General features: G+C 41.0%; 49 protein-coding genes and 1 other RNA gene (1 of these 50 running past the window's edge). 39 read left to right on the top strand and 11 right to left on the bottom strand.

What is annotated here, in order from left to right; translation table 11 throughout:
- The 16 genes from nusA to HJP15_RS15460 all read left to right on the top strand — a co-directional run.
- Positions 1 to 532, top strand: partial view of a transcription termination factor NusA gene (nusA, locus tag HJP15_RS15535; protein ID WP_054206024.1) — the 3' end only. Its footprint begins 968 nt before the window's first position; the window shows 532 of its 1,500 coding nt (coding positions 969-1,500); its start codon lies beyond the left edge, outside the window; the stop codon is at positions 530 to 532.
- Positions 533 to 557: 25 nt separating this feature from the next.
- Positions 558 to 3,215 carry a translation initiation factor IF-2 gene (gene infB, locus HJP15_RS15530; RefSeq protein WP_054206023.1) on the top strand — a complete coding sequence of 886 codons (2,658 nt, stop codon included), beginning with the start codon at positions 558 to 560 and terminating at the stop codon, positions 3,213 to 3,215.
- A 110-nt stretch (positions 3,216 to 3,325) separates the two neighbouring features.
- Positions 3,326 to 3,787: a 30S ribosome-binding factor RbfA gene (rbfA, locus tag HJP15_RS15525; RefSeq protein WP_054206022.1), complete on the top strand. Its 462-nt coding sequence runs from the start codon at positions 3,326 to 3,328 to the stop codon at positions 3,785 to 3,787.
- Positions 3,771 to 4,730: a tRNA pseudouridine(55) synthase TruB gene (gene truB, locus HJP15_RS15520; RefSeq protein ID WP_054206021.1), complete on the top strand. Its 960-nt coding sequence runs from the start codon at positions 3,771 to 3,773 to the stop codon at positions 4,728 to 4,730. The genes rbfA and truB overlap by 17 nt, the downstream gene beginning before the upstream one ends.
- A gap of 152 nt (positions 4,731 to 4,882) precedes the next feature.
- The gene (gene rpsO / locus HJP15_RS15515; protein ID WP_016707659.1) at positions 4,883 to 5,152 is read left to right on the top strand and encodes a 30S ribosomal protein S15; all 270 of its coding nucleotides are present in this window, start codon (positions 4,883 to 4,885) and stop codon (positions 5,150 to 5,152) included.
- A 354-nt stretch (positions 5,153 to 5,506) separates the two neighbouring features.
- Complete coding sequence (gene pnp, locus HJP15_RS15510) at positions 5,507 to 7,633, top strand: polyribonucleotide nucleotidyltransferase (protein ID WP_054206020.1); 2,127 nt, start codon at positions 5,507 to 5,509, stop codon at positions 7,631 to 7,633.
- Positions 7,634 to 7,772: 139 nt separating this feature from the next.
- On the top strand, positions 7,773 to 8,651 hold the full coding sequence (gene nlpI, locus HJP15_RS15505) for a lipoprotein NlpI (protein ID WP_054206019.1): 879 nt from the start codon (positions 7,773 to 7,775) through the stop codon (positions 8,649 to 8,651).
- 52 nt (positions 8,652 to 8,703) lie between these two features.
- A complete protein-coding gene (locus HJP15_RS15500; RefSeq protein WP_152960628.1) occupies positions 8,704 to 9,813 on the top strand; it encodes a hypothetical protein in 1,110 nt (369 codons plus the stop codon).
- 246 nt (positions 9,814 to 10,059) lie between these two features.
- On the top strand, positions 10,060 to 12,852 hold the full coding sequence (locus tag HJP15_RS15495) for a monovalent cation/H+ antiporter subunit A (protein WP_054206017.1): 2,793 nt from the start codon (positions 10,060 to 10,062) through the stop codon (positions 12,850 to 12,852).
- On the top strand, positions 12,852 to 13,199 hold the full coding sequence (locus HJP15_RS15490) for a Na+/H+ antiporter subunit C (RefSeq protein WP_054206016.1): 348 nt from the start codon (positions 12,852 to 12,854) through the stop codon (positions 13,197 to 13,199). Before HJP15_RS15495 ends, HJP15_RS15490 begins: the two co-directional genes overlap by 1 nt.
- Entirely contained in the window at positions 13,196 to 14,713 is a 1,518-nt protein-coding gene (locus HJP15_RS15485; protein WP_054206015.1) for a monovalent cation/H+ antiporter subunit D, read from the top strand. The genes HJP15_RS15490 and HJP15_RS15485 overlap by 4 nt, the downstream gene beginning before the upstream one ends.
- Complete coding sequence (locus HJP15_RS15480) at positions 14,713 to 15,249, top strand: Na+/H+ antiporter subunit E (protein ID WP_054206014.1); 537 nt, start codon at positions 14,713 to 14,715, stop codon at positions 15,247 to 15,249. Before HJP15_RS15485 ends, HJP15_RS15480 begins: the two co-directional genes overlap by 1 nt.
- Positions 15,243 to 15,512 (top strand): K+/H+ antiporter subunit F, encoded by a 270-nt coding sequence (locus tag HJP15_RS15475; RefSeq protein ID WP_016707651.1) that lies wholly within the window; start codon positions 15,243 to 15,245, stop codon positions 15,510 to 15,512. The genes HJP15_RS15480 and HJP15_RS15475 overlap by 7 nt, the downstream gene beginning before the upstream one ends.
- A 9-nt stretch (positions 15,513 to 15,521) precedes the next feature.
- Positions 15,522 to 15,854, top strand: a complete 333-nt coding sequence (locus HJP15_RS15470) for a Na+/H+ antiporter subunit G (protein ID WP_054206013.1) — start codon at positions 15,522 to 15,524, stop codon at positions 15,852 to 15,854.
- A 113-nt stretch (positions 15,855 to 15,967) separates the two neighbouring features.
- Positions 15,968 to 16,591, top strand: a complete 624-nt coding sequence (locus HJP15_RS15465; RefSeq protein ID WP_054206012.1) for a hypothetical protein — start codon at positions 15,968 to 15,970, stop codon at positions 16,589 to 16,591.
- A gap of 278 nt (positions 16,592 to 16,869) precedes the next feature.
- Complete coding sequence (locus tag HJP15_RS15460; RefSeq protein ID WP_054206011.1) at positions 16,870 to 17,898, top strand: DUF2804 domain-containing protein; 1,029 nt, start codon at positions 16,870 to 16,872, stop codon at positions 17,896 to 17,898.
- Between the two features lie 234 nt (positions 17,899 to 18,132).
- Here HJP15_RS15460 and dapD read toward each other — a convergent pair whose 3' ends face one another.
- From dapD to map, 3 genes are all read right to left on the bottom strand, one after another.
- Positions 18,133 to 18,960 (bottom strand): 2,3,4,5-tetrahydropyridine-2,6-dicarboxylate N-succinyltransferase, encoded by an 828-nt coding sequence (dapD, locus tag HJP15_RS15455; RefSeq protein ID WP_054206010.1) that lies wholly within the window; start codon positions 18,958 to 18,960, stop codon positions 18,133 to 18,135.
- Between the two features lie 9 nt (positions 18,961 to 18,969).
- Positions 18,970 to 21,585 (bottom strand): [protein-PII] uridylyltransferase, encoded by a 2,616-nt coding sequence (gene glnD / locus HJP15_RS15450; protein WP_054206009.1) that lies wholly within the window; start codon positions 21,583 to 21,585, stop codon positions 18,970 to 18,972.
- A gap of 70 nt (positions 21,586 to 21,655) precedes the next feature.
- Positions 21,656 to 22,441 carry a type I methionyl aminopeptidase gene (gene map / locus HJP15_RS15445; protein ID WP_054206008.1) on the bottom strand — a complete coding sequence of 262 codons (786 nt, stop codon included), beginning with the start codon at positions 22,439 to 22,441 and terminating at the stop codon, positions 21,656 to 21,658.
- A 273-nt stretch (positions 22,442 to 22,714) separates the two neighbouring features.
- Here map and rpsB point away from each other — a divergent pair, with 273 nt between their 5' ends.
- From rpsB to lpxA, 13 genes are all read left to right on the top strand, one after another.
- Positions 22,715 to 23,443 (top strand): 30S ribosomal protein S2, encoded by a 729-nt coding sequence (gene rpsB / locus HJP15_RS15440; RefSeq protein ID WP_054206007.1) that lies wholly within the window; start codon positions 22,715 to 22,717, stop codon positions 23,441 to 23,443.
- Positions 23,444 to 23,546: 103 nt separating this feature from the next.
- On the top strand, positions 23,547 to 24,398 hold the full coding sequence (gene tsf / locus HJP15_RS15435; RefSeq protein ID WP_054206006.1) for a translation elongation factor Ts: 852 nt from the start codon (positions 23,547 to 23,549) through the stop codon (positions 24,396 to 24,398).
- 156 nt (positions 24,399 to 24,554) lie between these two features.
- Positions 24,555 to 25,304, top strand: a complete 750-nt coding sequence (gene pyrH / locus HJP15_RS15430) for a UMP kinase (protein ID WP_016707641.1) — start codon at positions 24,555 to 24,557, stop codon at positions 25,302 to 25,304.
- A 50-nt stretch (positions 25,305 to 25,354) separates the two neighbouring features.
- The gene (gene frr / locus HJP15_RS15425; RefSeq protein WP_211842138.1) at positions 25,355 to 25,876 is read left to right on the top strand and encodes a ribosome recycling factor; all 522 of its coding nucleotides are present in this window, start codon (positions 25,355 to 25,357) and stop codon (positions 25,874 to 25,876) included.
- 81 nt (positions 25,877 to 25,957) lie between these two features.
- The gene (gene uppS / locus HJP15_RS15420; RefSeq protein WP_054206004.1) at positions 25,958 to 26,737 is read left to right on the top strand and encodes an undecaprenyl pyrophosphate synthase; all 780 of its coding nucleotides are present in this window, start codon (positions 25,958 to 25,960) and stop codon (positions 26,735 to 26,737) included.
- Positions 26,738 to 26,753: 16 nt separating this feature from the next.
- On the top strand, positions 26,754 to 27,620 hold the full coding sequence (locus tag HJP15_RS15415; protein WP_054206003.1) for a phosphatidate cytidylyltransferase: 867 nt from the start codon (positions 26,754 to 26,756) through the stop codon (positions 27,618 to 27,620).
- Positions 27,617 to 28,822, top strand: coding sequence for a 1-deoxy-D-xylulose-5-phosphate reductoisomerase (ispC, locus tag HJP15_RS15410; protein ID WP_054206002.1), 1,206 nt, complete (start codon positions 27,617 to 27,619; stop codon positions 28,820 to 28,822). Before HJP15_RS15415 ends, ispC begins: the two co-directional genes overlap by 4 nt.
- A 1-nt stretch (position 28,823) precedes the next feature.
- The gene (rseP, locus tag HJP15_RS15405) at positions 28,824 to 30,176 is read left to right on the top strand and encodes a sigma E protease regulator RseP (RefSeq protein WP_054206001.1); all 1,353 of its coding nucleotides are present in this window, start codon (positions 28,824 to 28,826) and stop codon (positions 30,174 to 30,176) included.
- Positions 30,177 to 30,280: 104 nt separating this feature from the next.
- Positions 30,281 to 32,752, top strand: a complete 2,472-nt coding sequence (gene bamA, locus HJP15_RS15400) for an outer membrane protein assembly factor BamA (protein WP_054206054.1) — start codon at positions 30,281 to 30,283, stop codon at positions 32,750 to 32,752.
- Between the two features lie 11 nt (positions 32,753 to 32,763).
- Entirely contained in the window at positions 32,764 to 33,282 is a 519-nt protein-coding gene (locus HJP15_RS15395; protein WP_054206000.1) for an OmpH/Skp family outer membrane protein, read from the top strand.
- A gap of 9 nt (positions 33,283 to 33,291) precedes the next feature.
- Positions 33,292 to 34,329: a UDP-3-O-(3-hydroxymyristoyl)glucosamine N-acyltransferase gene (gene lpxD / locus HJP15_RS15390; protein WP_054205999.1), complete on the top strand. Its 1,038-nt coding sequence runs from the start codon at positions 33,292 to 33,294 to the stop codon at positions 34,327 to 34,329.
- A gap of 13 nt (positions 34,330 to 34,342) precedes the next feature.
- The gene (fabZ, locus tag HJP15_RS15385; protein WP_054205998.1) at positions 34,343 to 34,795 is read left to right on the top strand and encodes a 3-hydroxyacyl-ACP dehydratase FabZ; all 453 of its coding nucleotides are present in this window, start codon (positions 34,343 to 34,345) and stop codon (positions 34,793 to 34,795) included.
- Positions 34,796 to 34,797: 2 nt separating this feature from the next.
- Positions 34,798 to 35,568, top strand: a complete 771-nt coding sequence (gene lpxA, locus HJP15_RS15380; protein WP_054205997.1) for an acyl-ACP--UDP-N-acetylglucosamine O-acyltransferase — start codon at positions 34,798 to 34,800, stop codon at positions 35,566 to 35,568.
- Between the two features lie 101 nt (positions 35,569 to 35,669).
- Here lpxA and cydC read toward each other — a convergent pair whose 3' ends face one another.
- From cydC to HJP15_RS15355, 5 genes are read right to left on the bottom strand one after another with little or no spacing between them, the layout of a single operon-like run.
- Positions 35,670 to 37,403 (bottom strand): thiol reductant ABC exporter subunit CydC, encoded by a 1,734-nt coding sequence (gene cydC, locus HJP15_RS15375; RefSeq protein WP_054205996.1) that lies wholly within the window; start codon positions 37,401 to 37,403, stop codon positions 35,670 to 35,672.
- Complete coding sequence (gene cydD / locus HJP15_RS15370) at positions 37,396 to 39,180, bottom strand: thiol reductant ABC exporter subunit CydD (RefSeq protein ID WP_054205995.1); 1,785 nt, start codon at positions 39,178 to 39,180, stop codon at positions 37,396 to 37,398. Before cydD ends, cydC begins: the two co-directional genes overlap by 8 nt.
- Positions 39,170 to 39,322: a cytochrome bd-I oxidase subunit CydX gene (gene cydX / locus HJP15_RS15365; RefSeq protein ID WP_054205994.1), complete on the bottom strand. Its 153-nt coding sequence runs from the start codon at positions 39,320 to 39,322 to the stop codon at positions 39,170 to 39,172. Before cydX ends, cydD begins: the two co-directional genes overlap by 11 nt.
- Positions 39,323 to 39,335: 13 nt before the next feature.
- Positions 39,336 to 40,475 carry a cytochrome d ubiquinol oxidase subunit II gene (cydB, locus tag HJP15_RS15360; protein ID WP_054205993.1) on the bottom strand — a complete coding sequence of 380 codons (1,140 nt, stop codon included), beginning with the start codon at positions 40,473 to 40,475 and terminating at the stop codon, positions 39,336 to 39,338.
- Positions 40,475 to 42,073, bottom strand: a complete 1,599-nt coding sequence (locus tag HJP15_RS15355; RefSeq protein WP_054205992.1) for a cytochrome ubiquinol oxidase subunit I — start codon at positions 42,071 to 42,073, stop codon at positions 40,475 to 40,477. Before HJP15_RS15355 ends, cydB begins: the two co-directional genes overlap by 1 nt.
- 301 nt (positions 42,074 to 42,374) lie before the next feature.
- Between HJP15_RS15355 and lpxB the strand changes: the two genes are divergently transcribed.
- The 6 genes from lpxB (at position 42,375) to HJP15_RS15325 (ending at position 50,349) form a co-directional block, all read left to right on the top strand.
- Positions 42,375 to 43,532: a lipid-A-disaccharide synthase gene (lpxB, locus tag HJP15_RS15350; RefSeq protein WP_054205991.1), complete on the top strand. Its 1,158-nt coding sequence runs from the start codon at positions 42,375 to 42,377 to the stop codon at positions 43,530 to 43,532.
- Entirely contained in the window at positions 43,522 to 44,118 is a 597-nt protein-coding gene (rnhB, locus tag HJP15_RS15345) for a ribonuclease HII (protein ID WP_054205990.1), read from the top strand. The genes lpxB and rnhB overlap by 11 nt, the downstream gene beginning before the upstream one ends.
- A complete protein-coding gene (dnaE, locus tag HJP15_RS15340; protein ID WP_170174092.1) occupies positions 44,118 to 47,609 on the top strand; it encodes a DNA polymerase III subunit alpha in 3,492 nt (1,163 codons plus the stop codon). The genes rnhB and dnaE overlap by 1 nt, the downstream gene beginning before the upstream one ends.
- Positions 47,610 to 47,625: 16 nt before the next feature.
- Entirely contained in the window at positions 47,626 to 48,582 is a 957-nt protein-coding gene (gene accA, locus HJP15_RS15335) for an acetyl-CoA carboxylase carboxyl transferase subunit alpha (RefSeq protein WP_054205988.1), read from the top strand.
- 121 nt (positions 48,583 to 48,703) lie between these two features.
- Positions 48,704 to 50,014, top strand: a complete 1,311-nt coding sequence (gene tilS, locus HJP15_RS15330) for a tRNA lysidine(34) synthetase TilS (RefSeq protein WP_064435837.1) — start codon at positions 48,704 to 48,706, stop codon at positions 50,012 to 50,014.
- Positions 50,011 to 50,349, top strand: coding sequence for a hypothetical protein (locus tag HJP15_RS15325; RefSeq protein ID WP_054206053.1), 339 nt, complete (start codon positions 50,011 to 50,013; stop codon positions 50,347 to 50,349). The genes tilS and HJP15_RS15325 overlap by 4 nt, the downstream gene beginning before the upstream one ends.
- A 40-nt stretch (positions 50,350 to 50,389) precedes the next feature.
- Here HJP15_RS15325 and HJP15_RS15320 read toward each other — a convergent pair whose 3' ends face one another.
- Positions 50,390 to 51,286: a GGDEF domain-containing protein gene (locus tag HJP15_RS15320; RefSeq protein WP_054205986.1), complete on the bottom strand. Its 897-nt coding sequence runs from the start codon at positions 51,284 to 51,286 to the stop codon at positions 50,390 to 50,392.
- Positions 51,287 to 51,429: 143 nt separating this feature from the next.
- Here HJP15_RS15320 and HJP15_RS15315 point away from each other — a divergent pair, with 143 nt between their 5' ends.
- Entirely contained in the window at positions 51,430 to 53,406 is a 1,977-nt protein-coding gene (locus HJP15_RS15315) for a monovalent cation:proton antiporter family protein (protein ID WP_054455172.1), read from the top strand.
- Positions 53,407 to 53,516: 110 nt separating this feature from the next.
- On the opposite strand, the gene HJP15_RS15310 is transcribed toward HJP15_RS15315, so the two are convergent.
- The gene (locus HJP15_RS15310) at positions 53,517 to 54,662 is read right to left on the bottom strand and encodes a patatin-like phospholipase family protein (RefSeq protein WP_054205984.1); all 1,146 of its coding nucleotides are present in this window, start codon (positions 54,660 to 54,662) and stop codon (positions 53,517 to 53,519) included.
- Positions 54,663 to 54,838: 176 nt separating this feature from the next.
- Between HJP15_RS15310 and HJP15_RS15305 the strand changes: the two genes are divergently transcribed.
- Together HJP15_RS15305 and ffs are read left to right on the top strand one after the other, a co-directional pair.
- Positions 54,839 to 55,711 (top strand): DUF3014 domain-containing protein, encoded by an 873-nt coding sequence (locus HJP15_RS15305; RefSeq protein WP_170174091.1) that lies wholly within the window; start codon positions 54,839 to 54,841, stop codon positions 55,709 to 55,711.
- 140 nt (positions 55,712 to 55,851) lie between these two features.
- Positions 55,852 to 55,948, top strand: an RNA gene (gene ffs, locus HJP15_RS15300) — signal recognition particle sRNA small type.
- Between the two features lie 185 nt (positions 55,949 to 56,133).
- Here the strand turns inward: ffs and HJP15_RS15295 are convergent.
- Positions 56,134 to 57,096 carry an integron integrase gene (locus HJP15_RS15295; protein ID WP_170174090.1) on the bottom strand — a complete coding sequence of 321 codons (963 nt, stop codon included), beginning with the start codon at positions 57,094 to 57,096 and terminating at the stop codon, positions 56,134 to 56,136.
- A 101-nt stretch (positions 57,097 to 57,197) separates the two neighbouring features.
- On the opposite strand from HJP15_RS15295, the gene HJP15_RS15290 reads away from it, so the two are divergent.
- The gene (locus tag HJP15_RS15290; RefSeq protein ID WP_170174089.1) at positions 57,198 to 57,509 is read left to right on the top strand and encodes an IS1/IS1595 family N-terminal zinc-binding domain-containing protein; all 312 of its coding nucleotides are present in this window, start codon (positions 57,198 to 57,200) and stop codon (positions 57,507 to 57,509) included.
- Positions 57,510 to 57,671: the final 162 nt, after the last annotated feature.

Genomic DNA, 57,671 nt, shown 5'->3' with positions numbered 1-57,671 from the left:
TGGTCGTAACGGTCAAAACGTTCGTCTTGCTAGCCAGTTAACTGGTTGGGAATTAAACGTAATGACAGTTGAAGACATGCGTACTAAGAACGAAGCTGAGTCAGACAAGCTAATTAACTTATTTACACAAAACCTTGATATCGATGATGATTTTGCGTCATTGCTTATTAATGAAGGTTTCTCAACACTTGAAGAAGTAGCCTATGTACCAGCTGCTGAGTTTTTAGAAATTGATGGTTTAGATGAAGAAATGGTTGATTTACTTCGTTCGCGTGCAAAAGATGCATTAACAACGAAAGCATTGAAAACAGAAGAAAGCCTTGAAGGTGCAGAGCCTGCTGAAGATTTATTAGCACTTGAAGGGTTAGAACGTCACCTAGCGTTTGTTATGGCAAGCAAAGGGGTTGTTACGTTAGAAGATTTAGCAGAGCAAGGTATTGACGAATTAGTAGATATTACAGAGCTTTCTTCTGAGAAAGCGGGTGAGCTAATTATGGCTGCACGTAATATTTGTTGGTTCGCAGACGAGTAATTTATTAACGGAGGTATTAGAGACTATGGCAGAAGTAAATGTTGAAAAACTAGCCGGGGATATTGGTACAACTGTTGATAAATTACTTCAACAACTATCGCAAGCCGGTATCACTAAGCAAGCAGGTGATAATGTAACTGAAGCTGAAAAAGCAACGTTACTTGATCACTTAAGCAAGCAACATGGCGGCACAGGCTCAGATGGCCCTGCACGTATGACTTTACAACGTAAGAGCAAAAGCACACTGAGTGTAACTGGCTCTACAGGTCAAGCAAAGTCTGTACAGGTTGAGGTTCGCAAAACCCGTACTTACGTGAAGAAAAGCGCTATTGAGCAAGAGCAAGAACAAGCACGTATAGCAGCTGAAGAAGCCGCTCGTCGTGAAGTTGAGCAAAAGGCAGCGCAAGAAGCTGCTGAGCTTAAAGCAAAACAAGATGCAGAGCGTAAAGCCAAAGAAGAGGCTGACCGTAAAGCAAAAGAGGAAGCTAAACGTAAAGCAGATGCTGAACGTGCAGCAAAACAGAAGCAGATGACCCCAGAGCAAAGCGCTAAGTCAGAGAAAGATCGCGTTGAAGCTGAGCGTCTGCAAAAAGAAGCAGAAGAGGCCGCATTGAAGAAAGCTGAAGAAGAAGCGAAACGTCAAGCAGAAGAAGCAAGAAAGCTAGCTGAAGAAAACTCAGCACGCTGGAAGAAAGAAGAAGAAGAACGTAAGAAACGCGAAGAGACAGCGGATCACCATCTTACGACTTCAACTTACGCACGTGAAGCAGAAGATGTTGCCGATGCTCGTGATGAGCAAGGTACACGCCGTGCGAAGAAAAAGAAAAAAGCCCCAGCGAAAGAGAAGTTTTCTCCTTCGAGAGGCAAAAAAGGTAAGCTAAAAGCACCAGCATCATTACAGCACGGTTTCCAAAAACCAACTGTTGATGTTAAAAACGAAGTGCGTATTAGTGAAACAATTACAGTCGCTGAGCTTGCATCACGCATGGCAGTTAAAGGCGCTGAAGTTGTTAAAACAATGATGAAAATGGGTGACATGGTTACTATTAACCAAGTGATTGACCAAGAAGCTGCACAGTTAGTTGCAGAAGAAATGGGTCACAAGGTTATCATTGTTAAAGAAAATGAATTAGAGCAAACAGTACTAAATGACCGCCATGAAGATGGTAAGTCTGAGCCTCGTGCTCCAGTAGTAACTGTAATGGGTCACGTTGACCATGGTAAAACATCAACACTTGATTACATTCGCTCAGCGAAAGTAGCATCAGGTGAAGCGGGTGGTATCACACAGCATATTGGTGCTTATCATGTTGATGTTAATGGCAACATGATCACGTTCTTAGATACTCCAGGTCACGCGGCGTTTACATCAATGCGTGCTCGTGGTGCTAAAGCGACTGATATTGTAATCCTAGTGGTAGCAGCAGATGATGGTGTAATGCCACAGACTAAAGAAGCAGTACAGCATGCGCGTGCAGCTGGCGTTCCTTTAATCATTGCTGTTAACAAAATGGATAAAGAAGGCGTAGACCCAGATCGCGTTAAGAATGAGCTTGCTCAACTAGACGTTATTCCTGAAGAGTGGGGCGGTGATACACAGTACGTGCATATTTCTGCTAAAACTGGTTTAGGTATTGATGAGCTTCTAGAAGCGGTATTAAACCAATCTGAACTACTTGAGCTTACAGCCCCAAGTGTTGGTATGGCGGCTGGTGTTGTTATTGAATCTCGTCTTGATAAAGGCCGTGGTCCAGTTGCATCTGTACTTGTTCAATCAGGTACGCTTAATCAAGGTGACATTGTATTATGTGGTCTTGAGTATGGTCGTGTTCGTGCAATGCGCGATGAGAACGGTAAAGACATTCGCTCTGCAGGTCCTTCTATCCCAGTTGAAATCCTAGGTTTATCAGGCATTCCAGCTGCTGGTGATGAAGCAACTGTTGTTAAAGATGAGCGTAAAGCGCGTGAAGTTGCACTTTACCGTCAAGGTAAATTCCGTGATGTTAAGTTAGCGCGTCAGCAAAAAGCGAAGCTTGAAAACATGTTTACTAACATGACTGAAGGCGATGTGTCTGAAGTTAATGTAGTACTTAAAGCAGACGTTCAGGGTTCTATCGAAGCGATTTCTGATTCATTGACTAGATTGTCAACAGATGAAGTTAAAGTGAAGATTGTTGGTTCTGGTGTTGGTGGTATCACTGAGACAGATGCAACACTTGCTGCAGCATCTAACGCAATCGTGGTTGGCTTTAACGTTCGTGCTGATGCATCTGCTCGTAAAGTGATTGAGACTGAAAACTTAGATTTACGTTATTACAGTGTAATCTACAGCTTGATTGACGAAGTTAAACAAGCCATGTCTGGCATGTTAGCACCTGAGTTCAAGCAAGAGATCATTGGTCTTGCTCAAGTACGTGACGTATTTAAGTCACCAAAAATTGGCGCTATCGCTGGTTGTATGGTTACTGAAGGTACGATTAAGCGTAGCGCGCCAATTCGTGTATTACGTGAAAACGTGGTTATCTACGAAGGTGAGCTTGAGTCACTGCGTCGCTTTAAAGACGATGTTGCTGATGTTCGTAACGGCATGGAATGTGGTATCGGCGTTAAGAACTACAACGACGTTCGCGTTGGTGACCAAATCGAAGTATTCGAGACAGTTGAAGTACAACGTACTCTTTAATTGCTCGTAAGCTAAGATTATAAATGGGGGCTTAGCCCCCATTTGTGTATCCATTATTTAAATAACTTATTTATATTTCTCAATGAGTTATAATTTTAGAGTAAAGTATAATGAGAGAATTTTCTCGTACTGATCGTGTTGCTCAGCAAATTCAAAAAGAAATTGCTGTTATATTGCAACGTGAAATAAAAGATCCACGCTTAGGCATGGTGACAGTGTCGGCTGTAGAAGTATCACGCGACTTGTCTTACGCTAAAGTATTCATTACTGTTTTTAATATAGAAGATGAAAATGCAGCGAAGCAAAGTGCTAACGTATTAAACGAAGCAACAGGATACATCCGCTCATTATTGGGTAAACGTATTCGCGCCCGTATTATGCCGGAGCTGAAGTTTGTAGTTGATAACTCACTGATGGAAGGCATGCGCATTTCTAACTTAGTGGATTCAATCATTCGTGAAGACAATGCTAAGCATGTAGATGACGAAGCTGATAGCGTTGATGACGTTAATCAAGTAGATGACGAAACAGATAGCGAAGAAGGCACAAATACAGATGGCAAAGCGCAGTAAAGGCCGTCCTGTTGACGGTATTTTGTTGTTAAACAAACCACACGGTATTTCATCAAATAAAGCATTACAGCAAGCTAAGGGTGCTTATTTTGCACAAAAAGCGGGGCACACAGGTGCTCTTGACCCGCTTGCAACGGGTATGCTGCCGATCTGCTTTGGTGAGGCTACCAAGTTCACGCAGTTTTTACTTGATACTGACAAAACCTATGTTGTGCGCGCCAAATTAGGCGAGCGTACTACAACGTCTGATTCTGATGGTGAAATTGTCAGTACCAAAGATGTCAATGTGACGCGTGAGCAACTGATAAAAGAAATTGCCGCATTTGTTGGCGAGTCTGATCAATACCCGTCAATGTACTCAGCACTTAAGTATCAAGGGCGACCTTTATATAAGTATGCGCGCGAAGGGATTGAAGTACCTCGTAAATGCAGAAAAATAAATGTGTTTAGCTTAACGTTCGATGAATTTGATGAACAGCGCAATGAAATTCAAATGACGGCCCACGTCTCAAAAGGGACGTATATTCGTACCATCGTAGACGATCTAGGTGAAAATTTAGGCTGTGGCGCACATGTTATTATGCTACACAGAACCGCTGTTGGTCAGTACCCGGCAGATAAAATGGTCTCCTTGGATGAAGTTGAAGCGCTACTTGCAAAAGCGAAAAGTGAAGAAATTGTTCTTTCAACTTATTTAGATGCGTTGCTATTACCAATTGATACTGCGTTAGTTGATTTACCGGTTGTTGAAATAACGAAAGCGCAAGGCTCTGTGTTTAGTCACGGGCAGGCGGTCGAATTACCAATAGCGTTACCTGATGGTTCAATTAAGGTATTGGCTGATGGTGTTTTCATCGGTACAGGCGAAGCGAATGCTAATGGTCACTTAAAAGTGAAGCGTGGACTTGCCAGTCAGCAAGATGATTACGTAAAACCTGAATAGCTAAAGTTGTTATTTAAAGCTGGCTATTAGCCATAGGTGGGGATAATTAACTTGTAGTTATCCCCATACTTGGTAGAATACGCCCGCTTAATCGTTTTGGCTGAATTAGTGATCGGCTAAGACACCTTTTAAATTTTATTTTTGGAGTTATTATGTCACTAAGTAATCAAGAAAAGATCGATATCATTGCAAAATTCGCACGCGCTGAAGGCGACACTGGTTCACCTGAAGTACAAGTTGCACTTTTAACTTTTGATATCAACAAGCTTCAAGGTCACTTTGCTGATCACAAGCATGACTTCCACTCACGTCGTGGTCTGCTTCGTAAAGTAAGCACTCGCCGTAAACTGCTTGATTACCTTAAAGGTAAAGACATTGCACGTTATACTGCGTTAATCCAAGAACTTGGCCTACGTCGCTAAGAACTAGATTACATAGAAAGGAGCTTTTTAGCTCCTTTTTTTGTGCCTAAAATTTGTCAAATATTTTGCTGCTTTTATCCTAAAACGCTTGAAAAGTAAGTTGAAATCCCCATCATAACTTCTGGACTATGCGTGTAAGTAAAGTGACATCAAGAGTCTGTATTATCTAGTCGCTAGACTCGCATTTTTATGTGGCTTTGGTATATACTACGCGCGTAGATAAAAAGGTTTGTCTACGCTTATTCGCATCATTGCCAATTGTAGTACTTAATTGATTTCCAACTGAATACAATTATGTACTGTAATTGGTACTTTGATGACAACTTATTAGAACACATTTAAGGAACATTTTAAGTGCAAGCAATTATTAAAGAATTCCAACTAGGTCAGCACACAGTGACCATCGAAACAGGTGCTATCGCACGTCAAGCTGACGGCGCAGTACTAGCAAGCATTGGTGATACATCAGTTTTAGTAACTGTTGTTGGTAAGCGTGAAGCGCAACCTGGCCAAGACTTTTTCCCGCTAACAGTTAACTACCAAGAGCGTATGTACGCTGCTGGTCGTATCCCTGGTGGTTTCTTAAAGCGTGAAGGTCGTCCTAACGACGGTGAAACACTTATTGCACGTCTTATTGACCGTCCAATTCGTCCACTTTTCCCAAGCGGTTTCGTAAACGAAGTACAAGTTATTGCTACTGTTGTTTCTGTTAACCCTGAAATCCAACCTGATATGGTTGCGATGATTGGTACTTCAGCGGCGTTAGCTATTTCAGGTATCCCATTCAGTGGTCCAATTGGTGCTGCTCGCGTTGGTTATATCAACGGTGAATATGTACTTAACCCTACATTAAAAGAGCTTGAAGAAAGCCAACTTGATTTAGTGGTAGCAGGTACTGATAAAGCGGTACTTATGGTTGAGTCAGAAGCTAACGTACTTGCAGAAGACGTAATGCTTGGTGCTGTTGTATATGGTCATGAGCAATCTCAAGCGATCATTACTGCAATTGAAGAGTTTAAAGCACAAGCAGGTAAGCCTACATGGGATTGGACTGCACCTGCGAAAAACGTAGCGCTTGAAGATAAAGTAGCCGCTATTGCAGCTGAGAAAGTAGGCGAAGCTTACCGCATCACTGATAAAGTTGCTCGTAAAGAAGCACTTGGCGTAGCTAAAGATGAAGTTGTTGCAGTATTAACAGCTGAACTTGCTGAAGGCGAGTCTCTAGACAAGCAAGAAGTTGGTAAAGTATTCGGTTCATTAGAGAAGAAAATCGTTCGTGGCCGTATCGCTTCTGGCGAGAAACGTATTGATGGTCGTGAACCAGATATGATCCGTGCACTAGACGTAATGACTGGCGTATTGCCACGTACTCACGGCTCTGCAATCTTTACGCGCGGTGAAACTCAAGCACTTGTTACAGCTACACTTGGTACAGAGCGTGATTCACAGTTAATCGACGATTTAACTGGCACGCACAAAAACCACTTTATGCTTAACTACAACTTCCCTCCGTTCTGCGTAGGTGAAACTGGTTTTGTTGGTTCTCCTAAGCGTCGCGAAATCGGCCATGGTAACCTAGCTAAGCGTGGTATTGCAGCTGTAATGCCAACATTGACTGAGTTCCCTTACTCAATCCGTGTTGTATCTGAGATCACTGAATCAAATGGTTCATCTTCAATGGCCTCTGTATGTGGTACTTCACTTGCACTTATGAATGCAGGTGTACCAATCAAAGCTTCTGTTGCGGGTATCGCGATGGGCCTAGTTAAAGAAGATGAGAAGTTCGTTGTTCTTTCTGACATCTTAGGTGATGAAGATCACTTAGGTGACATGGACTTTAAAGTGGCGGGTACTGCTGCAGGTATCACTGCACTACAGATGGATATCAAAATTGAAGGTATCACACAAGAAATCATGCAAATTGCGCTTAAACAAGCAAAAGCTGCACGTTTACACATTCTAGGTGTGATGGACGAAGCAATCTCTGCACCGTCTGAAGAACTTTCAATGTTTGCTCCACGTATCTACACAATGAAGATACCACAGAAGAAAATTGCTGAAGTTATCGGTAAAGGCGGCGCAACTATTCGTCAACTTACTGAAGAAACAGGTACTACGATTGAAATCGGTGATGATGGCACAATCAAAATTGCAGCAACTGACGGCGAAAGCGCAGCAAATGCAATTAGCCGCATTGAGCAATTAACAGCTGAGCTTGAAGTAGGTACTATCTACGAAGGTAAAGTTGTACGTATCGTTGATTTCGGTGCGTTCGTAAACATTCTTCCTGGTAAAGATGGTCTAGTACATATTTCTCAAATTAGTACTGAGCGCGTAAATAACGTTGCTGATCACCTTTCTGAGGGTCAAGAAGTTAAAGTTAAAGTACTAGAAGTAGATCGCCAAGGTCGCGTACGTCTAAGTATCAAAGAAGCAATGGAATCAGCAGCACCTGCAGCTGACGCACCTACTGACGCTTAATTGTTGATATTTAATCCAGATATTCTCTGGATAGCATAAAAAAGGGGCTGTATAGCCTCTTTTTTTATGCTTTAATGAAACCTCTTTGGATAGCACTTGTCTTATCTGTTTGCTACTTATCTAGGTATTAAGGATTTTAATGATACTTAAACACATCGCTTTAGCATCGTTTGCTGTTTTGTCTTTAAGCGCTTGTCAGTCAACGTCTCAAGCTGAACCAACGCCAATTGTAAACGTCCCTTTTACAGCTCCTTTAGCGTCTGATTTTCGTAGTGAAATAGCGATAGCGCGTTACTCAGAGCTATTAAATCGTACTGATTTAGAGCCAGAACAACAAGCTAAGTTATATTACGACCGTGGAGTATTATTCGATAGCTTAGGGATGCCGACGCTGGCACGTATTGATTTTAATCGCGCTGTACAATTAAAGCCCAACTTGGCTGAGGTGTATAACTTTTTAGGTATTCACCACACCTTGATGCAGCAATATGAAAAAGCTTACGAACTTTTTGATTCTGCACTAGAGCTCAATGAACAGCATGAATATGCATATTTGAATCGTGGTATTGCGCTCTATTATGGAAACAGACCTGTATTAGCATCGGCTGATCTGTCTGAGTTTTTAGCCCGTGCACCAAGTGACCCATATCGTGTTTTATGGCTTTATCTTGCGCAAGCTGATGATGAACCAATAAAAGCTCTTGCAAATCTAAAAGCAAATGCACAAGGACTAGACGATAGCCAGTGGGCTTATGGGCTAATTTCATTGTATTTAGGTGATATGAGCGAACATTCTTTTTTGGCAACCATCAGCGAAGGTGTAAAGTCAGAGCAAGAATATGCTCAACGTTTATGTGAGGCTTATTTTTATCTTGCAAAAATGTATCAAGCAGAAGGGCTTAATTATCAAGCAGCAGACTTTTTTAGGTTAACACTTGCAACTAATGTCCATGAATTTGTTGAATATAAATATGCACGTTTAGAGCTTGAGTTAATGGCTGGTGATAACGCTAGTTAAATGGCTAATCAGCGTTGTTGTTATACTGAGCTTTGGAGGGTTACCTAGCTCGGTGAATCAGCATCACGCTCTTGCTTTTTGGCATGTAAAACATACCCCGACTTCGATTTTTATAAACTATTACCGCTTTGCTGATGATTTTAAATCCCTGTTGAGTTCTTTGCCCGATCCTACATTATATTTATTAGCTTTGAGCGGTGAAGCTGATGCACAGTTTGTTTGGGCATTACGCTTATTAAAAAATGGTAAGGGGCAATCTGCCTTACCTTTTTGGCGAGCGAGCGCTGCCCAACAAAATGCTGATAAACGCCGTAAACTCAGTGCGTTATTGCTGAAATTAGAGCGTTGGGACGATTTAACCGCATTATCACAGCTGCAGTTGTTGCCTGAAAGCGATGCAGCAGAGCAATTAAAATTACAATATAGTGCGGCGCCAGCGAGTATTGATCAACGCTTTGCAAGCCATGAGGGTTTTTTATTATCTTTTGCACAGCAACAAGCACAATCGCATTGTGAGTTTAATGTGCTGATGATGACAGATCATCGCCAAGGCTTAGCACAACTCAATATATTTAAAACCCGCTATCAAATAGAACCTCAACCAAGAGCAGGAAGCTTTTGTTTTAGTAAACCCATTTACTTAGGGGACTCAATAAACTGTCAACAACATCCAGAGCATGCAGCACGATGCGATTGGCGGCCGCTTGTTAACAATAAAGTATGGCCAACTGGATTTGACTTTATTGTGATGATGACACGCAGTGGTTTAGGTAACGTCAGTGGTGGAATCATGCACCTAAATTCAGCGAGTCACTACGGATTATTTTTACATGAGCTCATGCATTTCAGTGGTTTTGAAGATGAGTACGTTTTACCAGCAACTAAGCAAGCATGGTTATGCCAGCAAAAAGGCTTTGTAGCGCCAAACTTATTTATTGCAAATGGAGTGGCGCCGCCTATTGGTTGGCAACAAAGTGATAGTTGTCAGACAGCAATAAAAGCGTATAAACCCAGCGAAAATTGGTCAATAATGCAATATCAACAGATCCCACTCTCGCAACAATATCAGCAATTATGGTTAAAGCAAATAGCAAACCCAGCAGAGCAACCGATACGTTTTGGTGATTATTTCACGCAGCTTGAAGAGAAAATTTCTTTTTAGATAAAATGATAAATAAAACGAATAGGCATAAAAGTTGTAAATAATATAAAATCGACGTTAAATTTGTTCAAAATAACGGCGGGTAGGTGCCCTCACTATAGACAAAATGATCCCTGATCAGTATAACTATACCCACTATAATTGTTTTAATAAGCAAAAATAAATAACCATTCACAATGACCAGTACACAACTAAAATTAACTAGCGACGTATTGATATTCTTATGACTTTAAAAGGTTTCTCACTATGACTTTGCTCTGGATACCCTTGCTATCCTTAATTGGCAGTGTTATTTCTTCATGCACCGGCAAATTGACTCGTAACCAATCTACGAGCCTTACTATGATGGCGCCACTGTGCGCTTTAGCAATTGCGATTTATCATACGCCCGCCGTTTTGGCTGGTGAGACGATTCGCTTTACCGCGCAGTGGATCCCCGCTCTTGGCATGGAAATAGCCTTTCGTTTAGATGGTTTAAGCTTACTGTTCATTTTTATGATTCTAGGTATTGGCTTACTCGTTATTTTTTATACCCGTTATTACTTAAGTAGTAATGATTCAATGCCTAAGCTATACAGCTATTTAATGCTGTTTATGACGGCAATGCTGGGTATTGTTATGTCAAATAACGTCATCCAGCTCTGGTTATTTTGGGAATTGACCAGTATCAGCTCATTTTTATTAATTAGTTACTGGTGGCATAAATCTGAAGCGCGAAAAGGTGCTCGTATGGCACTGGCCGTTACAGGTGCAGGTGGCTTAGCGTTACTTGGTGGCTTGTTATTGCTAGGTGATATAGTTGGTAGCTATAATTTAGATGTTATTTTAGCTAGCAAAGCGTTGATCCAATCGCATGATTTATATGAGCTTGCATTAGTACTTGTATTGTTGGGCGCCTTCACTAAATCTGCACAGTTTCCGTTTCATTTTTGGCTGCCACATGCAATGGCTGCGCCGACGCCAGTTAGTGCATATTTACATTCGGCAACAATGGTTAAGGCCGGTATCTTTTTATTAGCACGATTTTACCCTGCACTGGCGGGCACTGATACCTGGTTTATCTTGGTCGCCATGACTGGCTTAGCAACGTTATTAGTCGGTGCTTATATCGCTTTATTTAAGCATGACTTAAAAGGGCTATTGGCGTACTCAACGATTAGTCACTTAGGTTTAATAACACTGTTACTTGGTTTGGATACTGAGCTTGCCACTGTCGCGGCGATATTTCATATCATTAACCATGCGACCTTTAAAGCGTCATTATTTATGGCCACGGGTATTATCGATCACGAAACTGGCACGCGTGATATGCGCAGGCTCAACGGAATGTGGCGTTTTATGCCTTATACCGCCACTCTTGCGATGGTTGCAGCCGCTGCAATGGCAGGAGTACCGTTATTAAATGGTTTCTTGTCAAAAGAAATGTTTTTTGCAGAAACGCTACACCAACAGATATTAGGCTCAATGTCGTGGCTTATCCCTGTGTTAGCAACGCTAGCGGCTGCTTTCTCTGTGGCTTATTCTGCACGCTTTATTCACGATGTGTTTTTTAATGGTGACCCAATTAATTTACCTAAAACACCGCACGAACCACCGCGTTATATGCGTGTACCAATCGAAATTCTGGTTGTGTTGTGTTTATTGGTCGGTATGTTTCCACACTTTGTGGTTGACGGTATTTTATCAGCGGCGTCATTAGCGGTGCTTGGAGAGGCTACACCAGAGTTTAAATTATCAATTTGGCATGGCTTTAATTTACCATTACTTATGAGCGCGATGGCTGTAGTGGGTGGCGTGTTTATTTATATTCAGCGTAAACATTTGTTTAAATTCCAGGCGTCATTGCCGCCATTAAATGCCAAGAAAACTTTTGAACGTTTTGTTTATAACATTATTAAATGGAGTCGAGATAAAGTACGCAGTGTAGAGAATGGCTCATTACAACGCTACATTGTTGTAATGTTAGGCGTGGTGTTATTGTGCGCGGGTTGGCCATTATTCGAAATGGAAGCACTGGCAGGCACAGCGCCGCGTACTCCGATCGATTTTCATAATGCAATTGGCGCTGGGCTGTTGATTATAGGTGCAATTAGCACCGTAATTTGGCATCGCTCACGCGTGGTATCTTTATTAATGTTGTCAATTGTTGGGTTGATGGTGTCAGTGGCGTTTACACGTTTCTCAGCACCTGATTTAGCACTAACACAGCTAACAGTCGAAGTAGTTACGGTGATTCTGCTGATGCTAGCATTGTTCTTTTTACCACAGCGTACACCAAAAGAATCAAGCTCATTACGTGTAATACGTGATTTAAGTATTGCTTCTGCAATGGGAGTTGTTGTAGCGAGTATTTGTTATGCGTTATTAACAAGGCCGCTTGAGTCAATATCAGACTTTTTTATTGCTAATGCTAAAACTGGCGGTGGTGGTACAAACGTAGTGAACGTAATTCTTGTCGATTTTAGGGGGTTTGATACGCTCGGTGAAATCACGGTATTAGGTATTGCTGCATTAGGTATTTATAAAGTACTTACTAACTTACCTTTATTTATGCCAGCAAGTGATAGCGAAGGTCGCCCATGGGCACGTGAGCGCCACCCACTATTATTAGCAAGTATTTCACAAAGCTTATTACCATTAGCCCTATTAGTGTCAGCATATATCTTTTTACGTGGTCATAACTTACCTGGTGGTGGATTTATCGCAGGCTTGGTAACCGCTATTGCATTTATTTTGCAATATATGGCTCACGGCTCTATTTGGATCACTGAACGCTTTGATGTTAATTACCGTAAAATTATCGCCTCAGGTATTGCTATCGCAATGTTTACTGGATTGGGTAGTTGGGCATTTGATAGGCCTTTTCTAACAACATGGTTTGATTATTTTGACTTCCCATTTGTGGGCAAAACAGAATTGGCAAGTGCCATTATATTTGATTTAGGTGTGTATTTGACGGTTGTGGGCGCGACATTAATGATTCTCGCCAGTTTAGGTAAATTAACAGCCGATACTCCAAAAAATGAGGTAAATATTTAATGGAATTGTTATACGCATCATGCGTTGGTGTATTAGTCGCTTGTGGGGTCTATTTGATCCTACGAGCACGGACTTTTCCGGTTGTATTAGGGCTTACAATGCTTTCATATGCAGTGAACTTGTTTTTATTCTCGTCAGGGCGTTTAACTATTAATAAAGCAGTAGTATTAGGTACCGGTGCTGATTATGCAGATCCGCTGCCACAAGCTCTGGTATTAACAGCAATAGTAATAGGTTTTGCAATGACCGCATTTGTTGTGATACTTGCAATTCGTGGCCGTGCAGATTTAGGCAATGATCATGTTGATGGTCACTTAGGAAAAATTGAACATAAGGAGCACAAATGATTCAGCACATTGCTTCTTGGCCCATTTTATTACCTATGTTGGCTGGGGTTATTTTACTGCTACCACCGTGTGGAAAAAGTATTCCAATTCGTCGTGTAGCTTCTGTATTTATGGCTTTTCTAAGTACGTTAGTGAGTGCGTTCTTATTATGGGAAGTGTTGCATTCAGGCATCATTGTTTATGCCATTGGTGATTGGCAAGCGCCATTTGGTATTGTACTTGTTGCTGATTTAGTCTCTGTGTTATTAGTGTGTCTTACTTCACTCTTAGGCTTGGTTGTTACTTTATATAGCTGTGTAGGTGATGACGAGAAAGGAGGCTTTTTTCACCCATTAGTACATTTCCTTGTACTGGGTGTTAATGGCGCTTTCTTAACAGGTGACTTATTTAATCTATTTGTATTTTTTGAAGTACTATTAATTGCCTCATATTCATTATTGATGCATGACGGTGATAAACATAAGACCCGTTCAGCCATTCAGTACGTTAGCTTAAATCTAATTGGCTCTAGTGTTTTTTTGATTGCACTTGGTATTTTATACGGTGTACTGGGAACATTAAATATTGCCGATATGGCGCAAAAAATGTCTCAGTTGCAAGGTGATGATGTCTACCTAGCCAAGATAGGTGGCTTATTACTACTTGTTGTTTTTGCACTCAAAGGCGCGTTATTGCCATTGCATTTATGGTTACCTAATACTTACGCTAGTGCAATGCCCGTAGTGGCTGCGTTATTTGCGATAATGACGAAAGTAGGCGTGTATACAATGTTACGCGTATATACGGTTATTTTTGGCGATGAAGCAGGGCAACTTGCCCACATGGCACAACCTTGGTTGTGGGGATTAGCTGTGGCAACAATTATTGCGGGTGCAATCGGTGTTATTGCAGCTCAAGATTTGCGTAAACTCACCGCTAACTTGGTGATCGTATCGGTTGGTACGTTGGTGGCTTTAGTGGCAATTCAAAATATTAATGCTACTGCTGCATTATTGTATTACCTAGTACATTCAACGTTAGTGTGTGCGGCATTATTTTTAATCGCTGATTTAATTTCTCATCAACGCGGAAAAGTCGCAGATCGTTTTGCAGCAGGGCGAGCGGTAGGACAACCTCTATTGCTAGGTGCTTGTTTTATTATTGCCGCTTTGAGTGTGATCGGCATGCCGCCACTTTCAGGGTTTGTAGGTAAAGTGTGGATTTTAAAAACAGCATTAGATAGTGAAAAAGCACTGTTGTTTTGGCCTGTTTACTTAATTGCCAGTTTTGCGCTGTTGGTGGCATTATCACGTGCTGGGACTAGTCTGTTTTGGGAACGTAAACACCAAGATAGTGAGTTAACTGAAGGCGTAAAAGCCCAGCCACTACAAATCATTGCGGTAATCGGTTTATTAATATGTTCGCCTTTATTAGTTATATTTGGTGGTCCAGTGAGTGAATATATGATCGCTGCTGCTACGCAGCTACATGATATTACCGGTGGTATTAACACTGTACTTGGGGGAGGTTCATAATGCGTTTAGAATCACGTTTTAGTTGGTTGCCAACGCCTTTTCGTAGTGGTCTATTGTTTGTGGTATGGCTGTTACTTAATAATAGTGTATCTGCTGGGCACTTAGTATTGGCTACGGTTTTTGCTATTTTAATTCCATTGGCGACATTTCCATTTCGTGTCCCACAGCCACTGATCATTAAGCCAGGGTTAGCCCTAAAGCAGCTAATTATTGTGTTATATGACATTATTACTGCTAATCTACAGGTGGCATTACTGATACTAGGGCCGACTAAAAAATTACGTCCTGCGTTTGTTAAAGTTCCTTTAGATTTAAGCCACTCAATGCCTATTACTATTTTGGCAAGCACTGTATCGCTAACCCCGGGAACAGTAAGTGCGGAAGTGTATCCAATTCCAGAATCACTGCCAAAAGGTGAGAAGCCAAAGCAACGTTATTTACTAATACATGTATTAGATTTGAATGACGAACAAGAGCTTATCAATACAATTAAAAAACGTTATGAAGCGCCACTGAAGGAGATATTTCAATGTTAGAAACGGTGTTCTTAATCGTCTTTGCAATGATTGGCCTATCGCTATTACTCAATTTATGGCGTTTGGTTGTTGGTCCGTCAGTACCAGATAGAATTTTAGCGCTTGATACTATGTATATAAATACCATAGCACTGATCATTTTATATGGTATGAGCATGGGTACTGGGCTTTACTTTGAAGCAGCGCTATTGATAGCAATGCTCGGCTTTGTAAGCACCGTAGCGGTATGTAAATATTTGTTACGTGGCGACATCATCGAATAAGGAAAACGTATGTACAGTGAATGGGTAGTGTCTATTTTATTACTTATTGGTGGCGCATTTATTTTAATAGGCTCAATTGGCCTTATTAAAATGCCTGATTTTTTTATGCGTCTACATGGCCCAACAAAAGCGACCACACTCGGTATGGCTGGAGTACTCATTGGAGCTATGGTGTTTTTTAGCAACACTCAAGATGGTATAAGTGTTAAAGAACTGTTGATCACGATATTTTTATTGATCACAGCGCCTATCAGTGGGTATATGCTTATAAAATCCGCGATACATCATAAGCTTAAAGCTAAAGAAGGGACTAAGGGATTAGACAACATTGAAGACGATTAATTACTTATACTAATTGTTATAATAAAAAGCCCGCAAGGTTTAACTTAGCGGGCTTTTTATTGGCTGTTTTTATTTGTACACTCAATAACATGATTTATTACCAACGCTTATAAATGATTAAAGATAAAAAACGCATTATCGCGTATTTACTGATATTAGCTCCTTTAATTGATAGTTTACTTATACCTACCGCCTTTGGCCTGCAATGGCATAGCGCAAAAAGTATGTATTTATTTAGTGCGTATTTAATACCTATCAAGTTAGCCCTTGTGATTATGGGCGGCTTTTTTCTTATACATCATACCCGCTGTCAAATTTATATAGATGCGCCGCGTTCGTGGTTTTTAAAAGTAGTTGATGTCGGTATATTTATTTTGGCAGGTATTCAGTTTATTTTATTTACTGTGATTAGTGTATTGTATGTAGTAGTAGGAACTCAGGCCGACGACTATAAACAACAAGGAAACATTAGTGTTTATACGTCCGATGTAGGCGCGTTTGGCAAAGCGACTCATTACTTTTCATATCAATGTACCGATTCAACCGGTTTTTATACACTTCAACCTATCGTGACGCTCGACTGGCTTGGCACTTTTACATTTAAAGAAAAAGCAAATACGTTGATCATCACGTATAACGGCCAAAGTGATAAAGGTGAGAAAATTAAACAAATTGATCTGAGTGGGTTTGGTTGTATACCCAAACCACCTCAATATACAAGTTTCAGTTGGAATTAAAAGCGATTTAGGCAAGGCATTGATTGCAAGTAATAGTGGTTCTATTGTTAAAATCATTAACGCCGTATAAATCGCTTTTAAACCAACCCTTTGGGCGTTTCACAGGCACTGACTCTCATCGTTGTTACTTCTTAAAATGGACTACCATTCTCGCAAAGTAACGCCTTGATATTAAGTCCCTGTGAAACGCTGAATTCTGCATCTTGAGGTGGTTTGGGTATAATGCGCAAGCTTTAAGCGAATGATTGTATTTTTAGATACTAAAGGAAGCTTTCTACATGGCTAAAAAAGAGTTGATTAATCAACATGGACAAGCCCACTTTGGTATTTTTCCAGATGGAGTGGATAATATCAATTATATGGATTTTGACCTTCGTAGCGCAATGGGTAAACCCAGTAATACACTTTTTAAAAAGTTAAGATTTAATCAATTTCAGTTTATTAGTTTTACCAGTGGTCAGTTAATTATTGGTTTAGCAATTGTTGACTTAAAAATAGCCAGCAATTGCTTTGTATACATATATGACCCAAACACCCAAGAGTTTGATGAATATAGCTTTATAAACCTATTCTCTTTAAATACGTGTATAGATCCGACACCAAATACAGGGCAAGCTACCTTTCAAAAAGGGCGTAACAGCGTAGTGATTCAGACAACGAATGATCCGCGCATACGCAATGTGAAAGTTGATTTAAAATCAGGGCTTAAAATTAATGCCAACATAGATGAGTCAGCTAATTACAATTCGCTTGCCGTATGTGTTCGCGCGGGTTTTACAGGGTTTCATTTTACTCAGAAAAGCGCAGCGCTTCCATGTGATGGAACCGTGAAGTGGCGTGGTCGTTTATTTGATCTTCAAACGCATAACTCACTCGCAAGTGTAGATTGGAGCGCAGGTTACATGCGCCGAGAAACATTTTGGAACTGGGGGAGTTTAGCCTGCATATTAACCGATGGCCGCCGTTTAGGTTTAAATTTAAGTGCAGGGGTTATTGAAACAGGTTTTACCGAAAACGCCTTGTGGCTCGATGGCACGCTTTATAAAATTGATATGGTCGATTTTCAATTTGAGCGTTATGGTAATGCTAAAGCAACGAGTAAATGGCGGCTACGCTCAAACGACGGTATTATAAATCTAACCTTTGAACCCGCTGGTAAACGCCAAGATAAAACCAACTTACTCATCATCGCCAGCAACTTTACTCAACACTTCGGCCGTTACTATGGTGAAATAATCCTCCCAGACGAAGTTATCACACTCAATGGCGAATGGGGCTTTACCGAAGATCACTATGCGAAGTGGTAGAGAGGAGCTTTAAGTTTTAAGCGGTAAGTTATAAGTGGTGTTAATTTTGAAAAGAGTGATTAGTAGCGAATATAAATAAAGCCCTAAACAGCAATACTTAGGGCTTTTTAATACAAATAAAGTTCAGTTGATATTCTAAACTTAAGATAATCTGTGAGCGGGTGTTACTTCATACCAACTTACGATTAACTCAAATCAGCTGATCGCTGACGGCTGAAAGCTTACAGCTATGATTTATTCGTCTATCGAACGAAGCAGGGCGTTGATACCTACTTTTTCACGGGTTTGTTGATCTACTTTTTTCACGATGATTGCAGCGTACAAGCTGTGACTACCATCTTTTGATGGTAATGCACCTGGTACAACAACTGCGCCTGCTGGAACACGGCCATAGTGGATTTCGCCAGTTTCGCGGTCGTAAATACGCGTGCTTTGGCTGATGTAAACGCCCATTGAGATAACAGCGCCTTCTTCAACAACAACGCCTTCTACGATTTCAGAACGTGCACCAATAAAGCAGTTGTCTTCAATGATGGTCGGGTTAGCTTGTAACGGCTCTAAAACGCCGCCTATACCAACACCACCAGATAAGTGTACGTTCTTACCAATTTGTGCACACGAGCCTACAGTAGCCCATGTATCAACCATGGTGCCGTCATCAACGTATGCGCCAATGTTTACGTATGATGGCATAAGCACTACATTTTTACCTACAAAACTACCTTTACGCGCGACTGCATTTGGTACTACGCGCATGCCACCTTGTTGAAACTGCTCTGGCGTGTAGTCACTAAATTTAAGCGGTACTTTGTCGTAAAACTGGTTTACGCCGTCATGCATTGGTTGGTTATCGCGAATACGGAACGACAGTAACACGGCTTTTTTCAACCATTGGTGGACAACCCACTCACCACTGATTTTTTCAGCAACGCGTGCAGCGCCGCTATCAAGCAGCTCAAGTGCATCAATAATGGCTTGTTTAACTTCATTTGATACTGTGCTTGGGCTGATGTTATCGCGGTTATCCCAGGCGTTTTCAATCATGGTTTTTAAATCTGACATAAGGTCCTCTTATTCTGTTTCTGCGTTGAGTTTTTTACGCAATGCTTGATGAATTTTTGCTTGTTCTTCGTCCGTAAGGGCTTGGTATTCGTTGTTTGATACTACGAAGAAATCTTCTGCACGCTCACCCACAGTGGTGATCCGTGCGGCGTGTATGTGTAATAAATGTGCTTGAAATACTTCAGCAATTTTGGTCAATAAACCAGGTATATCTACGGCTTGAATTTCAATTAAACTGCGATCTTTACGCGGATGAGGACGTAAAATTATCTTTGGTTTAATATTAAAATCTTTAAAGCGTTGCGAGCGATTCTTTTTAAAACGAATTTTCTTTCTTGGATCAGCAAGTGCCAAATCTAGACCGCGTTTAATTGATTGCGCACGGCCGCTGGCAATGGGCTCACCGCTTACTTCAAGTACTACAAAGCTAAACAAGACATAACCATCGCGGGTGGTAAGTACTTGTGCATGTTGGATCTGTGCCTTTTTTGAGCCAATCACACTCACTAAACGGGCAAATAAACCACCCGAGTAGGGGCTGTAAACAAATACTTGTGTGCCACCATGCATGGCTTCATTAGATACCACAACACTGGGTTGGCTTAAATCAGCTTTTAACAAATGCTCACTGTGCCATGAGATTTGTTGCTCACTGAATGCGGTAAAGTAGTTTGCTTTAAAGCGGGCCCAAATTAAATCTATTTGTTCTTCGCCAAAGCCATGATTAAGTAGGCGTTGTTTTGCTTGATGCTTTTTATCGCGAATTTGGTCGCGCTGATCCATTGGGTTTTCAAGCCCTAATCGCAATGCGCGTTGCGTGTGTAAGTAAAGCTCACGTAGTAGCGTATTTTTCCAGTCATTCCATAAGTTGTCATTGGTCGCGCGAATATCAGCCACGGTTAGGCAATAAAGGTAATCAAGTTGACGTTCGTTTTTTATCCGTGTGGCAAATTCTTTTATCACATCAGGATCATTTATATCTTTACGTTGCGCAGTAACTGACATAAGTAAGTGGTTACTTACTAGCCATGCTATTAACTTACCATCTGAGTTTGTGAAGTTATGCAACTTAGCAAAAGCAATGGCATCAACAGCGCCAAGTTCAGAATGATCGCCACCGCGACCTTTGGCAATGTCATGAAAAATCCCTGCGAGATATAACAGCTCGGGTTTATCCATACGTGTGACAATTTCACAACAAATTGGAAATTTGTTGGCACTTGATTTATCAAAATACTGATAAATATTATTGATAAGTTTATGCGTGTGTTCGTCTACGGTATAAGCGTGGAATAAATCAAACTGCATTTGTCCAAATATGTTACGCCACTGCGGGAGATAAGCCGCTAACATGCCATGTTTGTGCATTAACGTAAAAGCACGACCCATGCCATTGGGATGTTTAACAAGGCGCAGAAAGGCTTCTCTACAGGCCGCGTAATCTTGTAAGTCACCTAATAGACGACGACGCACTTGGCGAATTGTTCTTATGGTACTTGGATAAATGTGCGTCATTGTTGGGTTATCGGCAATATGCTCAAATAAGACGAAGAGCTGATCGCGGCGAAAAAATACTGATGGGTTTTTAACTCTTATTTGATGACCAATGCGCTCAAAGTTGCGGTCAAGTTCAATAACCGGTTGCTCGCTTGATTCCGGTAAAATGCTTTGCTCAAAGTACGACAATAGCATTTGATTTAACTCACGAACACGGCTCATTATTCTAAATAAGCGCTTCATCATTCGCTCAACAGACGCTTTGCCATCACTACCAAAACCGAGTAAATCAGCAGCCAGTGGTTGGTGGTCAAATAATAAGCGGTTTTCTGATCGCCCTGCAGCTAAATGCAGTGCAAAACGAATATTCCATAAGTTTTCTAAGCACTCAAGTAGCTCTTGGTATTCTTCGTGAGTCAGGTAACCGTGACTAATAAGCTCTTGTAAGGTTTCAGCCCTAAAGTGCTTTTTTGCAACCCAAATGATAGTTTGTAAATCACGTAAACCACCGGGGTTTTCTTTAATGTTTGGCTCTAGGTTATACGCTGTGCCATGGCATTTTTTATGGCGTAGTTGTTGTTCTTGTACTTTAGCCAAAAAGAATTCATCAGAGTGCCAAACAGGGGTGTCGAGGATATGATTTTTAAGTTTTTCATACTCTATATGATTGCCAAACAATAGCCGGCTTTCAAGCAAGCTTGTGGCAAACGTAACATCTTCACGTTTTTGTTCAATAGCTTGTTCTATGGTACGTACACTGTGGCCAATTTCTAAATTAAGGTCCCACAGCATAGTGACAAACTGACCAATTTTTTCACAAATTGCTTCACTAGGTTGTTGTGTAACAAGTAATAAAAAGTCGATATCAGAATAGGGGTGTAATTCACCGCGGCCATACCCACCAACGGCAATCAGGGCTAAATCTGGCTCATGGGCTAAATCATAAACATGAAAAAGCTTTATTAGTAACCGATCGATAAACTCAGCCCGGGCATTAATTAAATTACCGACTGGTTGTTTTGAAAACTCGTTTTGTAACCATTTATAAAAATAATTAGAGCAGTCTTTGTAATCGGTGAGCAACTCAGCATCGCTGAGTAGCTTTTTAACTTTATTAGGTAATGCCACGTGGGCTGGCTCCTTAGAATACTAATTCGTCCAATTAATTGGGCGAATTAGTATTTATACCAAATTGGTATTAATGCTCAATGATTCTATCGATAGTATCATCTGATCTAAGCGTTAAAATTTCAACACCATTTTCAGTAACTAACAATGTATGTTCCCACTGCGCAGATAAACTACGGTCTTTAGTAACAACCGTCCATTCATCTTTAAGCAGTTTACATTGGCGTTTACCAGCGTTAACCATTGGCTCAATTGTTAAACACATACCCGCTTTTAGGGCTTCACCAGTGCCAGCACGACCATAGTGCATAATTTGTGGCTCTTCGTGAAACTCAGCACCAATGCCATGGCCGCAATATTCGCGCACGATTGAATATTTATGGCTTTCAGCGTATTTTTGAATCGCTTCGCCAATATCACCTAAACGTACACCTGGTTTTACCATTTTAATAGCAAGGTATAAGCTTTGTTGAGTTATCTCAGCAAGGCGTTTGCCTTGAATATCAGGTGTACCAACATGAAACATTTTAGACGTGTCGCCATGGTAACCATCTTTGATGACAGTGATGTCAATATTGACACTGTCGCCATCTTTTAATGCTTTGTCGTTAGGAATACCATGACAAATTACATGGTTTACTGAGGTGCAAATTGATTTAGGGAAGCCATGATAATTTAATGGAGCCGGAATGGCTTTTTGCACATCGACAATATAATTATGACAAATTGTATTTAATTCATCAGTGGTCACACCAGGGACTACATGCGGCTCTATCATTTCTAGAACTTCTGCCGCTAAGCGCCCGGCTACACGCATTTTCTCTATTTCTTCAGGGGTCTTTATCACAGCACTCATGGAGGCTCCATTGTCGAGTTTTAACACATTTATTGTCGCACAAATTTTGCACGCGACGTTGAGTATTTGTTTTTAATATGGTATAAAGCGCGCCGTCTTTTTACAAATAAATTCTTAAATGATTTTTTGTATTTTAAGGCAAACACAATTTTATTTTAACACACACACGTATCGTCACATACACTTGGGTGCATTTCAGTTTCATTTAACTGCGGTGTTGGTGCTATGGGATATGTGGAGGCCTAACCCTAAACTAAACAGAGGAAATACAAAATGGCAAACGTTTCAATGCGCGATATGCTTCAAGCTGGTGTTCACTTCGGTCACCAAGCACGTTACTGGAATCCTAAGATGAAGCCTTTCATCTTCGGCGCACGTAACCGTGTTCATATCATCAACCTTGAGCAAACAGTTCCAATGTTCAACAACGCACTTAAGTTTTTAACTGGTGCTGCGTCAAACAAAGGTAAAGTTCTTTTCGTTGGTACTAAGCGCGCAGCAAGCGAGTCGGTTAAAGAAGCCGCTATCGCAAGTGACCAGTATTACGTAAATCACCGTTGGTTAGGTGGTATGTTGACTAACTGGAAAACAGTTCGTCAATCAATCAAGCGTCTTAAAGACCTTGAAATCCAAAGCCAAGACGGTACTTTCGAGAAATTAACTAAGAAAGAAACGTTAATGCTTAACCGCGAAATGGACAAGCTTGAGAAGAGCCTTGGTGGTATCAAGAACATGGGTGGTCTTCCAGACGCACTTTTCGTTATCGATGCTGACCATGAGCATATCGCTATCCGTGAAGCTAACAACCTAGGTATTCCAGTTGTTGCGATCGTTGATACTAACTCTAACCCAGACGGTGTTGATTTCATCGTACCTGGTAACGATGATGCGATCCGTGCAATCAACCTTTACACTGGTGCAGTTGCAGCAGCTATCACTGAAGGTCGTGAGAGCAATATCGTTGCTCAAGCTGAGAAAGACGACTTCGTTGAAGCTGAGTAATTAGCTGTCATCAAGTCTTCATCTAATTTTAGGTGAAGACTTGCTATTCTTGTAGAGCGGGAACCCGCTTATCTAACCAGATTTCAGATTTGAGGATTTACTAATGGCTGTAACTACTGCCCTAGTTAAAGAATTACGCGAGCGTACAGGCGCTGGCATGATGGATTGTAAAAAAGCGTTGACTGAGACTGATGGTGACATCGAGTTAGCGATTGAAAACATGCGTAAAAGTGGCGCTGCTAAAGCTGCTAAAAAAGCAGGCAACATTGCTGCTGAAGGTACTATCATCATCAAGCAAAATGCCGGTGTTGCTGTACTAGTAGAAGTTAACTGTCAAACAGACTTCGTTGCAAAAGATGTAAGCTTTTTAGCATTTGCTAATAAAGTTGCTGACGCTGCAATTGCTGACACAATGTCTATCGAAGACTTACAAGCTAAGTTTGAAGAAGACCGTGTTGAGCTAGTTACTAAAATTGGCGAAAACATCAACGTACGTCGCCTGCAGTACATCACAGGTGAAAACCTAGTTGAGTACCGCCATGGTGACCGTATTGGTGTTGTTGTTGCGGGTGTTGCTGATGAAGAAACACTTAAGCACGTTGCAATGCACGTTGCTGCTTCACGTCCAGAATACTTATCGCCTTCTGACGTACCAGCTGACGTTGTTGAAAAAGAAAAGCAAGTACAAATCGAAATCGCGATGAATGAAGGCAAGCCTGCTGAAATCGCTGAGAAGATGGTTGTTGGTCGCATGAAGAAGTTCACTGGTGAGGTTTCTCTTACTGGTCAAGCTTTCATCATGGAACCTAAAAAATCTGTTGGCGATATTCTTAAAGAGAAAAACGCAACAGTTACTAGCTTCGTACGTGTAGAAGTTGGTGAAGGTATTGAGAAGAAAGAAGAAGATTTTGCTGCTGAAGTAGCTGCGCAAATTGCTGCAGCTAAAGGTCAGTAAGATTAACTATCTGTGATGAATGAAGTAATTATATGCAATTAATATGCTATTTGCTTTTGCGTCACGGCTAGAAATTCTTTAAAATAACCGCGCTCTTTATGTTTATCATAAGCGCGGTTATTTTTTATCCTTTTTTTAAAAGTTGGCCCAAATACTATGACTATCAATCGTAAACCTATTTTTAGACGCGTTCTTCTCAAATTAAGTGGTGAAGCACTGATGGGAGACGAAGGCTTCGGCATCGACCCAAAAGTACTCGACCGTATGGCGCAAGAAATTAAAGAGCTTGTAGAACTCGACGTAGAAGTGGGTTTAGTTATCGGTGGCGGTAACTTCTTACGCGGTGGTTCGTTAGCTGAAGCAGGTATGAATCGCGTTGTAGGCGATCATATGGGAATGCTCGCGACTGTAATGAATGGCCTTGCAATGAGAGATGCGTTGCATCGTGCATTTGTTAACTGTCGTTTAATGTCAGCTATCCCACTTAACGGCGTGTGTGATGCATACAACTGGGCTGAAGCAATTAGCTTATTAAAAACAGGTCGCGTTGTTATTTTTGCAGCGGGTACAGGTAATCCTTTCTTCACAACTGATTCCGCAGCGTGTTTACGTGGTATCGAAATTGAAGCAGATACCGTTATTAAAGCGACGAAAGTAGACGGTGTTTACAGTGATGATCCTGTTAAAAATCCGGAAGCGACACTTTATCGTCACTTAAGCTACAATGAAATTATTGAAAAAGAATTAAAAGTAATGGATCTTGCGGCATTTACACTTGCGCGAGATCACAATATGCCATTGAGCGTATTTAATATGAATAAGTCAGGCGCATTAAAGCGCGTTATTATGGGCGAAGAAGAAGGCACACTTATCTCTTCACAAGCCTCAGATGAAGTTATTAACTAGATTAGGATTGAACCGTGATTAACGATATTCAAAAAGATGCTGCAGAACGTATGCAGAAAAGTGTAACGGCACTTGGCAGTCAACTATCTAAAATTCGTACTGGCCGTGCTCATCCGGCACTTTTAGATGGCATTATGGTGTCATATTACGGTGCACCAACGCCGTTAAATCAAGTTGCTAATGTGTCGATTGAAGACGCCCGCACACTGGCGATCAGTGTGTTTGATAAATCACTTGCACAAGCAGTAGAAAAAGCAATTATGGCATCTGACTTGGGTTTAAATCCAATGTCAGCAGGTACGGTTATTCGTGTTCCACTTCCTCCACTAACAGAAGAACGTCGTAAAGACTTAATCAAGATCGTTCGTGGTGAAGTTGAAGGCGGTCGTGTTGCTGTTCGTAATATTCGTCGTGATGCAAATGGTGATGTTAAAAGCTTATTGAAAGATAAAGATATTTCTGAAGATGAAGCACGCCAATCTGATGATGCAATTCAAAAGCTTACTGACAAATTTATCAAAGAAATGGATACACTGTTAGCAGCAAAAGAAACTGAATTGATGGAAATCTAAGCAGTTAAATAACCTGAATTTGGGTTATGAAATTTATTAGTTTTGGGACGCCGTCTAGGGTATACTAGGCGGCGTTTTTTTATGGAATACTCGATATTTATGGTTCTTAACGCTGATAAAATTTCACAGCAATGTTTACCCAAGCATGTCGCTATAATCATGGATGGAAATGGTCGTTGGGCACAGGCGAAGAATAAGCCTCGTGTGTACGGTCATAAGAAAGGCGTTGATGCAGTTCGTCAGTCGGTGCAATTTTGCGCTAAGTTAGGTGTACAATCGTTGACTTTATTCGCTTTTAGTAGTGAAAATTGGCGACGCCCTGATGATGAAGTTAGTACCTTAATGGAATTGTTTTTATTTGTACTGAGCAAGGAAGTTAAAAAACTTCATAAAAATAATGTTAAATTAACTATTATTGGCGACTTATCTCGGTTTTCAGATACGTTGCGAAAAAAAGTCGATGCAGCACATCAATTGACCGTGGATAATACAGGGCTGCAACTTAATATTGCAGCAAATTATGGCGGACGATGGGATATAGCTAATGCGGCTAAGCAGCTTGGAAAACAAGTCGCTGCTGGAGAGTTAGATCCCAATGATATTACAGAAGAGCACTTAGCCTCGCAGATGAGTATGCAGGATCAGGTTGAACCTGACTTGTTGATCCGCACCGGGGGCGACTTACGCATTAGTAACTTTTTATTATGGCAAGTTGCTTATGCCGAACTTTATTTTACCGATACGCTTTGGCCTGACTTTAATGAAGCTGCTTTTGCTGATGCGATCGCTTGTTACGTTGCCAGAGAGCGACGATTTGGTTGTACTGGCGAACAAATAAAACAATTACTCGCCGAAACCTAATTAAAAGGGTAATACTTTGCTAAAACAACGAATTTTAACCTCTTTAGTGCTAGCCCCTTTAGCATTACTTTTGGTTTTTTATACACCACTTACATTATTTAGTTATATTGCTGGCGCGATAGTTTTATTAAGTGCGTGGGAATGGTCTGCATTTATGGGCCTATGTGACAAATTAAAGCGTTTTTCATTTGTCGTATTTATTGCGCTGCTACTGGTACTGCTTAACTGGCATTGGCCAATTGAGAGCTTGTGGTTTGACGGCCAATTAGTGGGGGATGCAAATTATATATTTACTCTGTCATTTTCTTGGTGGATTGTTGCTACCTACTTAGTGTGGCGTTACCCAGCCATGGCAAAAGCATGGAATGAAGGCATAGTAATGCGTGCCATTGCAGGTATTTTGACGTTAGTGCCATTGTGGCTTGCGTTGAATACATTACGAAGCGCAAATTATGGTGAGTCAACGCACTTTGGTTCTATGCTTATTTTAGTGGTATTAGGTATCGTATGGAGCGCAGACATTGGTGCGTACTTTACGGGCAAAAACTTTGGTAAACATAAGTTAATGCCAAAAGTGAGCCCCAACAAAACGATTGAAGGTTTAGCTGGGGGTGTAGTCGCTGCGGTAATATTTGTTTTGGCTTTTTGTCATTTTACCAATGTTGATATGTCAGTTTGGCCAATTTATGCTGTTATGACTGTATTTATTGCATTATTTTCAGCGATAGGTGACTTACTCGAAAGTATGTTTAAACGTGAGGCTGGTCTCAAAGACAGTGGATCATGTTTACCTGGGCATGGCGGTATTTTAGATCGCCTTGATAGCTTAACCGCTGCAGCGCCTATTTTCGTTTTATGCTATGCGTGGACGCTTAGTCTATGAGTTGTAAACAGCAACTAGTGATTCTTGGTGCGACGGGGTCAATCGGTTTAAGTACCTTAGATGTTGTCGCTCGAAATCAAGAGCAGTTTTGCGTATTTGCACTTACGGCAGGTAAAAATGCAAAAAAAATGGCGCAGTTATGCGTCGCTCATCGCCCTCGCTTTGCTGTTATGGCGGATGAGCATGCTGCGCAGCAGTTAATTCAGTACTTATCTGGTTCAGAATCTAAAACGATTGTGCTCAGCGGTATTGCTGCAATGAGTGAGCTTGCTGCACACCCAGATGTTGATGCTGTTATGTCGGCGATAGTTGGTGCCGCGGGGCTCATTCCTACACTCAGCGCGGTTGAAGCGGGTAAAAAGGTTTTATTGGCAAATAAAGAATCCTTAGTGATGTCAGGCCAGTTGTTTATCGATAAAGTAAAACAACATAAAGCCACATTGTTGCCAATTGATAGTGAGCATAATGCAATATTCCAATGCCTGCCAAGTGCTCTGCAAGGTTCAAAAACAAACGCACAATTGCATGAGCATGGTGTTAGTAAAATCTTACTGACAGGCTCTGGCGGACCTTTTTTAACTCGTGATATTGACACTTTAAATACTGTCACGGTGCAAGAGGCCGTTACTCACCCTAATTGGTCAATGGGGCAAAAGATTTCAGTCGATTCGGCTACGATGATGAATAAAGGCTTAGAGTTTATTGAGGCTAAATGGCTATTCAACTGCCAGGCAACAGATATTGAAGTGGTTATTCATCCGCAAAGTATTATTCATTCAATGGTGCAGTATCAAGATGGCTCAGTACTAGCACAAATGGGTAATCCCGATATGCGCACACCCATTGCGCATGCTTTAGCATACCCGCAGCGCATTGATGCGGGGGTTACGCCACTTGATTTTTCACAACTCGCCGATTTTACTTTCACTAAACCTGATTTTACTCGTTACCCAAATTTACAGTTAGCAATTGCCGCTTGTAATACAGGGCAGGGGGCAACCACTACGGTTAATGCAGCTAATGAAGTTGCCGTTAATGCATTTTTGCAAGGGGTGATTGGCTTTACGGATATTTACCGTATTAATGCACAAACATTAGAAGCAACGGTTGATGTAAACGTGCATACATTGGATGAAATTCTTGAATGTGACCGTTTAGCTCGACTTCAAGCGACGCAACTCATTGCAAAGGTAGTACGCTAATATGTTCGATTTTCTGTGGAATTTAGGGTCTTTTATTTTAGCGCTGGGTATTTTAGTTACAGTGCATGAATATGGGCATTTTTGGGTAGCTCGCAAAGCAGGCGTTAAAGTTCTGCGTTTTTCAATTGGTTTTGGTAAGCCATTGTTAACATGGCGCGATAAGCTCGATACAGAATATGTAATAGCTGCTATTCCACTTGGCGGTTATGTAAAGATGCTCGATGAGCGTGTCGATGATGTACCGTCAGAACAACGTCATTTGTCGTTTAATGCCAAGTCAGTGCAAGCGCGTATTGCGATTGTAGCTGCAGGACCTATGGCAAATTTCATTTTTGCTATTTTTGCACTAGCTGCAATGTATATGATTGGTGTGCAATCAGTTAAGCCAGTTGTTGGTACTATCAATGAGGGGAGTCGCGCTGAACAAGCCGGTATATTACCCAATCAACATATACTCAAAATTGGCGATGAAGATATAGGTACATGGCAAGATGCTACATTTGCATTAATGGCAAACCTTGGCAATAAAAGCGTCGCTGTTACTGTGCGTAATGAGCAATACCAAGAACAAATTAAAACCATAAATATAGATGGCTGGAAACTAGATCAACAAGATGTACCGCCTTTAGCATCTTTAGGCATTGTGCCTTTTCGTCCACAAGCGACATTAACTATCGCAGCAATTACCGTAAACTCAGCTGCGGCTGAGGCTAAATTACAAGTTGGAGATACAATCTTCGCAGTAAATGGTGAAACAATAAGCAGTTGGCAGCAATTAGTTAATGTTATTGAGCAATCCGCTAACAAATCATTACAATTTAGTGTAAAAAGACAAGATAGTATGGAGTTGCTAACAGTGACTCCTAAAGGGCGTGCTGGCAACGAAGGGCAGCTTCAAGGGTTTTTAGGTGTTGCACCGGTTGTTGAAAAATGGCCCGATGGTTATATTGAAACTAGACATTATGGCCCACTCGATAGTATTGTGCGTGGCGTAAATGAAACATGGCGCTTGATTGCCTTAAGTTTCGATATGATTGGTAATTTAATTACAGGCCAAGTGTCAGTAAAGAATTTAAGTGGTCCAGTAGGCATTGCCGTTGGGGCAGGAACTAGCGTAAGCTATGGCTTAGTCGCCTTTTTAGGCTTTTTGGCTTTGATCAGTGTGAACTTGGGTGTATTTAACTTATTACCCTTGCCAGTGCTTGATGGCGGTCACTTAATGTATTACATAATTGAACTTTTTCGTAAAAAGCCGGTCTCTGAAAAGACACAAGAGTTTGGTTTTAAAGTGGGAGCTCTGCTACTCATTTTTCTAACATGTTTCGCTTTGTTCAATGATGTATCGCGATTATAACAATCCCGACAGTCTCGAATTAAAAACACGATTGTAAGACACTGCTAAATTATAATTTTATGGTGTTGAGCGGTAATACAGTTGTAAAGGATAAAGATAATAAAATGGCTATAAAAAAACATTTGGCAGTAACAAGTTTATTAGGCGCCAGCTTTGCAGCCCTAGGCCAAACCTCCTTTATTGTTGAAGATTTAAAAGTTGAAGGCTTACAGCGAGTTGCACTAGGTGCTGCGCTCACACACATCCCAATAAATGTGGGTGACGATGTTGATGAATATACAATTTCAAAAACAATTAAGTCACTGTACAGCTCAGGTCACTTTGACAATATCAAAGCATTACGCGATGGTAACAACGTTATTTTTAAAGTAACTGAGCGCCCGACGATTAGTTTTATCGAATTTGATGGTAACAAAGACATCAAAGATGAGCAGCTAACGCAGTCACTTGATCAACAAGATATTCGCCAAGGCGAGCCGCTTGATAAAACCGTGATTGATAACATTGAAAAAGGCTTAATTGAGTTTTTTCATAGTATTGGTAAATACAATGCAAAAATCGATGTTAGCATCACTAAATTACCGCGTAACCGCGTTAAGTTAAAACTTGAATTTGATGAAGGTGATGCAGCATCTATTCGTCAAATCAACTTAGTTGGTAACGAATTATATTCAGATGAAGAGCTGTTAGCGCTTGCAGAATCACAACAAGATTTATCTTGGTGGCAGTTTATGGGTAGCGATCGCTATCAGAAACAAACCATTGAAGGTGACCTTGAGAAAATTCGTAGTTTTTATTTAGATCGTGGTTACTTACGCTTTAATATTGATTCAACTCAAGTATCAGTGAGCCCAGAACGTGAATCTGTGTATGTAACAGCGAACATCAATGAAGGTGTTAAATACAAAGTTAAAGGCTTTGACTTTATTGGTGATTTACTCGGTCGCGAAGAATTAATTAAAAGTGTGATACCGCTGCGTGCTGGTGAACTTTATAACGGTTCAGTGGTTACTTCATCAGAAGAGTTTATTAAAAGCTATTTAGCGCGTTTTGGTTATGCAAACGCTGAAGTGCGTACAATCCCTGAGATTGATGATGAAACCAAAGAAGTACAGTTAACGCTATCAGTTAAACCTGGGCAACGTGTCTATGTTCGTCGTATTATTGTTGGTGGCAACCAAAATACGGCAGATGAAGTACTGCGCCGTGAAATGACACAGCTTGAAGGTGCATGGTTATCAAATCAAAATCTTGAACGTTCAAAATTACAAATCCAACGCTTACCATATATGGAAAAAGTGGATTTTAACGTTATACCTGTACCAGGCGTTGATGATCAGGTTGATGTAGATTTTACAGTTAAAGAACAGTCAGCTGGTAGCTTTAACGCAGGCCTTGCTTATGGTTCGTACCTAGGTTTACAGTTTAACATTGGTGTAACTGAATCTAACTTTTTGGGTACTGGTAATCAGATTGGTCTGAATATCAATACTTCACGTGGTTCAGAGCGTGTTAGTTTATCGTACACTGACCCTTACTTTACGCCAGATGGTGTGTCACAAGGTAGCAGTATTTTTTACAGTAATTATGATGCTAGTAAATTTAGCCTTATTGATTATAAATCAAAAAGCTATGGTATAGGCACCAACATAGGCTTCCCAATCGATGCAGTGAACCGTATTAATTTTGGGGCACGTTGGATTGAAGAAGAACTATCTGATATCGCTGTTTACGAACAAACACGTGTATTACGTGAGACATTTTTAGATCCTGCTCATCCAGATGCAGGTTATAACTTTACTAAATATGAACTAAGCGTTGGTTGGTCACGTGTTACTGTAAACCGAGGTTTATTCCCAACAGCAGGTTCTCGTCAAACGTTAAACTTAACTGGTACTACGCCAAATTCAGATTTGACTTACTTTAAGTTAAATTATGACTCGCGTTTTTACTGGCCAATTAGTGATGATCATCGTTGGGTATTTTCAACGCGTGCAGCATTGGGGTACGGTAATGGTTATGGTAATACAAATGGATATGATCAAACCCTCCCATTTCAAGAGTATTTTCGGATAACTGAAATGGAACTGCGTGGTTTTGATCGTAACACTATTTTGCCTAATGCTATTTCACGTGACTCTTCAAATGTAGGTGGTACTCCAGAAAAAGACGGAAAGATCAACGGTGTTATTGGCGGTGATCCAGTCTTTGATCAGTTAATTCCTGCTGGGCGCATTGGTGGTAATGCAAAAGCGGTTGCAGGTATGGAATTAATCGTTCCTACACCGTTTTTAGATGAAGATAATACCAGTTCTGTGCGTACCAGCTTTTTTGTTGATGCAGCAAACGTGTGGGATACTGAGTTTAACGTAGAGCGCTATCAAAGCTTAAGTGATAACGATCGTGCATTACTTGACGATTATTCAGATCCGATGCGTTTTAGAGTCTCAACGGGTTTATCATTACAATGGATCTCTCCAATGGGTCCAATGTTGATTAGTTTTGCGTATCCATTGCAACAAGAAGAAAATGACGATACGAAGACTATCAGCTTTAATATTAGTAATACTTTCTAAAGGAGTTTTTTGTGAAAAAATCAATTAAATCATCGGCGATTGCCATTTTAGCAACACTTATGATGGGTACATCTGCGAGTGCTTTTGCACATAAAGTCGGTATTGTAGACATGCAAGAAATCTACAAACAAATCCCACAAATGGCATCTGTTGAATTAGCATTGCAAACAGAGTTTGCTGAGCGCCGCCAAGAGCTTGAAAAGCTTCAAGGTGACATTCGTTTTGAAGCTGAAAAATTTAAACGTGAAAGCACAACAATGAGCCAAGCTCAAAAAGATGCGCTGCGTACAAAAGTTGAAGGTATGCAAAAAACACTTGCTGAAAAGGGTCGTCCTTTAGAGCAAGAAATTAAAACTCGTCAAAATCAAGAGCTAGCTAAAGTACAAGCACTGATCATAAAAGCAATTGAAGACGTTGCTAAAGATGGTAATTTTGATGAAGTTAAAGTAAAAGATACTACAATTTACTTTAACCCTAAAAAAGTATCTGACTTATCAAGCAAAGTTGTTGATAAAGTAAGTAAGCAATAGAACGAATATATGCAAAATTATACGCTTTCGCAGATAGCGGAACTTCTAGGCGCTGAGCTTCATGGTGATGGCGCCTTAGAAATATCAAAAATTGCTACACTTGCAAATGCCCGCTCTGGGCATATTGCATTTTTAGCGAATAAGAAATATCGCCCGCAACTCGATAATACGAACGCCAGTGCTGTAATTTTATCTGCCGCAGACGCACAGTATTATTCGGGTAACAAGTTGATTGCAGCTAACCCTTATAATAGTTATGCACAATTAGCACAAATAATGGACACCACACCGGCATCTGCTGCTAAAGGTATCCACGTAAGTGCTGTTGTTCACCCTGAAGCTTGTATTGCTAATACGGCCTCTATTGCAGCTAATGCAGTTATTGAAGCGGGCGCTACGATTGGTGAAAACACACAAATTGGTGCAAATTGCTTTGTTGGTCAAAATGCTAGCATTGGTGATAATACTAAGCTTTGGTCTAATGTTAGTGTGTATCACAGTGTTGAAATTGGGTGTGATTGTTTAGTTCAAGCTAACGCTATTATCGGCAGCGACGGGTTTGGTTACGCAAATGATAAAGGTCAGTGGATTAAAATTCCACAATTAGGCTCAGTGATCATTGGCGATAAAGTTGAAATTGGCGCAGGTGCAACTATTGACCGTGGCGCAATTGACGACACTATTATTCACAGCAATGTAATTATCGATAACCAAGTTCATATTGCCCATAATGTTGAGATTGGTTCTGGTACTGCTATCGCAGGCTGTACGGTAATTGCAGGTAGCACAACCATAGGTAGGAATTGTCAGATTGCTGGACTTGTTGGTATAAATGGTCACATAGAAATATGTGATGGTGTTATACTAACGGGCATGAGTATGGTGACAAAAGCGATTAAGGAAGCCGGTGTTTATTCATCAGGGCTCCCACACTCTTCAAATAAAGAGTGGCGTCGCAATATTGCCCATTTCCGTAATTTGCCAGAGATGAAAGATCGCCTAAAAGCGCTAGAGACTCTGACTAAGTCATTAAACCTTGATAATTAATAAGGATGCTATTTTGGCAAACGAATTAAATAGCCTTGATATACAAGAAATTTTAAGCTTACTACCACACCGTTACCCAATGCTATTGGTGGACCGTGTACTTGATTACACGCCAGGTGAATCATTACATGCAATTAAAAATGTAACATTTAATGAACCTATTTTTACAGGCCACTTTCCTAATCAGCCAATTTTCCCTGGTGTGCTTATTTTAGAAGCTATGGCACAGGCAACGGGTTTATTAGGTTTCAAAACTGTTGAAAACCGCAGTGAGAATGAACTGTATTTGTTTGCAGCCGTTGATAACGCACGTTTTAAGCAGCCTGTGGTACCTGGTGATACTATGCATTTGCATGTACAGTTTTTAAAAGAGCGCCGCAATATATGGAAGTTTGCAGCAGAAGCTAAAGTTGATGGCAAAGTTGTTTGTGCTGCCGAAATCATGTGTGCGAGAAGAGAGCTTTAATTGTGATCCATCCTACAGCGATAATCGAATCAGGTGCAAAGCTAGGTAATAATGTATCGGTTGGTCCATATAGCTACATTGGTGACAATGTGGTTATTGGTGATGATTGTATTATTGAATCTCACGTTGTGGTCAAAGGGCCATCAACAATAGGTTCTGGCAATCATATATTTCAGTTTGCGTCAGTAGGTGAAGCCTGCCAAGACAAAAAATATAATAATGAGCCAACCACGCTAATTATTGGTGATAACAACATTATTCGTGAATGTGCCACTATTCACCGCGGTACGATTCAAGATCAAGGCGTGACTAAGATTGGTAGCAATAACTTATTTATGGCTTACACTCATGTTGCCCATGATGCAGTAATTGGCGACAACGTTATTTTTGCTAATAATGCATCGGTTGCAGGGCATGTACACATTGGTGATTGGGTTATCTTAGCAGGCAATTCAGGTATTCATCAGTTTTGTAAAGTAGGTGCACATGCGTTTGTTGGCATGTATTCAGGTGTAAATAAAGATGTTCCACCGTTTGTAACAACGATTGGCACCCCTGCAGGCCCTGTAGCGATTAATACCGAGGGTATGAAACGCCGTGGCTTTGAAAGTGATGAAGTAATGGCAACGCGCCGTGCCTATAAAACACTGTATCGTAAGAGTTTAGGTGTTGATGAAGCGCTTGTTGCACTTGCAGATGACGCTGCTAAGTACCCTGCAGTACAGTTGATGGTTGATTTTGTTAAAAATTCAGAGCGTGGTATTGTTCGTTAATAGTTCGCTTTATAAAAAAAGCCACCGATTATGAGTAATAGTCGGTGGCTTTTTCGTATTAACTTACCTTGAGTTCAAGCTGTTTCAATTAGTGAAAATGATTAAAACCGTGAGATCAAGTTTACGTACTCTGGTTGCGCTATTAATAGTTGCTGATGAGTTGCAATCGCTTTTACACAGCCTTGCTCTAACCAAATTACCTGATCCATATTGGATAGCAAAGCAGGATCGTGAGTAATACTCAGCACGGTACATTGCTGCATGCTGGTCAATATTGCATCCATCACGTGATGCTTAGATTGATTGTCTAGACCTTCTGTAGGTTCATCAAGGATTAAAATAGCCGGTGCGCGCAGTAATGCTTGTGCCAAAGCTAAACGTCGAGATTGCCCGCGAGATAAACTTCTACCACCTGTGCCTAAGCGAGTATTTAACCCTAACTTTAACTCACAGAGCCAGTCTGCTAATTGCACTTGTTGGCAAGCGTTGATCATTTGCTCTTTCGTCGCCGCAGGTGCTGCGTAGCGTAAGTTTTCCGCAATTGTGCCATCAAAAATATGATGTTGTTGTGCGACGATACTTATAAGTTCGCAGCGGTTTTGTTGGCTGGTCATATTAATAGGCATCGTTTTGTGTGCAAATGTTAAGTTTATTTCACCGCTTTGCTGTGGCCATAAGCCACTGAGTAAATTAACCAGGGTACTTTTCCCGCTGCCACTTTGGCCCACAATGGCTACTTTTTGTAGTGGCTCAATTACAAAGCTTAAGTTGTTAAGCGCAAAAGTATCGCTGAGATAACAGTAGCTAACGTCTTTAAATTCAAGTCCTAAAGGCTGTACAGGCAATGACTCGTGAGCATTTTTAGCAACAGGGCGTAGTTTGTCTTCTAAATCGAAAATACGGTTTGCAGCGCTTAATGCGACTGGTAGTTGGATGAATGCATTGGGTAGCGTGAGTACCGTTTCAAAACTGGCAAGTACGAATAAACTGAGCATGGCCAATTCAACATTAGCCATTGTACCGTTATAAACCAATGGGGTGATAACTATAATGGCACCTAACATACTTAGTTGTACTATCAGCAGTGATAAGCCATTACTACGTGCCTGTGCACTATGGCGTACAAACAGCTGCTGATTATAATGTTCGCTGGCATCACGGCATTGTTTAACTTGCTGCTCGGTAGCTTGATAAATAGCCAGCTCTCTCAAGCCATTTAGGGTATCAGATAATTCAGCGCGTAAAGTGGCAGAGTACTGCGTTTCGAGGTCTGCAGTGTTCTGTAGTTGCCTGCTCAGTATTAAAGGTAGGGCAACACCCACGAATAACAGCGCAATAAAGCACAGCAGTGCCACATCAGCGTTGTATGCAGCCATAATCGCAATCACAATTGGCACACTTATTATCGCAACAATCATGGGTAATAATACATTTAAGTAGAATTTATCGAGGGCTTCAACATCATTTTGCATACGATTGAATAGATCGGCACTGCGGCTCATGGCCAAATCAACATTACTCAATTGGCTTAGCGTATTAAAAACACTGACGCGAATTTCACTTAACAGTAAAAATGTGGCGTTGTGAGTGACTAGACGCTCACCATAACGAGACGCTGTTCTCACTATTGCTAAAAAGCGTATGACGCCAGCGGGCGTAAAGTAGTTCATTTGTGTATTAGCTAGACCTGCAGCAGCCATTGCGGCTAAAAACCAGCCAGAAACAGCCAACAAGCCTACATTTGCAAGTACCGTTAATGTAGCTAAAAATGCCCCTAGTAACATTGCCCCAAGGTGTGGCTTGCACAGCTTTAATAAGCGTAAAAAGTTAGTCATGCTGTTGACTCCTTGCATGCACTAAATCAAATAGCGCGCCTTTAGCAGCTATGAGGGTGTTAAAGTTACCCAGCTCAATAACAGCACCGTCTTTCATTACAATAACTTGCTTAGCGTGTTCAATGGTATTTAAGCGATGGGCGATCACTATAACTAAATGCTTTTTTGCATAATCATTAATAGCTGTTTGGACAAGTTGCTCGGTTTGACTATCAAGGTGAGCGGTTGGCTCATCAAGAACTAAAATGGGAGCTTCTTTTAAAAAAGCCCGTGCTAACGCGATGCGCTGTTTTTGTCCGCCGGAAAGTCCTTCGCCTTGCTCGCCAATAGGGGTGTCAAAACCTTGAGGTAAAGCAAGAATAAACTCAAGCGCACCCGCTTGCGCTGCAGCATTTTCGAGTTCTTGCATACTGGCATCTGGTTTTGCTAATAGTAAATTGGCTTTTATGCTATTAAATAGCAAGGTGGGTTGCTGTGGGATCCAAGCAATATGCTGTTGCCACTGTTTAATTTGCGAGACTGATAATGAGCGTTGATTGACCGCGATGGAGTTTATCACTTGTGGATGAAAGCCCAATAGACAGTCAAGTAGGGTACTTTTCCCCGCGCCACTTTGGCCAACAATGGCATACATACCAGAGCTTGAAAATGTCAGGTTTATATTGCTAACGCCTTCATTACTATTTGGATAGTGAAAACTTAAATTACCAATACTGAGCTGCTTTATGTTCGGCACGTCTAATCTACTTTGAATATTTGTTTTTGTGCTTATAAGGCTCTCATCTGGTAATGGTTCATTTAATATCTTGAGCATATCAGCAGCAGCACTTATGCCTTCTAATCGTGCATGATAATGACTACCAAGTTGACGCAGCGGTAAATAAAACTCTGGTGCGAGCAATAACACTACAAAGCCGGTCGAGAAATCTAAGGTACCAAAAAATAACCGAAAACCGATTATTACGGCGACTAATGCGACGCTAAGAGTTGCAAAAAACTCTAATGCAAAAGAGGATAAAAATGCTATTTTTAATACGCTTAAAGTGGCATGGCGAAAATCATCTGAAATTTTGGCAATTTGTTTTAACTCACGTGCTGTGGCGTTAAACAATTTAAGTTGAGTGAGTCCTTGTAAACGGTCAAAAAAGTAATTACCTAACACTGCTAATTGTTGCCAGCGTTGCTGGTTTAGCCGTTCGGCTTTGTGACCAACTAAAATCATAAATAAAGGAATTAAAGGCGCTGTAAATAAAAAAATCAATCCCGCTTTCCAGTCAGTAGGAAAAATCACCATCAGAATCGCTAAAGGGATAAGTGCGCTATACGCCACACTGGGTAAGTAATTAGCATAATAGTCGTGCAGTGCTTCAACACCATTATGCAAGGTATTTAAAGTTGCACCATGGCCTTGTTGTTCAATATAACTTGGGCCAAGGAGTGTCAGTTTTTCAAGTAAAGTTTGGCGCATCGCAGTTTTAATTTTTAGTGCCGCTTGCGCGCTAATACGTTCAGATAAACTCAGTAATAGGCCGCGCCCTAAAATCAATATAGATAATGGCCAAAGTAAAGGAGTAACTGTTGCTAAATCAGCATGTTCAAACATTACTAGATGAATTGAACGTGCTACCAAATAAGCACTAGCAATCATGAGTATTGCATTTAAAGTACCTAACGCAATACTCAGTTTTAGCAGACTACCAGCGTGGTTGGAGTGTATTTTTAAGAACGCGCGCAGGGTAGTTTGCTGCGCGCGATCTGGTCGGGGGTTAGTCGTCATTTTGGCGATTAAGCCTATCGTGAAGATCTTTTTCGTCGTCAGCAATACTGTCTTTATTTTGTTGAAATTCGTACCACATAACGTTGATAACTCCTAGCGTACAGGCTAAAAGCACACCGAGTATCCAAGCAAAATACCACATAGTTTATGTCTCCTTAGTAGCTGCCATGGCTGTTATTTTCAATTTCTTCAACGGTTACCTTGCGCCACATTTTCACATAACACCATGTTGTGTAAGTTAAAATAAGTGGTACAAAAATAACAACCGCAATAAACATGACATTTAGCGTCATATGACTTGATACTGCATCCCATAATGTGAGGCTAATGTTCATGTTATTACTCGATGGCATCACAAATGGAAACAGTGAAATACCTGCGGTCATTATTACGCCAATTAACATCAAGCTTGTGCATATTAAAGCAAGGCCTGATTTATTCACTTTTGATAGCACCCATGCAAGCGCAGCCATAACAAACGCTAAAGTAGGAAAAATAACGGTCCATGGCATTAACGTATAGTTATTCAGCCATGCGCCAGCTGAGGTTGTCACTACTTTACCAAGAGGGTTAGCAAAACTTTGTTTGTCAGGCATCGACACAATTTGGTAGCCATCAATATTAGCAACCCAAAACCCAGCTATAGCAAATAGCACAATAAAAACTAATAATGCGTAGCGGCCATACTGCGCTGATCTTCGAGCAACATGGCTATCGGTTCTAAGTTGCAGCCACATGCCAGCATGTGCAATCAGCATAATGACACTTATCAAACCTGTTAATAATGCAAATGGGTTGAGTAGGGCAAAAAATGAACCTTGATAGCTCGCTCTTAAATACTCATCTAAATTAAAAGGCACACCTAAGAATAAGTTACCAAATGCCACACCAAACACCAATGCGGGGATCACACTGCCACCAAATAATGCCCAATCCCAATTGTTACGCCAGCGCTTAGAATCAATCTTAGAACGATAATCAAAACCAAGCGGCCTAAAAAACAAGGCGAATAACACGAGCATCATAGCGAAATAAAAGCCTGAAAACGCAGCCGCATACACCATCGGCCATGCTGCAAATAAAGCGCCACCAGCAGTAATAAACCACACTTGATTGCCATCCCAATGCGGGCCTACAGTATTAATTACAACGCGGCGTTCAGAATCTGTTTTACCAACAAGGCGTAATAATATCGCTACGCCCATGTCCATGCCGTCAGTGATTGCAAAGCCGATAAATAACACACCGATGATCACCCACCACAATAGCTTTAATGTTTCATAATCAAAAATCATCAGTTTGCTCCTCGGTCATCACTTAATTGTTCATTATGCGAGTTGTCATTTTGGTGTTCAAAATGATATTTACCTGTGTGTAATGAGCTTGGACCAATTTTAATAAATCGGAGCAATAACCAGCCCTCTACAATAGCTAAGCCAATATAGAACAAGATAAACCCAGTTAAACTTATTAAAATATCATTCACAGTCAGTGACGAGGTAGCTAAAAAAGTCGGCAATATTTCTGATATAGCCCAAGGTTGGCGGCCATATTCTGCAACAATCCAGCCAAATTCAATAGCAATCCATGGTAGAGGAATACTCCATACGGCAGCCCATAACAGCCAGCGTTTTTGCTCAATTACACGCTGTGCATTGTAGTAAAAGGCTAATATAAACACGATAAGCATGATCATGCCGCAGCCAACCATAATCCTAAATGACCAAAACATCGGGCCCACTTTGGGAAATGAGTCTTTTACTGCTTTTTGAATTTGCTCCTCAGTCGCATCCACCACATTTGGGGTGTAACGTTTTAGTAATAAGCCATAGCCTAAATCGTCTTTTAAGGTATCAAATTTTGCTATGTTTTCGGGTGTGTCCTGACCATTTCTTAGTTTTTCTAGGTATTGGTAAGCAATCATACCGTTACGAATTCGCACTTCATGCTGTTTTTCTAAATCATTAATACCTGTAACTTGCTCATCAATAGAACGAGTAGCAATTAAGCCTAAAGCGTAAGGGATCTTAACTGCGCCGTAGGTAACTTGCTTCTGTGAGTCAGGTATGCCGACTAACGTAAATGCAGCAGGTGCTTCTTCGGTATGCCATTCAGCTTCAATGGTGGCGAGTTTTACTTTTTGTACTTCACCCACTTCATACCCTGATTCATCACCTAGCAAAATAACACACAGTATTGACGCTAAACCAAAGCCACTGGCAACAGAGAAAGATCGTTTAGCAAAGGCTAAATCGCGGCCTTTTAGAATGTACCAACTGCTGATCCCCAGTACGAACATCGATGCGGCTACATAACCGGCAGAGACGGTATGAATAAATTTAACCTGCGCAACAGGATTAAATACCAGCTCGGCAAAACTGGTCATTTCCATACGCATTGTTTGGTAGTTAAATTCAGCGCCAACAGGATTTTGCATCCACGCGTTAGCAATCAAAATCCATAATGCAGACATGCTAGTACCAAAGGCCATTAGAAAAGTAACGGCTAAGTGTTGGCGTTTGGTTAGTCGTTCCCACCCTAAAAAGAACATACCCACAAAGGTAGACTCTAAAAAGAATGCCATTAAGCCTTCAATAGCAAGGGGAGCGCCAAACACATCGCCCACATAATGAGAGTAATAAGACCAGTTAGTACCAAATTCAAACTCCATGGTCAGGCCTGTAGCCACACCAATAGCGAAGTTGATACCAAATAATTTTCCCCAAAACTTGGTCATATCTCGGTATATCTCACGACCAGTCATAACGTAGACCGATTCCATGATCACCAAAATCCAAGTCATACCTAGGGTCAGTGGTACAAATAAAAAGTGAAATAGGGCGGTGACAGCAAACTGTAATCGCGATAGATCCACAAAGGTTTCATCTATCATTTTTTATAGCTCCTAGTATGTGATGACGAATCACACAACAGATTAAAGTAGCAAACATTTAACGCACGAAGTTTCAGTAATTACTGAAACTTCGTACATTATTTACTTTTGATGAAATATTGTCAATGTATATTAGAAAAACATAATATATACAATAAATGCTACATTAGAATTATGAAGATGCAAATCAGGTGGGCTATTTATATTATAAAAAATGAGATCTCTTAAACGTTTATAGAAACCTTAAAACACGGTAAACTACTCTTTTTATACACTCGAGTTATTTGCGAAATAAATTCATATGAATAAACATAAACAGCCACTGCGTATAGCGATTGTCGTTGGGGAACTCTCTGGTGATATTTTAGGCGAAGGCTTAATAAAAGCACTTAAAAAGCGCTACCCTAATGCCACTTTTGAAGGCATAGCAGGGCCTAAAATGCAGGCGCAAGGCTGCAAAAGCTTATTTGATATGGAAGAATTAGCCGTTATGGGCTTAGTTGAAGTGCTAGGTAGATTACCGCGGTTATTAAAAATTCGTAAGCAACTGGTACAGCATTTCATTGATAATAAACCGGATGTTTATATTGGTATTGATGCTCCTGACTTTAACCTTCGAGTTGAAAAACCGCTTAAAGACGCCGGCATTAAAACAATTCAATATGTGAGCCCATCAGTATGGGCGTGGCGTGAAAAACGCATTCATAAAATTAGCGCAGCAACTAACATGGTGTTGGCTTTATTACCGTTTGAAAAAGCGTTTTATGATAAACATAACGTCCCCTGTACTTTTGTTGGGCATACACTTGCTGATGATATCGCTCTTGAGCATGATGATAGCGCAGCACGTCAGCAGTTAGGTTTAAACCTCGATGATAAAGTATTGGCATTATTGCCCGGTAGTCGAGGCTCAGAAGTGGGCTTGCTTAGCGAAACGTATATAAAAACAGCTGTAGGGCTACAAGCAAAAAACCCGCTTTTAAAAGTTGTAGTGCCATTAGTGAACCCGCAACGTAAAGCGCAGTTTTCTACTATTTTAGCCGCCACAGCACCTAACTTAAACGTACAAATGCTCGATGGTCAATCTGATCTTGCTATGCAGGCAGCAGATGTAATACTCATAGCCTCTGGTACAGCAACCCTTGAGGGCATGTTGTATAAAAAGCCGATGGTTGTTGGGTATAAAATAAAAGCGATGAGTTACTGGATTTTTAAAACGCTGTTTACCTTCAATATCAAATATTTTTCCTTACCAAATTTACTCGCTGATGAAGCACTTGTGCCTGAGTTTATGCAACAAGACTGCACCATTGAAAACTTAACTAACGCGCTAGAGCCGATGCTAAACAGTGGCAATAGCGAACTCAAAGCACGCTTTTTAGCCATTCATCAACAAATACGCTTAAACGCCAGTGAGCAAGCTGCCACGGCTGTTGCGGAGATTATAAATGCAAATTGAACGACCAAATCTAGCGCTTATCGCGGGCGTTGATGAAGTAGGGCGCGGCCCATTGGTAGGAGATGTAGTCACTGCAGCGGTGATCCTCGATCCGACTAAACCGATTGCAGGTTTAGCTGATTCAAAAAAATTAACGGATAAGAAACGCCAAGCGCTTGCTATTGAGATTAAAGAAAAAGCGTTGTGTTGGTCAATTGGCCGTTGCAGTCCCACAGAGATTGACGAATTGAATATTCTCCAAGCCACGATGCTTGCCATGACGCGTGCGGTAGAGGGGTTAAGCACCGCACCTGAATTTGTGTTTGTTGATGGTAATCGCCTGCCAGCATTGGCTATGCCAGCGCAAGCGGTTGTCAAAGGAGATAGTTTAGTTGCCGAGATTTCCGCGGCGTCTATCATCGCTAAAGTAGCGCGCGATGACGAAATGATAGCGCTCGATAAACGCCACCCAGAGTATGGTTTTGCGGGGCATAAAGGCTATCCAACCAAGGCACACTTTGCCGCGCTTGAGCAATACGGTGCAATTGAAGAGCACCGAAAAAGTTTTAAACCAGTGCAACGTGTACTGGCAATGCAGGAGAAATAATGGCCGCTCCAGATTTTGTGCATTTACGGGTTCACTCAGACTTTTCGATGGTTGATGGTTTAGCCAAAACCAAACCAATTGTCGCCAAAGCGCAAGAGTTGCAACTACCCGCGTTGGCAATAACTGATCAAATGAACTTGTGTGGCTTAGTGCGTTTTTATGAAACATCGCACAACGCAGGCATTAAGCCCATCGTCGGTGCTGATTTTTGGCTACATAGCCCAGAGTTCCCTGAAGGGCCGTGTCGGTTGGTTATCTTAGCGAAAGATAATACCGGCTATAAAAACTTAACCTTATTAATATCTAAAGCGTATCAGCGCGGGCATTTATTTCACCGTCCAGTGATTGACCGTGACTGGCTTATTGAACACAAAGAAGGGCTTATATTACTTTCAGGTGCTAAAGATGGTGATTTAGGTAAGGCGCTATTAAAGGGCAACCCTACGATTGTAGAGTCAGTAGTGAGCTTTTATAAGCAGCATTTTAGTGATAACTATTACATTGAATTAGTGCGCACCAAGCGCGCACAAGAGGAAGAGTACCTCCATTTAGCGGTTGAGCTTGCCAGCATTGAGCAATTACCTGTTGTTGCTACTAACGAGGTGGTCTTTCTAAAGCCTGAAAACTTTGAAGCGCACGAAATACGCGTGGCCATTTTTGATGGCTATACGCTGGATGATAAACGCAGGCCAAAGCGCTTCTCCGAAGAGCAGTATTTAAAAACACCTGAACAAATGGCTGAGATTTTTAGCGATATTCCAGAAGCACTACAAAATACGGTAGAAATTGCAAAACGTTGCAATGTAACAGTACAACTAGGCACGTATTTCTTACCTGATTACCCAACAGGTTCACTGAAAATTGACGAGTTCTTAGTTAAAGTATCGCAAGATGGCCTAGAAGAACGGCTACTGTTTTTATTTCCTGATGAAGCAGAACGCGAAGAAAAACGCGTTGAATACGACGAGCGTTTGCAAATCGAACTCGATGTAATCAACCAAATGGGGTTCCCAGGCTACTTCTTGATCGTAATGGAATTCATCCAGTGGAGTAAAGATAATAACATCCCTGTAGGCCCAGGGCGTGGTTCAGGTGCCGGTTCATTAGTGGCCTACGCACTAAAAATCACTGATCTTGATCCACTCGAATTTGACTTGCTATTCGAGCGATTCTTAAATCCAGAACGTATTTCAATGCCGGATTTCGACGTCGATTTCTGTATGGATAGACGAGATGAAGTAATCGATCACGTATCAGCCTTATATGGGCGCGATGCGGTATCGCAAATTATTACTTTTGGCACCATGGCGGCCAAAGCGGTTATACGCGACGTTGGACGTGTGCTCGGTCATCCATATGGTTTTGTTGACCGTATATCGAAAATGATCCCAGGTGATCCAGGGATGACGCTCGCTAAAGCGTTTGATGTCGAGCCACGTTTACAAGAAGCCTACGATGGTGACTCTGAGGTAAAAGATCTCATTGATATGTGTCGCATCCTTGAAGGCTGTACACGTAACGCCGGTAAGCATGCCGGTGGTGTTGTTATATCACCAACCACCATTACCGACTTTGCTGCACTGTATTGTGATGACGAAGGTAAGTTTCCGGTTACTCAGTTTGATAAAAATGACGTAGAAACCGCAGGCTTGGTAAAATTTGACTTCTTAGGCCTTCGTACGCTCACCATTTTGCAATGGGCGGTTGATATGACCAATGTGCGCTTAGCCCGAGAGGGCAAAGAGCCAATAGATATCAACACCATAGAACTCAATGATAAAAAGAGCATTGAGTTATTGCTAAGAGCTGAAACGACCGCAGTATTCCAGCTTGAATCACGCGGTATGAAAGACTTAGTTAGGCGTTTAAAACCAGATTGCTTTGAAGATATGATAGCCTTGGTGGCTTTATTCCGCCCAGGGCCATTGCAATCGGGCATGGTAGATAACTTTATCGACCGAAAGCTCGGACGCGAAGAAATATCTTACCCTGATGCGCAATATCAGCACGAAAGTTTAAAGCCTATTTTGGAGCCAACTTACGGCATTATCTTGTATCAAGAACAAGTTATGCAAATTGCACAGGTATTGGCAGGTTACACCCTTGGTGGCGCCGATATGTTACGTCGTGCAATGGGTAAGAAAAAACCCGAAGAGATGGCCAAGCAGCGTTCAACCTTTGAAGATGGTGCACGAAATAACGGCATTGACGGCGAACTAGCGATTAAAATCTTCGATCTGGTAGAAAAATTCGCAGGTTATGGCTTCAATAAATCTCACTCTGCAGCTTATGCACTCGTGTCGTATCAAACGCTTTGGATGAAAACCCATTTCCCAGCTGAATTTATGGCAGCGGTTATGTCAGCGGATATGGACAACACTGAAAAAATTGTCACCTTGGTGGATGAGTGTGAGAACATGAAACTCACTTTATTACCGCCAGATGTTAATGCAGGCGAATACAAATTTACGGTTAACCTCAAAGGGGAAATTGTTTATGGTATCGGTGCGATTAAAGGAGTGGGCGAGGCGCCAGTTGATGCGATATTAGAAGCGCGCGCTGAAGGCGGTCCATTTAAAGATCTTTTTGATTTTTGCGCACGTGTAGATTTAAAGCGTATAAATAAGCGTGTTACTGAAAAACTTATTTATGCTGGCGCTTTGGATCAACTTGGCCCGGAGAAAACACAGCCAGCACGCGCCACTTTATTAGCCAGCTTAAAAGACGCTATGCGCGCTGCTGATCAGCACAATAAAGCGGAGTCGTTAGGGCAAACTGATTTATTTGGCCTGCTAGCCACAGAGCCTGATGAAGTGGAACAAGCGTTTATAAAAGCGATCCCACTGACTGATAATCAGTGGCTTGATGGAGAAAAGGAAACTCTAGGGCTTTATTTAACGGGTCATCCGATTAATCAGTACCGTAAAGAGCTAAAATACTACACCAGTGGGCGGTTAGTAGAGTTACAACCAACAAATCGAGACGTGCAATCAACCGCCGCAGGCCTAGTGATTGCAGCAAGAGTACTGGTAAATAAAAAGGGAAATCGCTGGGGACTTATAACTTTAGATGACAAGAGTGCCCGTATTGATGTACGCTTATTCCCAGAACAGTTTGAAATGTACCAAGATATGCTGCAAATCAACAATATCTTGGTAATATCCGGACAGGTCAGCTTTGATAACTTCTCCGGTGGCATTACAATGACCGCCAGAGATATATGCACGATAGCGCAAGCGCGAGAAAAACGTATAAAAGCGATTAAAATGACGCTGAATATGGTGCAAATCGACGCAAACTTTTTCGATAAGTTACAAAAAGTACTCGAACCTTATAAGTTTGGTACTTGTCCGATTAAGGTTTTCTATCAGCGTCCAGATGCGTTGGCCCAGTTAACCCTCGGGACAGAATGGTGTGTTACGCCAAGTGATGACTTAATTCATAAGTTATCGTTAATGGCGGCGCAAGATGTAGAACTAGAATTTAACTAATTAGGTAGTTTAGAGCATGAGCCTCAATTATCTTGATTTTGAGCTTCCAATTGCAGAATTAGAAGCAAAAATTGAAGAGTTACAAAATATAAGCCGCGCTGGCGAATTAAACCTTGAGTTAGAAGAGGAAGTCAGCCGATTAAAAGAGAAAAGTGCCCAGCAAAAAGAGGAAATATTCTCTAAGTTAGGTGCTTGGCAGGTTTCTCAGTTAGCCCGTCATCCGTTGCGTCCTTATACTCGTGATTATATCGAGCGTATTTTCACGGAATTTGATGAGTTTTCTGGCGATCGCACTTTTGCGAATGATCCCGCTATTCTTGGTGGTATTGCGCGTTTTGAAGGCCAACCAGTCATGGTTATTGGTCAACAAAAAGGACGAGATACTGCAGAGAAAATAAAGCGCAACTTTGGCATGCCAAAGCCTGAAGGTTACCGTAAAGCATTACGCTTAATGGAAATGGCTGAGCGTTTTAAAATGCCAATCATGACTTTCATTGATACGCCAGGCGCATACCCAGGTGTAGGCGCTGAAGAGCGTGGTCAATCAGAAGCAATTGCACGTAACCTTAAAGTAATGGCAGCATTAAAAGTGCCTACTATTTGTACGGTTATAGGTGAGGGCGGCTCAGGTGGTGCACTGGCAATTGGTGTTGGCGATCGTGTTAACATGTTGCAGTACAGCACTTACTCGGTTATTTCACCAGAGGGCTGCGCATCAATTCTATGGAAAAGTGCCGATAAAGCACCTCTTGCTGCAGAAGCGATGGGCGTAACCGCTGCACGTGTTAAAGAGCTTGATTTAATTAATAGTGTGGTAGATGAACCTCTTGGTGGTGCACATCGTAACTATGAAGCGATGGCTCGTAACCTTAAAGCTCAGCTTAAGCGTGATTTAAGTGATTTACAGGCATTGAGCCTTGATGAAATGCTTGATCAACGTTACAAACGTTTAATGTCATTTGGTTATTGTTAATTAATACCAAATTACTGAAAAAAGCCGCTTTTGCGGCTTTTTTGTTTTAAAATGTTTATCAGCTATCAGCTATCAGCTATCAGTAGCAAAGTAATCATTCACTTAGGCAGCGGTTTAATTCATGCATTCAACGTCTTTATATCAACAAGTAAAAAACGTCATAACACCTTATGTAGTTGAGCATAAAATCTCATTTACGGTGGCACTTTCTGGTGGCGTGGATTCAGTGGTATTACTGCATGTAATGAATGCGCTGAAAGCTGAAGTACCGCAATTGCAATTAAATGCCGTATATGTAAATCATGGTTTAAGTGAGTATGCTAATAACTGGCAGTCTTTCTGTAAAAAATTATGTGCAACACTGAATATTACTTTTTATCCAGCGCAAGTAAATATCGAAAACAAAGCCCGCACTAGTTTAGAAGAGCTCGCGCGTGATGCTCGCTATAAAGCACTTGATCACCATAGTCCCACAGGCAGTATTATTTTACTTGGGCAACATTTAAATGATCAACTAGAGACGTTCTTACTAAGATTAAAACGCGGCTCAGGGTTACAAGGTTTAGCCTCTATGCGACAAACTAGAACACTTAATTCTGGTCGCATGTGCTTACGACCCTTGTTAAATGTTACGCGCCAGAATATTGAGCAATTTGCAGATGATTTTAACCTTTCACACATTACAGATGATTCAAATTCAGATGAACGCTTCGATCGAAATTTTTTAAGAGGGAAAGTTGTACCCGTTTTATCGGAAAAATTTACAGGATTTGAAAAAAGCGCATCTCGTAGTATTTCGCTTTTGCAGCAACAGCAAGATGTGTTAGATGAATATACCCAATTAGATTTAGCACAATCTCAAAATGAGCATCGAGGATTAAGCTGTGAAAAGATGGGTGTATTTAGCCTACCTCGTCAAGCGAACGTATTACGGTGTTGGCTTGGGCAGTTCACCCGTTTAATGCCTTCGCAAAAACAAACCCAGCAAATATTATTACAAGGTTTAACGGCGCAACGCGATGCGCAGCTATTGATTCAACTTGCAGAAGGTCAAGTACGTCGTCATCAAGGCTATTTGTACTTTGTTAATGAAAGTGTAACGGCCCAAAAAGAACAGTCAGTCACGAGTGATAATCAAAAGTTGTCTGACGGGTGTTATTTAATGTCATTTCGCGGAGAGGGAGTGAGATCACCATTTGCAGATGAGCAAGTAACTGTACGTTTTAATTGTCCGCAAGCGCGTATTAAGCCATTAAAAAAACCGGGCCATAATACGCTTAAGCATTGGTTTAAAGATGCTAAAGTTGCCCCTTGGTTACGTGCAAATATACCGCTTATTTTTTATAATGAACAATTAGTTTTTGTAGTAGGGCACTTTGTAAGTGCAGAACACTATGAACAAGAAGGTATATTTTGGAAGATAAAAATATGACGACACAACAGCCACACGTTGGCTTATCGTTAGTAAATAAAGCGCCGTTAGGACTTATAGTAACAGCAGTGATTGCAATTATTGCTACAGTTATGTTTGAACTAGACATCATAACGTTGGCTTACTCTATTGCTGGTGGCTTGATCTGCGCAATGATTTTAATTGCCTATTGGTTGGGGAAAGGCGGGTTATTCTTTATTGCGGGAGTGAGTATACCTTTGTTAATGGTGATAGTTATACCACTGACAACGATGGCCGCACTATTATATTTAATTAGTGGTTTCTTTTTTGGTTTTTGCTTAGCGTTATTAGGCTACAAAATATTCACTAAATAGTAAATTAAAGCCTAGAGGGGGAAGCTAGGCTTTTGGTTAGTTAATAGGCTTTAGCGCAATTTCGACCAGATGCTTTCGCTTTGTATAAGCCCTTATCTGCGCGTGCAAAAATTTCATTTTCGCAGTCTTGGCTATTGGCTAAAGTGAAACCAATACTGGTTGTTACTTCATATTGCTTCATTAAATTTGATTCAGTGACTAGGCGCATTACTCGCTGGGCAATGACTTTGTTGGTCGTAAACTCAGGGTCATCAATTAAAACTGCAAATTCATCGCCGCCAAAACGAAATACGCAATCAGTACCACGAATACTACTGCATAATACGCTAGAAAATTCTTGTAGCACATCGTCACCGGTTTTATGGCCAAAATTATCATTTACTTGTTTAAAGTTATCTAAATCAAGCAACATTAAACTAAATGGGCGATGGTGACGGCGACAACGTTCTAACTTTTGCGCCAAAACATCATTAAATTGGCTGCGATTATTTAACCCTGTCAATGCATCTTTGGTTGCTAGCTTTAGTACGCGGTTATACATCAATGCATTACGTAAAGGATAAATTAATACGCTGTGTAAGCCTGCGAGTTTTTTTTCAATATTGCCAGTGAGTGGATATTGGCAAAAGTAAATTAACTGGCCTAAATGTTCGTTGTTAATATCTAAATCAAACGAATAAGGCGGTTTGCTATTATCACTGCTAGCGATTTGAGCAACCCCAAGAGAGGATTGAAACTGTAAGCCCGAAAAATTGATAATTTGCTTAGCGTAGTTTGCATAAATCGTCAAAAGCTCTTCTACATTTAGAGTCGTTTGTAATTTCTCTAGTAAACTGTGTAGAGCCGCGGGTTCATTTTTACGGTAGTGCTCTGCCGAAAACGGCAAAAACTCGCCCCGCGCTGAGACTCGTTGTGTCAAAATATGGACGTTTTCCATTGAATTCTCCCCCCAGGAGTTAGTTACTCACTTAACTAAGCTATTTTTGTGCCACAATTTCAAACTGGCTGAAAAACAGATAGTTGCTATAGTTAGAATAAGAACTGATGGATTTTTGACAGCAGCATCGCGAGGAGGCCTCATTGCAAACAGTATTAGCCCAAATATTTGGTTTGCTCCTTGGCGCTGTGGTGCTGGTTTGGCTATTTAAACGCGTAGGTTTACCGCCAATATTAGCTTATCTCGCTACGGGCGTGCTTGCAGGCAGTCATGGCATTGGCTGGATGGCACAAAGCCATGAGATCCACTTTATTGCAGAGCTTGGTATTGTTTTTTTATTATTTAGTTTAGGTCTAGAATTTTCACTGGGCCGATTAATGGCAATGCGTAATATTGTATTTGGTCTAGGGACCTTACAAGTTATTGTGACAAGCATTGTTCTGATGCTTATTTTACTCTTACTGAATCTTTCGCTACTCACCAGTTTTACCATCGCGACATTAATGGCGCTTTCATCAACAGCTGTTGTTGTTAAGTTATTAAAAGAATCTGGCGATTTAAAAGAGCGGCGCGGGCAGCTTGCAATCGGTATGTTATTGTTTCAAGACATAGCCGTAGTCCCCCTTTTAATTATTTTACCTCTTTTGGCGCAAAGCAGCGGCTCAGAAGGCATTGCATTTGCGCTAATCATCGCACTTACTAAAGGAGCTTTTGTATGTGCATTATTATGGGCCATAGGCAAATGGATATTACCTAAGGTATTTAATGAAGTCGCTTTAATGCGTACGGACGAGCTATTTGTATTAACCACACTCGTGGTCGCTTTATTTGCTGCAGGGCTAACCTACCTATTTGGTTTATCGATGGCTTTAGGAGCATTTTTAGCAGGTATGATGCTGGGTGAAAGCCAATATCGACATCAATTAGAAGCCGATATTCGACCATTTCGCGATATTTTAATGGGATTGTTTTTTGTTACCGTGGGCATGCAGCTTGATATTTTATTTGTGCTTGGCGTGTGGTATTGGATCATTGCAGCATTGGCTTTAATGTTAGTGCTAAAAATAGGGGTGATCACATTACTTGCCCAACTAATGGGGGAGCGCAAACAAGATGCAATAGCCGCTGGCATTATGCTTTGGCAAATGGGGGAGTTTGGCTTTGTATTAATTGCACTGGCTACTAAGCATCAATTATTAGCTTTGGAGCATGCCTCATTTTTAATCGCAATAGCAGTGATGTCGATGGGTTTAACCCCGTATTTAATAGAACGTACACCATGGTTATTAAAGCAATTTGGTTTCTTAAAAATGCCTCGTAATAAATGGCAGCAAGAGCCGACGAGTAGTATTTTATATCGTAATCACGTAGTTATTTGCGGGTTTTCTCGGGTTGGCCAAACAATAGCACGATTTTTAAAGCCTGAAGCGATCGAATATGTTGCCATCGAACGCAACCCAATACTCGTACAAGAAACTAAAGTAGCAGGCGAACCAATTATATTTGGTCATGTAAAACAAAAAGATATTTTAAAATCAGCAGGAGTAGAGCATGCACGTTTAGTGATTATAACATTCACTGATTTTGAACAAACCCAAGTAGTTATTGATGCGATTAAACAAATAGCGCCTACGGTAAAAATTTTAGTACGCATGCGAGATGACAGCCAGCTAGAGGCACTTAAAGAGCTTGGTGTAACAGAAGTTGTGCCCGAAACGCTCGAAGCCAGCTTAATGTTAGTATCGCATGTTTTGTACATGTCAGGTGTGCCGATGACACGAATTGTGCGCCGAGTGAGTAAAGAACGACGTAATCGTTATCAGTTTTTACATGGTTTTTTTGCAGGTGATAAATTTGATAGCGAAGAAACTAATGCAGATCGCTTAGAATACCTACATGTTATCGCGTTACCTGAAAACGCCTTTGCGGTAGATAAAAACATCAGCGAACTTAATCTCGAAAAGCGCAAAGTGTCGGTACGTGCATTACGCCGTCAAGACCGAGAAATAGACACGCCGTCAGTAAAAACGATTTTACTCGCAGGCGATATATTAGTGTTACAAGGCAAGCCACGCAGGGTAGAACGAGTTGAACGTTATATTCTAGACGGCAGTGAGTAGCTAAGCGTATAGAACAGCTATAATACCCAAATATTAAGCCCCGCGAACGCTGAGTCCTGCATCATGAGGTGACTCGGGTATAAGTTGTAGCCTGAATAGAGAGTCGTGGGCTAATCTAATTCTAAAAACTCACGTATTTGTGGTAACTTTTCTAAACCGTCTTTATAACCAATATCAATTAAGTGTTGGGTATAGCGTTTTTCAAAAAGTAAGTAGCTGGTTAAACTCGATTGTGAACGTTTTTTAACCCCAATCATACGCAATAAAATCTTAATAGGCAGTGGCATATCGTCATAATATTGCGCTGCAATCGCATTAAAGTTTTCTGATGGGTTGATCACGTAAGAATCAATTTGTTTTAGTTCTTGATGTTTATCACGCCCGGGTAAAAGCCCCAAAGTACGATTGATCCGTTCAAGTCGCTCAAGGTCCGATTGCAATGTATCGGTAAATACACTATCGAGTAAGTGGCCAGCAATAGACGACAACCCCGGATAGTGTGGTAAATAACCCGGAGGGTGCAACTCTTTAGGTTGATCAACACCAATAATAAATATTTTTTCAGCGCCAAGGTGTACGCATGGACTCAGAGGTGAAAGCTGGTGGATAGAGCCATCACCAAAGTAATGGTTTTGTACATTTACACTCGGGAACACCATAGGTATAGCACTCGACGCCATTAAATGCTCAACATTAATACGCGTAGCTTTACCTTCACGCTTAGCACGTTGCCAAGGTAATTGCGTATTAGATTGAAAAAATGCAACAGAATCGCCCGTTGTATAACTTGATGCTGTAATAGATAAAGCATCTAAATAATTGCGGTGTAAGTTACGTTCAATACGGTTTAAATCTAAAATATCGTTAAGTAAATTACGTAAAGGCTGACTATTTAATAAGCTCGCAGGGGGATGATTTATATGCTCAGACTGAAAACTAGTGAGCATGTTGCGTGTTATATGCCCAAAAACACTGATAAAGTCACTTTTATACACCATAGAAGTAGAAAAGTTTTTCCATACAGAATCAAGCTTTCGTACCGCCAAGTGTGCACATGAAGCATAACTAGCTAAAGCTGCAGAATTAATAGCCCCTGCGGAGGTGCCATTTATAATCGTAAAAGGTAAAGGCGCTGTACGAGGCATGCTTTGCGCGAGCGCTTTAAGCACGCCCACTTGGTACGCTGCGCGTGCGCCACCACCGGTTAATAATAGTGCGATTTTAGGTTTATCTTTATTGACTTGCTTGATTCTCATAATTGCAATTAAACTGTTGACCGTCTTTACTTTATTTATTAACTGTAAGTCTTTAAGCTAGAAGAATCAAAGGATACCTTAGTGATAGTAAAATTTTTATCATTAAGTTGTGAATTATAATCACTTAGGTAACTCTAAGTGAGATAAACGTGCATTTTAATTTTTATGGAGTTCGTATGTCAGATCAATCAACACCGCCAGATATCGAAAAACGTCCACCAAACAACAACTTACTCTTTGCTGCTGTAATACTGGTTATTATTTTATGCGCCGGAGCATTTGTATTATTGAGCTCTGATGAGCAGCCTCAACCCATTGTAGAAGTCGCTCCCACAGCACAGCCTATACAAGAATATCAAACAGTTGAGGAACCACAGCCTCAAATTGAACAAATTGAACCGCCAGCAGCTCAGCCGCAGGTAGAGCGTCCACCAACACGTAATGTTGAACCCGCGCCAGTAGTAGCACCTCTTCCATCATTAAATGAAAGTGACGCTGTAGTGGTCGCGCGCATAGATGATTACTTAAGTGATCAAGCAATGGGCTTACTACTAACAGACGATGTAATACGTCGTGCTGTTGTATTTATAGATAACTTAGCAAAAGGCAAAGTAGCGGTTAAACATGCGCCAGTAGAGCGTCCACAAGATGGTTTTAGCGTGATGGAAGGTGACATTCTCACTATCGACCCAAACAGTTACGAGCGATACACGCCGTATGTAAAAGTATTTACCAGTATGAGCGCGGCACAAATTGTGCGTTTGTATGATGAATATAAACCACTCATTAATGACGCGTACACCGAAATTGGCTATTCAGGTGATGCATTTAATCAAACACTTCAAGAAGCCATTGATTTATTACTAGATACACCAGAGCCAAAAGGTGACATGCCGTTACTGAGAAATTCAGTAACGTACCAGTACGCTTACTCTGAATGGGAACGTTTACCCGCAGCGCAAAAGCAATTATTGCGCATGGGCCCTGAAAACATGAAAAAGGTAAAAGTAGTATTACGTAACGTTCAAAAAGAGCTAGATAACCAGTAATCTTGATAAAGTAGCTTAAAAAACAGTGCGATTGTATGTTTAACATGCAATCGCACTTTCTTTTTGTGTTTACCCTTGAATAACACAGCAAAAGTAGCGATAATCTCTCCCGCGCCAACCAAGGCCCTCAATGGTAGTCTTATTGGTCCTCTCGCAACACTAGCAGGCGAACCTGGTCAGGCCCGGAAGGGAGCAGCCACAGTTTGTGACGTGTGTGCCGAGATGTGGCTGGTAAGACTGCCACCCAAATTCCTCATTTGGGTGTTGTAAATTTCCTTTTTCATACTATCTAAAATTACCAATACTATTTTCTCATATTGCGCTTTTGGTAAATCCTCGTCAAAATTGTAATGGCATCATTTTTAATCAAATAGGCGTGCTTTTTCATCATACCTTTGCCGTGAAGTGAACATTGATAAAGTTTAAAATATTTTACTTAATGGACTAATTACACCGTTCGCTCCTTGCTGTAAAACATGGGTATATATTTGCGTTGTTTTGACATCTGAATGGCTAAGCTGAGCTTGAACTGTTCTGATATCGGCACCACTTTGCAATAGATGCGTTGCAAATGAATGGCGTAAGGTATGCGGTGTTATTATTTTTGTTAATCCCGATTTTTGAACGGCTTTTTTTATTTCTTTTCTTATACACGAATGATGAAAATGATGTCGTCTTATTTCACCACTTTGAGGATCTGTGCTTAATATATGTGAGGGAAATAAATACTGCCACGCAAGTGATTTTGAGGCAGAAGGATATTTTTTTGTTAAAGCATAAGGCATCCATACGCCAGTATATTCCGTATTATTTAAATCAAGTTTTAGATAGTCATCAACCTGCAGAATTTGATTTCTCAGCATAGGAATTAGCTCGGTGGCCAATGTTACAATACGGTGTTTATTACCTTTGCCATTCCATACTTGAATACACTTGTAATCAAAATAAATATCTTTCACTCTTAATTGTACCGCTTCCATTACTCTTAAACCACTCCCGTACATAAGGCTTGCAATAAGGTAATAACGCTTATTTAAATGAGTCATAAGCAGCTTAACTTCTTCTGGCGTCATAACTACAGGTAGTTTTGCTTGTTTTTTACTGCGAGCAAAATTTAAGTTTAACGACAGCTCTTTTTTTATTATGTGCTTGTATAGAAATGACAATGAATTGAGTGCCGTGGCTTGCGTTCGTGGTGCAACGTTTTGTTTTAACTCTAGATAGCGCTCGACTTCATTGTCTCCCATTGAGGCGGGGTGGCGCTTATCATGAAAATGGATATAAGATGCAATCCATCTCAGGTACGTGTCCACGGTACGTAATGAATACTGACGTACCAACATATAATCAGCGATATAATTTAAAAATGGAGAGCGCGTTTTCATGTCATCACCAATATCGATGACTGTATAAATATGGCTATGTTGTATTTCAGTGTTGGTGAACTATATTTAATATACTGAAACCTAATAACGGTAGGTGCAACATGGCTTCCAAGCAGTTTCAAAATATACTACATCACATTACCAACTTAAATTACGCTCAACTTAAAAAGCTTCGCCACGAAGTTGAATCAAATATTGCCACTAACCAAGTAGGTCAAGCCATTGCCGACCATGAAGAATCAATATCTCATTGCCCCCATTGTGATTCACATAATCTAAATCGTTGGGGAATGACAAAGCAAGGAATTCAGCGCTTTAAGTGTAAATCATGCAACAAAACATTTAATGCACTTGCAGACTCACCACTTTACCGAATGAAAAAGGCTGAGAAGTGGATCGAATATAACACTTAGAACGTCATTTCGTTGGAGACATATGTTTATTAAAGCCCCTGCCAGCTTTAATCCTTCAGTACTAACGGGTGTTATTGAAGCTGATGAAACATCTTTACCAGAATCTTTTAAAGGTAAGAGGGTTATTAACCGTAAGTCCCGTAAACGTGGTGGTGGAAAAAT

The sequence above is a fragment of the Pseudoalteromonas sp. NEC-BIFX-2020_002 genome (genome assembly GCF_013002825.1).
Lineage (GTDB): Bacteria > Pseudomonadota > Gammaproteobacteria > Enterobacterales > Alteromonadaceae > Pseudoalteromonas > Pseudoalteromonas neustonica.
Note: the sequence above shows the minus strand (reverse complement) of the source record. Positions and strands in the feature narration are given on the sequence as shown.

Bases quoted from the DNA above. Each gene is read 5' to 3' on its own strand.
- tilS (WP_064435837.1), top strand. From the start codon at position 48,704: ATGCATTCAACGTCTTTATATCAACAAGTAAAAAACGTCATAACACCT.
- cydB (WP_054205993.1), bottom strand. From the start codon at position 40,475: ATGATTTTTGATTATGAAACATTAAAGCTATTGTGGTGGGTGATCATC.
- truB (WP_054206021.1), top strand. From the start codon at position 3,771: ATGGCAAAGCGCAGTAAAGGCCGTCCTGTTGACGGTATTTTGTTGTTA.
- HJP15_RS15320 (WP_054205986.1), bottom strand. From the start codon at position 51,286: ATGGAAAACGTCCATATTTTGACACAACGAGTCTCAGCGCGGGGCGAG.
- ispC (WP_054206002.1), top strand. From the start codon at position 27,617: ATGAGTTGTAAACAGCAACTAGTGATTCTTGGTGCGACGGGGTCAATC.
- pyrH (WP_016707641.1), top strand. From the start codon at position 24,555: ATGACTATCAATCGTAAACCTATTTTTAGACGCGTTCTTCTCAAATTA.
- HJP15_RS15290 (WP_170174089.1), top strand. From the start codon at position 57,198: ATGGCTTCCAAGCAGTTTCAAAATATACTACATCACATTACCAACTTA.
- tsf (WP_054206006.1), top strand. From the start codon at position 23,547: ATGGCTGTAACTACTGCCCTAGTTAAAGAATTACGCGAGCGTACAGGC.
- HJP15_RS15305 (WP_170174091.1), top strand. From the start codon at position 54,839: ATGTCAGATCAATCAACACCGCCAGATATCGAAAAACGTCCACCAAAC.
- HJP15_RS15465 (WP_054206012.1), top strand. From the start codon at position 15,968: ATGATTAAAGATAAAAAACGCATTATCGCGTATTTACTGATATTAGCT.
- HJP15_RS15460 (WP_054206011.1), top strand. From the start codon at position 16,870: ATGGCTAAAAAAGAGTTGATTAATCAACATGGACAAGCCCACTTTGGT.
- lpxD (WP_054205999.1), top strand. From the start codon at position 33,292: ATGCAAAATTATACGCTTTCGCAGATAGCGGAACTTCTAGGCGCTGAG.
- rpsO (WP_016707659.1), top strand. From the start codon at position 4,883: ATGTCACTAAGTAATCAAGAAAAGATCGATATCATTGCAAAATTCGCA.
- cydD (WP_054205995.1), bottom strand. From the start codon at position 39,180: ATGACGACTAACCCCCGACCAGATCGCGCGCAGCAAACTACCCTGCGC.
- lpxB (WP_054205991.1), top strand. From the start codon at position 42,375: ATGAATAAACATAAACAGCCACTGCGTATAGCGATTGTCGTTGGGGAA.
- HJP15_RS15310 (WP_054205984.1), bottom strand. From the start codon at position 54,662: ATGAGAATCAAGCAAGTCAATAAAGATAAACCTAAAATCGCACTATTA.
- rbfA (WP_054206022.1), top strand. From the start codon at position 3,326: ATGAGAGAATTTTCTCGTACTGATCGTGTTGCTCAGCAAATTCAAAAA.
- cydX (WP_054205994.1), bottom strand. From the start codon at position 39,322: ATGTGGTATTTTGCTTGGATACTCGGTGTGCTTTTAGCCTGTACGCTA.
- bamA (WP_054206054.1), top strand. From the start codon at position 30,281: ATGGCTATAAAAAAACATTTGGCAGTAACAAGTTTATTAGGCGCCAGC.
- infB (WP_054206023.1), top strand. From the start codon at position 558: ATGGCAGAAGTAAATGTTGAAAAACTAGCCGGGGATATTGGTACAACT.
- HJP15_RS15355 (WP_054205992.1), bottom strand. From the start codon at position 42,073: ATGATAGATGAAACCTTTGTGGATCTATCGCGATTACAGTTTGCTGTC.
- dapD (WP_054206010.1), bottom strand. From the start codon at position 18,960: ATGTCAGATTTAAAAACCATGATTGAAAACGCCTGGGATAACCGCGAT.
- dnaE (WP_170174092.1), top strand. From the start codon at position 44,118: ATGGCCGCTCCAGATTTTGTGCATTTACGGGTTCACTCAGACTTTTCG.
- HJP15_RS15325 (WP_054206053.1), top strand. From the start codon at position 50,011: ATGACGACACAACAGCCACACGTTGGCTTATCGTTAGTAAATAAAGCG.
- rseP (WP_054206001.1), top strand. From the start codon at position 28,824: ATGTTCGATTTTCTGTGGAATTTAGGGTCTTTTATTTTAGCGCTGGGT.
- HJP15_RS15490 (WP_054206016.1), top strand. From the start codon at position 12,852: ATGGAATTGTTATACGCATCATGCGTTGGTGTATTAGTCGCTTGTGGG.
- HJP15_RS15470 (WP_054206013.1), top strand. From the start codon at position 15,522: ATGTACAGTGAATGGGTAGTGTCTATTTTATTACTTATTGGTGGCGCA.
- frr (WP_211842138.1), top strand. From the start codon at position 25,355: ATGCAGAAAAGTGTAACGGCACTTGGCAGTCAACTATCTAAAATTCGT.
- rpsB (WP_054206007.1), top strand. From the start codon at position 22,715: ATGGCAAACGTTTCAATGCGCGATATGCTTCAAGCTGGTGTTCACTTC.
- nlpI (WP_054206019.1), top strand. From the start codon at position 7,773: ATGATACTTAAACACATCGCTTTAGCATCGTTTGCTGTTTTGTCTTTA.
- cydC (WP_054205996.1), bottom strand. From the start codon at position 37,403: ATGACTAACTTTTTACGCTTATTAAAGCTGTGCAAGCCACACCTTGGG.
- HJP15_RS15485 (WP_054206015.1), top strand. From the start codon at position 13,196: ATGATTCAGCACATTGCTTCTTGGCCCATTTTATTACCTATGTTGGCT.
- HJP15_RS15295 (WP_170174090.1), bottom strand. From the start codon at position 57,096: ATGAAAACGCGCTCTCCATTTTTAAATTATATCGCTGATTATATGTTG.
- HJP15_RS15480 (WP_054206014.1), top strand. From the start codon at position 14,713: ATGCGTTTAGAATCACGTTTTAGTTGGTTGCCAACGCCTTTTCGTAGT.
- HJP15_RS15495 (WP_054206017.1), top strand. From the start codon at position 10,060: ATGACTTTGCTCTGGATACCCTTGCTATCCTTAATTGGCAGTGTTATT.
- HJP15_RS15475 (WP_016707651.1), top strand. From the start codon at position 15,243: ATGTTAGAAACGGTGTTCTTAATCGTCTTTGCAATGATTGGCCTATCG.
- uppS (WP_054206004.1), top strand. From the start codon at position 25,958: ATGGAATACTCGATATTTATGGTTCTTAACGCTGATAAAATTTCACAG.
- rnhB (WP_054205990.1), top strand. From the start codon at position 43,522: ATGCAAATTGAACGACCAAATCTAGCGCTTATCGCGGGCGTTGATGAA.
- map (WP_054206008.1), bottom strand. From the start codon at position 22,441: ATGAGTGCTGTGATAAAGACCCCTGAAGAAATAGAGAAAATGCGTGTA.
- accA (WP_054205988.1), top strand. From the start codon at position 47,626: ATGAGCCTCAATTATCTTGATTTTGAGCTTCCAATTGCAGAATTAGAA.